General features: G+C 51.4%; 57 protein-coding genes, 2 tRNA genes, 1 other RNA gene and 1 pseudogene (1 of these 61 running past the window's edge). 26 read left to right on the top strand and 35 right to left on the bottom strand.

What is annotated here, in order from left to right:
* Nucleotides 1-49: 49 nt before the first annotated feature.
* The 5 genes from rnpB to garP all read right to left on the bottom strand — a co-directional run bounded on the left by rnpB (nt 50) and on the right by garP (nt 4740).
* Nucleotides 50-426, bottom strand: an RNA gene (rnpB, locus tag A31E_RS24570) — RNase P RNA component class A.
* Nucleotides 427-458: 32 nt separating this feature from the next.
* A complete protein-coding gene (gene garK / locus A31E_RS07450) occupies nt 459-1604 on the bottom strand; it encodes a glycerate 2-kinase (protein WP_016249234.1) in 1146 nt (381 codons plus the stop codon).
* A gap of 92 nt (nt 1605-1696) precedes the next feature.
* Nucleotides 1697-2590 carry a 2-hydroxy-3-oxopropionate reductase gene (gene garR, locus A31E_RS07445; RefSeq protein ID WP_000178109.1) on the bottom strand — a complete coding sequence of 298 codons (894 nt, stop codon included), beginning with the start codon at nt 2588-2590 and terminating at the stop codon, nt 1697-1699.
* A 29-nt stretch (nt 2591-2619) separates the two neighbouring features.
* Nucleotides 2620-3390: a 2-dehydro-3-deoxyglucarate aldolase gene (gene garL / locus A31E_RS07440; protein ID WP_001058055.1), complete on the bottom strand. Its 771-nt coding sequence runs from the start codon at nt 3388-3390 to the stop codon at nt 2620-2622.
* Between the two features lie 15 nt (nt 3391-3405).
* Complete coding sequence (garP, locus tag A31E_RS07435; RefSeq protein ID WP_000599621.1) at nt 3406-4740, bottom strand: galactarate/glucarate/glycerate transporter GarP; 1335 nt, start codon at nt 4738-4740, stop codon at nt 3406-3408.
* Between the two features lie 372 nt (nt 4741-5112).
* Between garP and garD the strand changes: the two genes are divergently transcribed.
* Nucleotides 5113-6684, top strand: coding sequence for a galactarate dehydratase (gene garD, locus A31E_RS07430; protein ID WP_001273732.1), 1572 nt, complete (start codon nt 5113-5115; stop codon nt 6682-6684).
* 51 nt (nt 6685-6735) lie between these two features.
* Here the strand turns inward: garD and agaR are convergent, their stop codons facing one another.
* Nucleotides 6736-7560, bottom strand: a complete 825-nt coding sequence (gene agaR / locus A31E_RS07425) for an aga operon transcriptional regulator AgaR (RefSeq protein WP_000072182.1) — start codon at nt 7558-7560, stop codon at nt 6736-6738.
* Nucleotides 7561-7808: 248 nt separating this feature from the next.
* Here agaR and kbaZ point away from each other — a divergent pair, with 248 nt between their 5' ends.
* From kbaZ to A31E_RS07375, 12 genes and pseudogenes are all read left to right on the top strand, one after another.
* Nucleotides 7809-9089 (top strand): tagatose-bisphosphate aldolase subunit KbaZ, encoded by a 1281-nt coding sequence (kbaZ, locus tag A31E_RS07420; protein WP_000681963.1) that lies wholly within the window; start codon nt 7809-7811, stop codon nt 9087-9089.
* A gap of 26 nt (nt 9090-9115) precedes the next feature.
* Complete coding sequence (gene agaV, locus A31E_RS07415) at nt 9116-9589, top strand: PTS N-acetylgalactosamine transporter subunit IIB (protein WP_016249235.1); 474 nt, start codon at nt 9116-9118, stop codon at nt 9587-9589.
* A 10-nt stretch (nt 9590-9599) separates the two neighbouring features.
* The gene (gene agaW, locus A31E_RS07410) at nt 9600-10379 is read left to right on the top strand and encodes a PTS N-acetylgalactosamine transporter subunit IIC (protein WP_000406200.1); all 780 of its coding nucleotides are present in this window, start codon (nt 9600-9602) and stop codon (nt 10377-10379) included.
* A complete protein-coding gene (gene agaE / locus A31E_RS07405; protein ID WP_016249236.1) occupies nt 10369-11247 on the top strand; it encodes a PTS N-acetylgalactosamine transporter subunit IID in 879 nt (292 codons plus the stop codon). Before agaW ends, agaE begins: the two co-directional genes overlap by 11 nt.
* A gap of 17 nt (nt 11248-11264) precedes the next feature.
* A complete protein-coding gene (gene agaF / locus A31E_RS07400; protein ID WP_000948828.1) occupies nt 11265-11699 on the top strand; it encodes a PTS galactosamine/N-acetylgalactosamine transporter subunit IIA in 435 nt (144 codons plus the stop codon).
* A gap of 32 nt (nt 11700-11731) precedes the next feature.
* The gene (locus tag A31E_RS25835) at nt 11732-12073 is read left to right on the top strand and encodes a hypothetical protein (RefSeq protein ID WP_126511440.1); all 342 of its coding nucleotides are present in this window, start codon (nt 11732-11734) and stop codon (nt 12071-12073) included.
* 90 nt (nt 12074-12163) lie between these two features.
* Nucleotides 12164-13318, top strand: a complete 1155-nt coding sequence (locus A31E_RS07395; protein WP_016249237.1) for an AgaS family sugar isomerase — start codon at nt 12164-12166, stop codon at nt 13316-13318.
* A gap of 12 nt (nt 13319-13330) precedes the next feature.
* A complete protein-coding gene (gene kbaY / locus A31E_RS07390) occupies nt 13331-14191 on the top strand; it encodes a tagatose-bisphosphate aldolase subunit KbaY (protein WP_001517149.1) in 861 nt (286 codons plus the stop codon).
* Between the two features lie 167 nt (nt 14192-14358).
* Nucleotides 14359-14835: pseudogene (gene agaB / locus A31E_RS0123005) on the top strand (PTS galactosamine transporter subunit IIB).
* 38 nt (nt 14836-14873) lie between these two features.
* Nucleotides 14874-15677, top strand: coding sequence for a PTS galactosamine transporter subunit IIC (agaC, locus tag A31E_RS07385; RefSeq protein WP_000544465.1), 804 nt, complete (start codon nt 14874-14876; stop codon nt 15675-15677).
* Nucleotides 15667-16458: a PTS galactosamine transporter subunit IID gene (agaD, locus tag A31E_RS07380; RefSeq protein ID WP_000534352.1), complete on the top strand. Its 792-nt coding sequence runs from the start codon at nt 15667-15669 to the stop codon at nt 16456-16458. The genes agaC and agaD overlap by 11 nt, the downstream gene beginning before the upstream one ends.
* Before the next feature lie 228 nt (nt 16459-16686).
* On the top strand, nt 16687-17400 hold the full coding sequence (locus A31E_RS07375; RefSeq protein ID WP_016249239.1) for a galactosamine-6-phosphate isomerase: 714 nt from the start codon (nt 16687-16689) through the stop codon (nt 17398-17400).
* Between the two features lie 65 nt (nt 17401-17465).
* Here A31E_RS07375 and rsmI read toward each other — a convergent pair whose 3' ends face one another.
* Nucleotides 17466-18329 carry a 16S rRNA (cytidine(1402)-2'-O)-methyltransferase gene (gene rsmI, locus A31E_RS07370; RefSeq protein WP_000809251.1) on the bottom strand — a complete coding sequence of 288 codons (864 nt, stop codon included), beginning with the start codon at nt 18327-18329 and terminating at the stop codon, nt 17466-17468.
* Nucleotides 18330-18393: 64 nt separating this feature from the next.
* Between rsmI and lpoA the strand changes: the two genes are divergently transcribed.
* Genes lpoA through dolP form a run of 4 tightly spaced genes read left to right on the top strand, consistent with a single transcriptional unit; the run spans nt 18394 to nt 21978 of the window.
* Nucleotides 18394-20430 (top strand): penicillin-binding protein activator LpoA, encoded by a 2037-nt coding sequence (lpoA, locus tag A31E_RS07365; RefSeq protein ID WP_016249240.1) that lies wholly within the window; start codon nt 18394-18396, stop codon nt 20428-20430.
* Entirely contained in the window at nt 20388-20783 is a 396-nt protein-coding gene (locus A31E_RS07360) for a YraN family protein (protein WP_016249241.1), read from the top strand. Before lpoA ends, A31E_RS07360 begins: the two co-directional genes overlap by 43 nt.
* Before the next feature lie 19 nt (nt 20784-20802).
* Entirely contained in the window at nt 20803-21393 is a 591-nt protein-coding gene (gene diaA / locus A31E_RS07355) for a DnaA initiator-associating protein DiaA (protein WP_000893477.1), read from the top strand.
* A gap of 9 nt (nt 21394-21402) precedes the next feature.
* On the top strand, nt 21403-21978 hold the full coding sequence (gene dolP / locus A31E_RS07350) for a division/outer membrane stress-associated lipid-binding lipoprotein (RefSeq protein WP_000646038.1): 576 nt from the start codon (nt 21403-21405) through the stop codon (nt 21976-21978).
* Nucleotides 21979-22090: 112 nt separating this feature from the next.
* On the opposite strand, the gene A31E_RS07345 is transcribed toward dolP, so the two are convergent.
* From A31E_RS07345 to A31E_RS07335, 3 genes are all read right to left on the bottom strand, one after another.
* Nucleotides 22091-23131: a permease gene (locus tag A31E_RS07345; RefSeq protein ID WP_016249242.1), complete on the bottom strand. Its 1041-nt coding sequence runs from the start codon at nt 23129-23131 to the stop codon at nt 22091-22093.
* A gap of 72 nt (nt 23132-23203) precedes the next feature.
* On the bottom strand, nt 23204-23839 hold the full coding sequence (locus A31E_RS07340) for an NAD(P)H-binding protein (RefSeq protein ID WP_001517153.1): 636 nt from the start codon (nt 23837-23839) through the stop codon (nt 23204-23206).
* Between the two features lie 42 nt (nt 23840-23881).
* A complete protein-coding gene (locus A31E_RS07335; RefSeq protein WP_000449448.1) occupies nt 23882-24304 on the bottom strand; it encodes a YhbP family protein in 423 nt (140 codons plus the stop codon).
* A 50-nt stretch (nt 24305-24354) separates the two neighbouring features.
* Between A31E_RS07335 and yhbQ the strand changes: the two genes are divergently transcribed.
* Nucleotides 24355-24657, top strand: a complete 303-nt coding sequence (yhbQ, locus tag A31E_RS07330) for a DNA damage response exodeoxyribonuclease YhbQ (protein ID WP_000189335.1) — start codon at nt 24355-24357, stop codon at nt 24655-24657.
* Here yhbQ and A31E_RS07325 read toward each other — a convergent pair.
* Together A31E_RS07325 and A31E_RS07320 are read right to left on the bottom strand one after the other, a co-directional pair.
* A complete protein-coding gene (locus tag A31E_RS07325) occupies nt 24644-25147 on the bottom strand; it encodes a GNAT family N-acetyltransferase (protein ID WP_000908549.1) in 504 nt (167 codons plus the stop codon). The two genes, yhbQ and A31E_RS07325, sit on opposite strands and share 14 nt — an antisense overlap.
* The gene (locus tag A31E_RS07320) at nt 25141-25665 is read right to left on the bottom strand and encodes a ubiquinone anaerobic biosynthesis accessory factor UbiT (protein ID WP_001517154.1); all 525 of its coding nucleotides are present in this window, start codon (nt 25663-25665) and stop codon (nt 25141-25143) included. Before A31E_RS07320 ends, A31E_RS07325 begins: the two co-directional genes overlap by 7 nt.
* A gap of 208 nt (nt 25666-25873) precedes the next feature.
* Here A31E_RS07320 and A31E_RS07315 point away from each other — a divergent pair, with 208 nt between their 5' ends.
* The 3 genes from A31E_RS07315 (at nt 25874) to A31E_RS07305 (ending at nt 28844) form a co-directional block, all read left to right on the top strand.
* Complete coding sequence (locus tag A31E_RS07315; RefSeq protein ID WP_001517155.1) at nt 25874-26869, top strand: ubiquinone anaerobic biosynthesis protein UbiU; 996 nt, start codon at nt 25874-25876, stop codon at nt 26867-26869.
* 8 nt (nt 26870-26877) lie between these two features.
* Nucleotides 26878-27756 (top strand): U32 family peptidase, encoded by an 879-nt coding sequence (locus A31E_RS07310; protein ID WP_001517156.1) that lies wholly within the window; start codon nt 26878-26880, stop codon nt 27754-27756.
* 80 nt (nt 27757-27836) lie between these two features.
* On the top strand, nt 27837-28844 hold the full coding sequence (locus tag A31E_RS07305; protein ID WP_016249243.1) for a luciferase-like monooxygenase: 1008 nt from the start codon (nt 27837-27839) through the stop codon (nt 28842-28844).
* 129 nt (nt 28845-28973) lie between these two features.
* Here the strand turns inward: A31E_RS07305 and mtr are convergent, their stop codons facing one another.
* The 12 genes from mtr to A31E_RS07250 form a co-directional block, all read right to left on the bottom strand.
* Complete coding sequence (gene mtr / locus A31E_RS07300) at nt 28974-30218, bottom strand: tryptophan permease (protein WP_001517158.1); 1245 nt, start codon at nt 30216-30218, stop codon at nt 28974-28976.
* Between the two features lie 154 nt (nt 30219-30372).
* Nucleotides 30373-32256, bottom strand: a complete 1884-nt coding sequence (deaD, locus tag A31E_RS07295) for an ATP-dependent RNA helicase DeaD (protein WP_010379192.1) — start codon at nt 32254-32256, stop codon at nt 30373-30375.
* Nucleotides 32249-32329: a protein YrbN gene (gene yrbN, locus A31E_RS25400; protein WP_010723222.1), complete on the bottom strand. Its 81-nt coding sequence runs from the start codon at nt 32327-32329 to the stop codon at nt 32249-32251. Before yrbN ends, deaD begins: the two co-directional genes overlap by 8 nt.
* 106 nt (nt 32330-32435) lie before the next feature.
* Entirely contained in the window at nt 32436-33320 is an 885-nt protein-coding gene (nlpI, locus tag A31E_RS07290; RefSeq protein WP_000802080.1) for a lipoprotein NlpI, read from the bottom strand.
* A 108-nt stretch (nt 33321-33428) separates the two neighbouring features.
* On the bottom strand, nt 33429-35564 hold the full coding sequence (gene pnp / locus A31E_RS07285) for a polyribonucleotide nucleotidyltransferase (RefSeq protein ID WP_000933928.1): 2136 nt from the start codon (nt 35562-35564) through the stop codon (nt 33429-33431).
* A gap of 247 nt (nt 35565-35811) precedes the next feature.
* On the bottom strand, nt 35812-36081 hold the full coding sequence (rpsO, locus tag A31E_RS07280) for a 30S ribosomal protein S15 (protein WP_000059469.1): 270 nt from the start codon (nt 36079-36081) through the stop codon (nt 35812-35814).
* A gap of 148 nt (nt 36082-36229) precedes the next feature.
* Nucleotides 36230-37174: a tRNA pseudouridine(55) synthase TruB gene (gene truB / locus A31E_RS07275; RefSeq protein WP_000089692.1), complete on the bottom strand. Its 945-nt coding sequence runs from the start codon at nt 37172-37174 to the stop codon at nt 36230-36232.
* A complete protein-coding gene (gene rbfA / locus A31E_RS07270; RefSeq protein WP_001040205.1) occupies nt 37174-37575 on the bottom strand; it encodes a 30S ribosome-binding factor RbfA in 402 nt (133 codons plus the stop codon). The genes truB and rbfA overlap by 1 nt, the downstream gene beginning before the upstream one ends.
* A gap of 162 nt (nt 37576-37737) precedes the next feature.
* Nucleotides 37738-40434, bottom strand: coding sequence for a translation initiation factor IF-2 (gene infB / locus A31E_RS07265; protein WP_001517160.1), 2697 nt, complete (start codon nt 40432-40434; stop codon nt 37738-37740).
* Nucleotides 40435-40458: 24 nt separating this feature from the next.
* Nucleotides 40459-41946, bottom strand: a complete 1488-nt coding sequence (gene nusA / locus A31E_RS07260; RefSeq protein ID WP_001031045.1) for a transcription termination factor NusA — start codon at nt 41944-41946, stop codon at nt 40459-40461.
* 27 nt (nt 41947-41973) lie between these two features.
* Complete coding sequence (gene rimP, locus A31E_RS07255) at nt 41974-42426, bottom strand: ribosome maturation factor RimP (RefSeq protein WP_001300397.1); 453 nt, start codon at nt 42424-42426, stop codon at nt 41974-41976.
* 206 nt (nt 42427-42632) lie between these two features.
* Nucleotides 42633-42709 (bottom strand) — tRNA-Met (locus A31E_RS07250).
* Nucleotides 42710-43056: 347 nt separating this feature from the next.
* Between A31E_RS07250 and argG the strand changes: the two genes are divergently transcribed.
* On the top strand, nt 43057-44400 hold the full coding sequence (argG, locus tag A31E_RS07245) for an argininosuccinate synthase (protein WP_001517161.1): 1344 nt from the start codon (nt 43057-43059) through the stop codon (nt 44398-44400).
* A 182-nt stretch (nt 44401-44582) separates the two neighbouring features.
* On the top strand, nt 44583-45536 hold the full coding sequence (locus A31E_RS07240; protein ID WP_016249244.1) for a helix-turn-helix domain-containing protein: 954 nt from the start codon (nt 44583-44585) through the stop codon (nt 45534-45536).
* A 65-nt stretch (nt 45537-45601) separates the two neighbouring features.
* Here A31E_RS07240 and A31E_RS07235 read toward each other — a convergent pair.
* From A31E_RS07235 to rlmE, 6 genes are all read right to left on the bottom strand, one after another.
* A tRNA-Leu gene (locus A31E_RS07235) sits at nt 45602-45688 on the bottom strand.
* A 13-nt stretch (nt 45689-45701) separates the two neighbouring features.
* Nucleotides 45702-46034: a preprotein translocase subunit SecG gene (gene secG, locus A31E_RS07230; protein WP_001517162.1), complete on the bottom strand. Its 333-nt coding sequence runs from the start codon at nt 46032-46034 to the stop codon at nt 45702-45704.
* A 227-nt stretch (nt 46035-46261) separates the two neighbouring features.
* Nucleotides 46262-47599, bottom strand: coding sequence for a phosphoglucosamine mutase (gene glmM, locus A31E_RS07225; protein ID WP_016249245.1), 1338 nt, complete (start codon nt 47597-47599; stop codon nt 46262-46264).
* Nucleotides 47592-48440 (bottom strand): dihydropteroate synthase, encoded by an 849-nt coding sequence (gene folP / locus A31E_RS07220; protein ID WP_000764718.1) that lies wholly within the window; start codon nt 48438-48440, stop codon nt 47592-47594. Before folP ends, glmM begins: the two co-directional genes overlap by 8 nt.
* An 89-nt stretch (nt 48441-48529) precedes the next feature.
* Nucleotides 48530-50464: an ATP-dependent zinc metalloprotease FtsH gene (ftsH, locus tag A31E_RS07215; RefSeq protein ID WP_001107478.1), complete on the bottom strand. Its 1935-nt coding sequence runs from the start codon at nt 50462-50464 to the stop codon at nt 48530-48532.
* Nucleotides 50465-50563: 99 nt separating this feature from the next.
* Nucleotides 50564-51193: a 23S rRNA (uridine(2552)-2'-O)-methyltransferase RlmE gene (rlmE, locus tag A31E_RS07210; protein ID WP_000145975.1), complete on the bottom strand. Its 630-nt coding sequence runs from the start codon at nt 51191-51193 to the stop codon at nt 50564-50566.
* A 126-nt stretch (nt 51194-51319) separates the two neighbouring features.
* On the opposite strand from rlmE, the gene yhbY reads away from it, so the two are divergent.
* Nucleotides 51320-51613, top strand: a complete 294-nt coding sequence (gene yhbY / locus A31E_RS07205; RefSeq protein ID WP_001054420.1) for a ribosome assembly RNA-binding protein YhbY — start codon at nt 51320-51322, stop codon at nt 51611-51613.
* A 155-nt stretch (nt 51614-51768) separates the two neighbouring features.
* Here yhbY and greA read toward each other — a convergent pair whose 3' ends face one another.
* Entirely contained in the window at nt 51769-52245 is a 477-nt protein-coding gene (greA, locus tag A31E_RS07200; RefSeq protein ID WP_001148001.1) for a transcription elongation factor GreA, read from the bottom strand.
* A 247-nt stretch (nt 52246-52492) separates the two neighbouring features.
* Here greA and dacB point away from each other — a divergent pair, with 247 nt between their 5' ends.
* Nucleotides 52493-53926: a serine-type D-Ala-D-Ala carboxypeptidase gene (gene dacB / locus A31E_RS07195; protein ID WP_001212669.1), complete on the top strand. Its 1434-nt coding sequence runs from the start codon at nt 52493-52495 to the stop codon at nt 53924-53926.
* A 39-nt stretch (nt 53927-53965) separates the two neighbouring features.
* Here dacB and cgtA read toward each other — a convergent pair whose 3' ends face one another.
* From cgtA to rplU, 4 genes are all read right to left on the bottom strand, one after another.
* A complete protein-coding gene (cgtA, locus tag A31E_RS07190) occupies nt 53966-55138 on the bottom strand; it encodes an Obg family GTPase CgtA (RefSeq protein WP_000673561.1) in 1173 nt (390 codons plus the stop codon).
* Nucleotides 55139-55153: 15 nt separating this feature from the next.
* Nucleotides 55154-56119 carry a DMT family transporter gene (locus A31E_RS07185; RefSeq protein WP_016249246.1) on the bottom strand — a complete coding sequence of 322 codons (966 nt, stop codon included), beginning with the start codon at nt 56117-56119 and terminating at the stop codon, nt 55154-55156.
* 126 nt (nt 56120-56245) lie between these two features.
* Nucleotides 56246-56503: a 50S ribosomal protein L27 gene (rpmA, locus tag A31E_RS07180; RefSeq protein ID WP_000940596.1), complete on the bottom strand. Its 258-nt coding sequence runs from the start codon at nt 56501-56503 to the stop codon at nt 56246-56248.
* Nucleotides 56504-56523: 20 nt separating this feature from the next.
* Nucleotides 56524-56835, bottom strand: a complete 312-nt coding sequence (rplU, locus tag A31E_RS07175) for a 50S ribosomal protein L21 (RefSeq protein WP_000271401.1) — start codon at nt 56833-56835, stop codon at nt 56524-56526.
* Between the two features lie 258 nt (nt 56836-57093).
* Between rplU and ispB the strand changes: the two genes are divergently transcribed.
* Nucleotides 57094-57671 carry the 5' portion of an octaprenyl diphosphate synthase gene (gene ispB / locus A31E_RS07170; RefSeq protein WP_016249247.1) on the top strand. Its footprint extends 394 nt past the window's final position, so 578 of the gene's 972 nt are visible here — the first part of the coding sequence; its start codon is at nt 57094-57096; the stop codon falls past the right edge of the window.

Here is a 57671-nt window from a genome sequence, read left to right on the forward strand (position 1 = left end):
CCCAAAAAGAAAAAACCCGCCAGCTTGCACTGACGGGCTTTGTTAAATCAGGTGAAACTGACCGATAAGCCGGGTTCTGTCGTGGACAGTCATTCATCTAGGCCAGCAATCGCTCACTGGCTCAAGCAGCCTACCCGGGTTCAGTACGGGCCGTACCTTATGAACCCCTATTTGGCCTTGCTCCGGGTGGAGTTTACCGTGCCACGGACTGTTACCAGCCGCGCGGTGCGCTCTTACCGCACCCTTTCACCCTTACCTGATCCCACTTGCGTGGGCCATCGGCGGTTTGCTCTCTGTTGCACTGGTCGTGGGTTTCCCCCCCAGGCGTTACCTGGCACCCTGCCCTATGGAGCCCGGACTTTCCTCCCCTCCGCCCGTCTCCCCCGAAGAGGACGACGACGAAGCGGCGACTGTCTGGTCAGCTTCGGCGCGAAGTATAGAGGGTTTGCACGCCCTTGTCACCCCGCACTGCGCATTCCAATCGCCAGTGTGGCGGCGATATTGCGTGAAGCGCGGTAAATATTGTCATAAGCCCCGCTGAAAGCTTCATCCAGGGTAACAATGCTGTTCAACACGCTGAATACGGCATCGATGCCGTGCTGATGCACAACGCCGACATCCTTCGTCAGACTCCCTGCAATACCAATTACCGGTTTATGGTATTTCTTCGCGACGTTCGCTACGCCAATCGGTACTTTGCCGTGGATACTCTGGCTATCAATGCGCCCTTCTCCGGTGATCACCAACGTACAATCGTGAATATGTTCTTCCAGATTCAACGCCGTAGTCACAATCTCAATGCCGCTCTTTAGCTCTGCACCAAGAAACGCCATTAGCGCCGCCCCCATACCGCCCGCAGCACCAGATCCGGGGACGTCTTTCACATCAACATACAGCGATTTTTTGATGACATCAGCATAGTGAGAGAGATTCTTGTCCAGCTCAACAATCGTGGCTTCATTAGCCCCTTTCTGCGGGCCAAAGATACGTGACGCGCCGCTGTCGCCCACCAGCGGATTGGTGACATCGCAGGCGACGCGAATCGTACAATCCTTTAAGCGTGGATCAAGGCCAGAGATATCAATGGTATTCAGGGTATTGAGGCTGCCGCCACCAAAGCCGATTTCATTACCACTGGCATCGCTTAACTTCGCTCCCAGCGCCTGCACCATTCCCGCGCCGCCATCATTGGTAGCACTGCCGCCAATGCCGATAATAATAGTGGTTGCGCCACTCTCCAGCGCCTGCAAGATTAACTCACCCGTACCACGAGAAGTGGTCACCAACGGATCACGCTTTTCCGCTGGAACCAACGCCAGCCCACTGGCCGCCGCCATTTCAATAAACGCGGTTTTACCGTCGCCAGAGATCCCCCAACAGGCATTCACCTTCTCACCCAGCGGCCCCGTAACCCAGGCTTGACGTTCGGTCCCCTGAGTGGCAGCAATCATCGCTTCCACCGTTCCTTCACCGCCATCAGCAACGGGAACAGAAACATAGTGTGCATCAGGAAAAATTTCCCGAAATCCCTTTTCTATCGCCTGCGCAACCTCGCTGGCAGATAAACTTTCTTTGTAAGAATCTGGGGCGATTACGATTTTCATATCTTTGCCTGTTACCACATGACGCCGGAGGGCGTTTCTCTTATTCGGCCTGGCTCCCAGCCCGGATTGCACCACGCCATCCGGGCACGAAGTCACTCGCGAGTGACTTCGACTTTCGCCAGTTTTTCGTAGTAGCACGCCAGAGCGCTGTGGTCTGCTGTTCCCAGCCCATCGGCACGCAGCGCCTGCATCATCTCCATGACCACTGCGGTCAGCGGCAATTGCGCACCAACGTCATGGGAGGTATCCAGCGCATTTGCCAGATCCTTAATATGCAGATCGATACGGAAGCCCGGCTTGAAATTCCTGTCCATCACCATCGGCGCTTTTGCATCGAGTACAGTACTTCCCGCCAGCCCACCACGAATCGCCTGATAAACCAGATCAGGATTAACGCCCGCTTTGGTTGCCAGCGTTAACGCTTCTGACATCGCCGCAATATTCAGCGCTACAATGACCTGGTTTGCCAGTTTGGTGACGTTGCCTGCACCGATTTCTCCGGTATATACAACGGATCCCGCCATCGCTTTCATCAAGTCATAGTATTTGTCGAAAATAGCTTTGTCGCCACCCACCATCACTGACAGGGTGCCATCGATGGCTTTCGGTTCACCGCCGCTCACCGGGGCGTCCAGCATATCAATACCTTTCGCTTTCAGTGCTTCGCTGATTTCACGGCTTGCCAGCGGAGCGATTGAACTCATATCGATTAATACCGTCCCTGGTTTTGCACCTTCAATGATGCCATTTTCCCCCAGCGCCACCTCTTTCACGTGCGGAGAGTTTGGCAGCATGGTAATGATGACATCGCACTGTTCAGCGATGGCTTTAGCCGTAGACGCGGTTTCTGCGCCTGCGGTAATCACGTCAGCGATAGCTTCTGGATTACGGTCAGAAACCACCAGCGAGTAACCTGCTTTCAGAAGGTTTTTACTCATTGGTTTACCCATAATACCCAGGCCAATAAAACCAACTTTCATAGTCATATCAATTATCTCTCTTGTTGCGGTGGTCGTTATTTTTTAAAGGCATCTGCCAGTTTCTGCGTGGCGGAGCGGAAAATACCGAGGTCGCTGCCGACAGCGACAAATGTGGCACCCCATTCCAGATAACGGCGTGCATCGGCTTCAACTGGCGCGAGGATGCCACTGGGTTTACCGTAAGCGCTGGCGCGGTTGAAAATATGTTGAATCGCTTTTTGTACCTCCGGATGTGACGCATTGCCGAGATGACCTAATGCCGCCGCCAAATCGCTGGGGCCAACGAAAATGCCATCAACGCCTTCGGTCGCAGCGATGGCGTCAACGTTATCGACGCCCTGCTGGCTTTCGATTTGCGCCAGAATGGCGATGTTCTTATTCGACCGGGCGAAATAGTCCGGTACGGTGCCAAACATATTGGCGCGATGAGAAACGGAGACGCCGCGAATACCTTCTGGTGGATAACGCGTTGATGCTACCGCCTGTACCGCGTCTTCTTCCGTTTCGACAAAGGGGATCAGGAAGTTGTAAAAACCGATATCTAACAGGCGCTTAATAATCACCGGTTCGTTGGTCGGCACCCTCACTACTGGCGCACTGGCGCTACCTTTCAACGCCATCAACTGCGGGATGAACGTGGAAATATCGTTTGGCGCATGTTCACCATCCAGCACCAGCCAGTCAAAGCCAGCCAAACCAAGAACTTCAGTGCTGATCGGGTTAGAAAGTGCTGACCAGCAGCCAATCTGTACCTGTTTCGCAGCCAACGCGGCTTTGAACTTATTGGGGAAAATATCGTTATTCATCGCTTATACCTTTGCTTATTTCTGCAATTCCATACGTTTAATGTCACCAACCACGAAGAGGTAGCAGACCATTGCCATCAGCGCCGAACATCCCACAAATACCAGCGCCGCATTGAAGGAATGCAGTTCACTAACCAGGTAACCAATCACCAGTGGAGTGACAATGGAGGCGACATTGCCAAAGACGTTAAAGACGCCACCGCAGAGGCCAACAATCTCTTTCGGTGCGGTATCGGAAACCACCGGCCAGCCCAGTGCGCCAAATCCTTTGCCAAAGAAGGCTAACGCCATCAGCATGACCACTAGCGTGGTGTTGTTGGTGTAGTTACATAAGATGATGGTGGAAGCCAGCAACATTCCCAGCACAATTGGTAGCTTACGTGCCAGAGTCAGTGACAAACCGCGTTTGATCAGATAATCCGAGAAGACACCCCCAAGCACGCCGCCAGCAAATCCACACAATGCCGGAATCGACGCAACCAGGCCGACTTTCAGAATCGACATCCCCTTTTCCTGTACCAGATAAATCGGGAACCAGGTGAGGAAGAACCAGGTGATGGTGTTGATAAAATATTGCCCGAAAAATACCCCCAGCATCATGCGGTTAGAGAGCAATTGCTTGATGTAATGCAGCTTAGGACCGCTTGCTGTCGCACCGCCTGGCTTTTTGTGATCCATATCGACCACCGCACCATTTTCGGAGATAAACTTCAACTCTTCCGCAGACATGCGCGGATGGTCTGTCGGGTTATGAATCAACTTAATCCACAGCGCCGTTAGTACAAAACCAATCCCCCCCATAACGGTAAAGACGTGCTCCCAGCCCCAGGCGAAAGTCAGCCAGCCAAGCAGCGGCGAAAAGAGCGCCAGCGAGAAATATTGCGCCGAGTTAAAGATGGCGGAAGCTGTTCCACGTTCTTTAGTCGGGAACCAGGCGGCAACAATACGGGCGTTCGCCGGGAATGACGGCGCTTCCGAGAAGCCCAACATAAAGCGCATGAAGAACATGGAGATCCCTGCCCAGGCAATAGGGAACATATCGACAAAGCCTTGCAGGAAGGTAAACAGCGACCAGAAAAAGAGGCTGTAAGTGTAAACTTTCTTCGATCCAAACTTATCCAGCAGCCAGCCGCCAGGGATTTGCATTAGCAGATAGGCCCAGCCAAAAGCGGAGAAAATGTACCCCATCGAAACCGTGCTTAATTGCAGTTCTTTTGCTACTTCAGTACCGGCAATCGACAGCGTTGCACGGTCGGCATAGTTAACGGCTGTCACAATAAAAATAATAAATAATATTAAATAGCGGGTATGCACGCTTTTCTTTTTTTCTTCAATGGTGTCCAGAATCATTTTATTTACCTCGGGTACTTATGTTGATTTTTATTATTGGGAAGGTATTATTTATGAGTTCCATTCATATAGTTATGACAATGGCCTCGTGAATTAGTATAAGCAGCGGGGTAATAATAATCATTGTGCAAATGCGAACTTAAATAATGTAATTTAAATATTATTTTGAGCATATGCACATAACATTGCGCGCTAAAGCACAGATTTACGCTTTGCCTTGCCGGGTAGCGTCGCAATCCCTGAAATGATTGACATTGATCACATTTCTACCGTTAAACTCCTGACATTCTTATTTCACCTAATGAAGTTATTTATTTTTAAATGAGATCTAATGCTCATTTTTATATCCCCCTGGCTGGAGAATATTGAACAATGGCCAATATCGAAATAAGACAAGAAACGCCGACTGCGTTTTATATAAAAGTTCATGACACAGATAATGTGGCAATTATTGTTAATGATAATGGCCTGAAAGCAGGAACGCGTTTTCCGGACGGCCTGGAATTAATTGAGCATATTCCCCAGGGGCATAAAGTCGCATTGATCGACATTCCTGCTGATGGCGAAATTATTCGTTATGGCGAAGTGATTGGTTACGCCATGCGCGCCATCCCACGTGGAAGCTGGATCGATGAATCGATGGTGGTTCTGCCTGAAGCGCCCCCCTTACATACTTTGCCTCTGGCAACCAAAGTGCCGGAACCTTTACCTCCGCTGGAAGGTTATACCTTTGAAGGCTATCGCAATGCCGATGGCAGTGTGGGCACCAAGAACCTGCTCGGCATCACGACCAGCGTGCATTGTGTGGCTGGCGTCGTCGATTACGTGGTGAAAATTATTGAGCGCGACCTGCTGCCGAAATACCCGAACGTCGATGGTGTGGTGGGGCTGAATCACCTGTACGGCTGTGGCGTGGCGATTAATGCCCCAGCGGCGGTGGTGCCTATTCGAACCATTCACAACATTTCGCTGAACCCAAACTTTGGCGGCGAGGTGATGGTGATTGGCCTCGGATGCGAGAAATTGCAACCAGAGCGCCTGCTGGTCGGTACGGACGATGTGCAGGCTATTCCACTGGAAAGCGCCAGTATTGTCAGCTTGCAGGATGAAAAGCATGTCGGTTTTCAGTCAATGGTTGAGGATATTTTGCAGGTTGCCGAACGCCATCTGCACAAGCTGAATCAACGTCAGCGAGAAACCTGCCCGGCTTCAGAACTGGTTGTTGGTATGCAGTGCGGCGGCAGCGATGCGTTTTCTGGCGTGACAGCCAATCCGGCGGTTGGCTATGCGTCTGATCTGCTGGTGCGTTGTGGTGCAACGGTGATGTTCTCGGAAGTGACGGAAGTACGCGACGCCATTCATCTGCTGACGCCGCGCGCCGTTAACGAAGAGGTCGGTAAGCGTCTGCTGGAAGAGATGGAATGGTACGACAACTATCTCAATATGGGGAAAACCGACCGCAGCGCCAACCCTTCGCCGGGAAACAAAAAAGGCGGTCTGGCAAACGTCGTGGAGAAGGCTCTCGGCTCCATTGCCAAATCAGGTAAAAGCGCGATTGTAGAAGTGCTGTCGCCAGGGCAGCGTCCGACCAAACGTGGATTAATTTACGCCGCGACGCCAGCCAGCGACTTTGTCTGTGGCACCCAACAGGTGGCTTCAGGAATTACCGTTCAAGTATTTACGACCGGTCGCGGCACACCTTACGGCCTGATGGCAGTGCCGGTCATTAAAATGGCAACCCGCACTGAACTGGCGAACCGTTGGTTTGATTTGATGGATATTAATGCGGGCACCATCGCCACCGGCGAAGAGACGATTGAAGAGGTGGGCTGGAAACTGTTCCACTTTATTCTCGACGTTGCCAGCGGGAAGAAGAAAACCTTCTCAGACCAATGGGGACTGCATAACCAACTGGCGGTGTTTAACCCGGCACCGGTGACTTGATAACTCAATTTGTATTATGCCCGATGGCACACGTTTATCGGGCATAGTAAGTCATAGCGAAGACGCATTCTCCCCGACCAGAATCACCTCAACCCCGGCCTTTCGTAGCCCTTCCAGACTATCCGCAGGAATGCCTTCATCGACAATGATCATATCGATCCGCTGGGTATCAATGATCTTATGTAAACTGGAGCGATTGAACTTACTGGAATCAGTGACCACGATGATCCGTTCCGCAACTTCGCACATCCGGCGGTTCAAACGGGCTTCATCTTCATTGTGCGTACTGACGCCGCGCTCCAGATCGATAGCATCTACACCGAGAAACAGCATGTCGAAGTGGTAATTTTGCAGCGATTGTTCAGCCTGATCGCCATAAAAAGATTGTGACTGACGGCGCAAATGCCCGCCGGTCATCAGTAGCTCAACGCCCTCAGCTTCCAGCAAAGCATTAGCCACGTTCATACCGTTGGTCATCGCAATCACGTCAGTATGCTTGCGCATCAGACGGGCAATCTCAAAGGTTGTGGTTCCGGAGTCGAGGATCACGCGATGGCCAGGCTTAATCAGCTCAACAGCAGCTTTCGCAACGCTGCGTTTCATCGCAGTGTTGAGCGCACTTTTATCTTCCACCGAAGGTTCGACTGACGGTGTCGTGCTATCGCAGATCAACGCGCCACCATAAGCACGCACGGCGATCCCCTGCTTTTCCAGAAATGCCAGATCGTTACGGATCGTCACCGTAGAAACGCCGTACAATGCCGATAGATCATTAACTTGCACACTTCCTTGCTGCCGCAGGCGCTGAATGATCTGTTCTCGTCTCTCACTGGTGCCTGTTACTCGCTTCTCGCCTGAAGCGTCGGTATTACTCATAGTAAGTCCTTTCGTAAAACTTTCGTTTCATTTCGTTTTGCTTATTAACGCCTTTCTATTAACCAAATGCAAGCCCACATTGCCCATTGACGCAAGCGCCCCTCGTTTCAGAAGCTTTCATTATGTTTCTTTTGTGAATCAGATCAGAAAACTATTATCTTTCGTTTTATTTTTATCTCACCATGACGCAGTATCAATTGAAACAAAACGAAAGATCAAGGTTGCAGTAATCTAAACTGGAGAGGAAAGTGAAACATCTGACAGAAATGGTGAGGCAGCACAAAGGGGGCAAAACAAATGGGATTTATGCCGTTTGTTCCGCACATCCGCTGGTGCTGGAAGCTGCCATCCGCTACGCCTTCTCAAACCAAACGCCACTACTGATTGAAGCAACGTCCAATCAGGTGGATCAGTTCGGCGGTTATACCGGAATGACGCCTGCCGATTTTCGCGGCTTTGTTTGCCAGCTTGCCGACTCGCTGAATTTCCCACAAGACATGCTAATTCTCGGTGGCGATCATCTGGGACCTAACCGCTGGCAAAACCTGCCCGCAACCCAGGCGATGGCTAATGCCGATGATTTGATAAAAAGCTACGTCACGGCGGGATTCAAAAAAATTCACCTTGATTGCAGCATGTCCTGTCAGGGCGATCCGATCCCCTTAACCGATGACATCGTTGCTGAACGCGCCGCTCGCCTGGCGAAAGTGGCGGAAGAAACCTGCCGTGAACACTTTGGCGAGGCCGATCTGGTGTATGTCATTGGAACTGAAGTTCCGGTTCCTGGCGGCGCACATGAAACCTTAAGCGAACTGGCAGTGACTACACCGGATGCCGCCCGCACCACGCTGGAAGCCCATCGTCATGCTTTTGAAAAGCAAGGTCTGAATGCCATCTGGCCACGTATTATTGCGCTGGTGGTACAACCCGGCGTCGAATTCGATCACACCAACGTTATTGATTATCAGCCTGCAAAAGCGATCGCCTTAAGTCAGATGGTCGAAAACTACGAAACACTGATTTTCGAAGCTCATTCTACCGATTATCAAACACCGCAATCGCTGCGCCAGTTGGTCATTGACCACTTTGCCATTCTGAAAGTTGGCCCGGCGCTGACCTTCGCCCTACGTGAAGCCCTGTTTTCTCTGGCGGCTATCGAAGAAGAACTGGTGCCAGCAAAAGCCTGTTCTGGTCTGCGTCAGGTACTGGAAAACGTGATGCTCGACCGTCCGGAATACTGGCAAAGCCATTACCACGGGGACAGGAACGCGCGTCGTCTGGCACGCGGCTACAGTTACTCGGATCGCGTGCGTTATTACTGGCCAGACCGGCAGATTGATGATGCTTTCGCCCACCTGGTCCGCAACCTGGCAGATGCGCCAATTCCGCAGCCACTCATCAGCCAGTACCTGCCGCTGCAATACGTAAAAGTTCGCTCCGGCGAGCTACAGCCAACGCCACGGGCACTCATTATTAACCATATTCAGGACATCCTGGCGCAGTACCACGCTGCCTGTGAAGGCCAGTAAGCCATAACAAAAACGAGGAACACGCTATGCCAAATATTGTTTTAAGCCGGATTGATGAACGCTTGATTCACGGTCAGGTCGGCGTTCAGTGGGTTGGATTTGCGGGGGCAAATCTGGTTCTGGTAGCCAATGATGAGGTTGCCGAAGATCCGGTACAACAAAACCTGATGGAAATGGTGCTGGCAGAAGGGATCGCCGTGCGTTTCTGGGCACTACAAAAAGTGATCGACAACATCCACCGCGCTGCTGATCGGCAGAAAATCTTGCTGGTTTGTAAAACACCAGCCGATTTCCTGACGCTGGTTAAAGGTGGCGTTCCGGTTAACCGCATTAACGTTGGCAATATGCACTACGCCAATGGCAAACAGCAAATCGCCAAAACGGTTTCTGTGGATGCGGGCGATATCGCGGCATTTAACGACCTGAAATCCGCAGGGGTGGAATGCTTCGTTCAGGGCGTCCCGACAGAACCCGCTGTGGACCTCTTTAAATTACTTTGAGGGATTCATCATGGAAATCAGTCTGTTGCAGGCATTCGCGTTGGGCATTATCGCCTTTATCGCTGGCCTGGATATGTTTAACGGCTTAACCCATATTCACCGCCCGGTGGTTCTCGGGCCGTTGGTCGGGCTGGTACTTGGCGATCTGCATACCGGTATTTTAACTGGCGGTACACTGGAACTGGTGTGGATGGGGCTGGCTCCACTGGCGGGCGCACAGCCACCTAACGTGATTATCGGCACTATCGTCGGCACGGCATTTGCCATCACTACCGGCGTGAAACCGGATGTCGCGGTCGGCGTCGCCGTACCTTTCGCGGTCGCGGTACAAATGGGGATTACCTTCCTGTTCTCGGTGATGTCTGGTGTGATGTCCCGCTGCGACCGAATGGCGGAGAATGCCGATACGCGCGGTATTGAGCGCGTAAACTATCTGGCGCTACTGGCGCTCGGCACCTTCTATTTTCTCTGCGCTTTCCTGCCAATTTACTTCGGTGCGGAACATGCCAAAACCATCATTGATGTCCTGCCGCAACGGTTAATCGACGGCCTCGGCGTCGCGGGCGGCATCATGCCAGCAATCGGTTTTGCCGTACTACTGAAAATCATGATGAAAAACGTCTATATCCCTTACTTCATCCTGGGGTTCGTTGCCGCCGCCTGGCTCAAGTTACCGGTGTTGGCTATTGCCGCCGCCGCGCTGGCGATGGCGCTGATCGACCTGCTGCGTAAATCTCCTGAACCGACTCAACCTGCGGCACAGAAAGAGGAATTTGAAGATGGCATCTAATCAAACGACCCTGCCGAACGTCAGCGAAAATGAAGAAACACTGCTGAACGGCGTCAATGAAAACGTATATGAAGATCAGAGCATTGGCGCAGAGCTAACGAAAAAAGATATCAATCGCGTCGCATGGCGTTCCATGCTGTTACAGGCTTCTTTCAACTACGAACGTATGCAGGCTTCCGGTTGGCTGTACGGTCTGTTACCTGCACTGAAAAAGATCCACACCAATAAACGCGACCTGGCGCGCGCCATGAAAGGGCATATGGGTTTCTTCAATACTCACCCGTTTCTGGTGACGTTTGTTATTGGCATTATCCTCGCGATGGAGCGTTCCAAGCAGGACGTTAACAGTATTCAGAGCACCAAGATTGCTGTCGGTGCGCCGCTGGGCGGGATTGGCGATGCGATGTTCTGGCTGACGTTGCTACCAATTTGTGGCGGGATTGGTGCCAGTCTGGCGTTGCAAGGATCTATTCTCGGCGCTGTCGTATTTATTGTTCTGTTCAACGTGGTGCATCTCGGTCTGCGTTTTGGCCTTGCGCATTACGCTTATCGCATGGGCGTCGCGGCGATCCCGCTGATTAAAGCGAATACCAAAAAAGTCGGCCATGCGGCGTCTATCGTCGGGATGACGGTAATCGGCGCGCTGGTTGCAACCTATGTCCGTTTAAGCACCACTCTGGAAATCACGGCGGGCGACGCAGTGGTTAAGTTGCAGGCTGACGTTATCGACAAACTGATGCCTGCCTTCTTACCGCTGGTCTATACCCTGACCATGTTCTGGCTGGTACGTCGCGGCTGGAGTCCGTTGCGCCTGATTGCAATCACGGTGGTTCTCGGCATCGTCGGTAAATTTTGCCATTTCCTTTAAATACAATGAGGTAATAGATGTTAAGTATTATTTTGACAGGGCATGGCGGATTTGCCAGCGGCATGGAAAAAGCGATGAAACAAATTCTCGGTGAGCAATCGCAGTTTATCGCCATCGATTTTCCGGAAACCTCAAGCACCGCGCTGCTTACATCGCAGCTTGAAGAAGCCATCGCCCAACTGGATTGTGAAGACGGCATTGTTTTTCTGACGGATTTGCTCGGCGGCACGCCGTTTCGCGTGGCTTCAACGCTGGCGATGCAAAAACCGGGCTGTGAAGTGATCACCGGCACCAATTTGCAACTGTTACTGGAGATGGTGCTGGAACGTGAAGGGTTAAGTAGCGAAGAGTTTCGCGTGCAGGCGTTGGAGTGCGGACACCGTGGGCTGACCAGTCTGGTGGACGAGCTGGATCGCTGCCATGAAGAATGTCCGGTCGAGGAAGGGATATAAGGTAAGCGCCCCGCCGCTGTTAGTAAAAGACAGTGGGTGACGTTTTACACTTTCGTTTCTTTTCTGGCTTTCACTTCCCCCCGCAAGGTCTTTCTTTTGTTTTGACCTTTGCACCGGTGTCGGATGCGACGCTGACGCGTCTTATCCGACCTACGGAGCGTCGTTGCGGCGTAAATGTCGGATGTCTTATCCGACCTACGGCTGGTGACAGCCAGGCGGATAAGGCGTTTACGCCGCATCCGGCAATCATTGCTGATATTTACACCATCATGCAATCCCTTTCACTTCCCTTATCTTTTCTTTCAACGATCACAAATTTCGTTTTATTTCTTTTTTCACCATTGAACTTTCAGTTTCTTTTCTATAAATTTTAATCAACGAAAAAAATAACCAAGTGAAATGAAACGAAAGGCAAGCGAAAGCTACCCGCCTGAAGTCAAGTTCATCAGACTAAGGATTGCGTTATGCCAGAAAATTATACCCCTGCTGCTGCAACCACCGGCACATGGACTGAAGAAGAGATCCGCCATCAGCCTCGCGCATGGATCCGTTCGCTCACCAACATCGACACGTTACGTTCTGCGCTCGATAACTTCCTTGAACCGTTACTGCGCAAAGAGGATCTGCGGATCATCCTGACCGGAGCCGGAACCTCGGCATTTATCGGTGACATCATCGCGCCATGGCTCGCCAGCCAGACTGGAAAAAACTTCAGCGCCGTACCGACCACCGATCTGGTCACTAATCCAATGGATTACCTGAATCCAGCTCATCCTCTGCTGCTGATCTCCTTCGGTCGTTCCGGCAACAGCCCGGAAAGCGTCGCTGCCGTGGAACTGGCGAATCAGTTTGTGCCGGAGTGCTACCACTTGCCGATCACTTGTAACGAAGCGGGCGATCTCTATCAAAACGCGATTAACAGAGACAACGCGTTTGCCCTGCTGATGCCAGCAGAAACGCACGATCGCGGCTTTGCGATGACCAGCAGCATTACCACCATGATGGCCAGTTGCCTCGCGGTTTTCGCGCCAGAGACGATCAACAGCCAGACCTTCCGTGACGTGGCGGATCGTTGCCAGGTAATCCTGACCTCGCTGGGCGATTTCAGCGAAGGTGTGTTTGGTTACGCGCCGTGGAAACGGATCGTTTATCTCGGCAGCGGTGGCTTACAAGGCGCGGCACGCGAGTCGGCGTTGAAGGTACTGGAACTGACTGCGGGTAAGCTGGCGGCCTTTTATGATTCCCCAACCGGATTCCGTCATGGCCCGAAATCGCTGGTCAATGACGAAACGCTGGTGGTGGTGTTTGTCTCCAGCCACCCTTATACCCGTCAGTATGATCTTGATCTGCTGGCAGAATTACGCCGCGATAACCAGGCAATGCGCGTGATCGCCATCGCCTCTGAAAGCAACGACATTATCACTGCGGGTCCGCATATCATCCTGCCGCCGTCCCGTCACTTTATCGACGTTGAGCAGGCATTTTGCTTCCTGATATACGCTCAGACGTTTGCACTGATGCAGTCGCTGCATATGGGCAATACGCCGGATACCCCATCAGCCAGCGGCACCGTTAACCGTGTGGTGCAAGGTGTCATTATTCATCCGTGGCAGGCATAAGAGGATCGCATTATGAGCATTATCTCCACCAAATATCTGTTACAGGATGCCCTGGCCAATGGTTACGCAGTGCCTGCCTTTAACATTCATAACGCCGAGACGATCCAGGCGATCCTCGAAGTATGTAGTGAAATGCGATCGCCGGTGATCCTCGCCGGGACGCCGGGCACCTTTAAACATATCGCCCTGGAAGAGATCTACGCCCTGTGTAGCGCCTATTCCACGACCTACAACATGCCGCTGGCGCTGCATCTCGACCACCACGAATCGCTGGATGATATTCGCCGTAAAGTCCACGCCGGCGTGCGCAGTGCGATGATCGACGGCAGTCACTTCCCGTTTGTCGAGAACGTGAAGCTGGTGAAATCGGTTGTCGACTTCTGCCACTCGCAGGATTGCAGCGTGGAAGCGGAACTGGGCCGCCTGGGCGGTGTGGAAGATGATATGAGCGTTGACGCCGAAAGCGCGTTCCTTACCGACCCACAAGAAGCTAAACGCTTTGTCGAACTAACGGGCGTCGACAGCCTGGCGGTGGCGATTGGTACGGCGCACGGGTTATACAGCAAAACGCCGAAGATTGATTTCCAGCGACTGGCGGAAATTCGTGAAGTGGTGGATATTCCACTGGTGCTGCATGGTGCCAGCGATGTCCCGGATGAATTTGTCCGTCGCACTATTGAACTTGGCGTCACAAAAGTGAACGTTGCCACGGAATTAAAAATAGCCTTCGCTGGCGCAGTAAAAGCCTGGTTTGCGGAAAATCCGCAAGGTAATGATCCTCGTTATTATATGCGCGTCGGCATGGATGCAATGAAAGAAGTTGTCAGAAACAAAATTAATGTCTGTGGTTCAGAAAATAGAATTTCCGCGTAATTATTGATTTTTTTACGATTTATTTGAGTGTGCTGCCCGGTTAATATCGGGTAGTGCCTTAATGGCAAAGGAGATTATTAAAATTTAATAAATACACCAATATAATATCGCAACAGTAATATATTTAAATAAATTATATTATTCAACTTTTATGGTGAGGATTAAAAATGAGCAGTCCAAATATTCTCTTAACCCGTATTGATAATCGTCTGGTTCATGGCCAGGTTGGCGTTACCTGGACATCCACCATCGGCGCAAATTTGCTGGTGGTCGTGGATGATGTTGTCGCTAATGATGATATTCAACAGAAATTAATGGGCATTACCGCGGAAACTTACGGTTTTGGCATTCGTTTCTTTACTGTCGAAAAAACCATTAACGTCATCGGCAAAGCTGCACCACATCAGAAGATATTCCTGATTTGCCGTACACCGCAAACAGTACGTAAATTGGTGGAAGGGGGAATATAACTGAAAGACGTTAACGTCGGCAATATGCATTTCTCGGAAGGGAAAAAGCAAATCAGCAGTAAAGTTTATGTCGATTTTCAGGATCTCGCTGATTTACGTTTTATTAAGCAACGCGGCGTGAATGTTTTTATTCAGGACGTCCCCGGTGATCAAAAAGAACAAATACCTGACTAAATCTAAAATCGCCTTAATATTGGTTTGAGGTAATAAAAATGCATGAAATAACCCTAATTCAGGGGCTATCCCTGGCGGCATTAGTTTTCGTTCTGGGGATTGATTTTTGGCTGGAAGCCTTGTTTTTATTCCGTCCGATAATCGTTTGTACCCTTACTGGAGCAATACTCGGTGATATTCAGACCGGCTTAATTACCGGTGGTCTGACAGAACTGGCGTTCGCCGGATTAACCCCTGCCGGTGGTGTTCAACCGCCCAACCCTATCATGGCGGGTCTGATGACTACCGTCATTGCGTGGTCTACGGGGGTGGATGCCAAAACGGCAATTGGTCTTGGCCTGCCGTTTAGTTTGTTAATGCAGTACGTCATTCTGTTTTTCTATTCCGCTTTCTCATTATTTATGACCAAAGCGGATAAATGCGCGAAAGAGGCGGATACGGCCGCGTTTTCCCGACTTAACTGGATAACGATGCTGATTGTTGCCTCTTCATATGCAGTGATTGCGTTTCTTTGTACCTACCTGGCGCAAGGCGCGATGCAGGCGCTGGTAAAGGCGATGCCAGCCTGGTTGACTCATGGTTTTGAAGTGGCCGGCGGTATTTTACCTGCCGTTGGTTTTGGTCTGCTGCTGCGCGTGATGTTCAAAGCGCAATACATCCCTTACCTGATCGCCGGTTTCCTGTTTGTTTGCTACATCCAGGTCAGCAACCTGTTACCGGTCGCCGTACTGGGGGCAGGTTTTGCGGTGTATGAATTTTTCAATGCGAAATCCCGGCAGCAAGCGCAACCGCAGCCCGTTGCCAGTAAAAATGAAGAAGAGGACTACAGCAATGGGATCTGAAATCAGTAAAAAAGATATCACCCGTCTGGGCTTTCGTTCATCGCTGCTGCAAGCGAGCTTTAACTACGAAAGGATGCAGGCGGGGGGATTTACCTGGGCGATGTTGCCGATCCTGAAAAAGATTTATAAGGACGACAAACCGGGCTTAAGCGCGGCGATGAAAGATAACCTCGAATTTATTAACACCCACCCGAATCTGGTCGGATTCCTGATGGGATTACTCATTTCGATGGAAGAGAAAGGGGAAAATCGCGACACCATTAAAGGCCTCAAAGTGGCGCTGTTTGGCCCAATCGCCGGGATTGGCGATGCGATTTTCTGGTTTACCTTATTGCCGATTATGGCGGGGATTTGCTCATCGTTTGCCAGCCAGGGAAACCTGTTGGGGCCGATTCTGTTTTTCGCCGTTTACCTGCTTATCTTTTTCCTGCGCGTTGGCTGGACTCACGTTGGTTATTCGGTCGGTGTGAAGGCGATTGATAAAGTGCGAGAGAACTCGCAGATGATCGCCCGTTCGGCAACTATCCTCGGGATCACGGTAATCGGCGGGCTGATCGCTTCGTATGTACATATTAACGTCGTGACGTCGTTTGCTATCGACAGTACTCACAGCGTCGCGCTGCAACAGGATTTCTTCGATAAAGTCTTCCCGAATATTTTACCGATGGCTTACACCCTGTTGATGTATTACTTATTACGGGTGAAAAAAGCGCATCCGGTGCTGTTAATCGCCGTCACGTTCGTGCTTTCCATCGTTTGTTCCGCATTCGGTATTTTGTAAATGGAATGAGGCACTGCGCCTGACGGTGCCTCAGATTGTTGACAAAGTGCGCTTTGTTCATGCCGGATGCGGCGTGAACGCCTTGTCCGGCCTACAAAAGCACACAAATTCAATATATTGCAGAGATCACGTAGGCCTGATAAGCGTAGCACATCAGGCAATTTAGCGTTTGTCATCGGTCTTCGCATCGCGCCTGACGGTGCCTCTCTACACAAGGAATTTCTCCTCATGCAAACCTTACAGCACTTCGATGACTACACTGCGCTCAGTGAACACGCCAGCGAACATTTGCTGACGTTAATCCGCAACACCCCCAATGCAGTCATCTGCCTCGCGACCGGCGCAACCCCCGTGCTTACCTACAGTTATCTGGTGGAAAAAATCCACCAGCAGCACGTTGATGCCAGCCAACTGACCTTCGTGAAGCTCGACGAATGGGTAGATCTGCCATTAACCGCGCCCGGCACCTGCGAAACCTTCCTTCAGCAACATATCGTGCAGCCGCTGGGGTTACGTAAAGACCAGCTCATCAGCTTTCGTTCCGAAGGGATAAACGAGACAGAGTGCGAGCGGGTAACGGATTTAATTGCGCGCAAAGGTGGTCTCGATTTGTGCGTTCTCGGATTGGGGAAAAACGGTCATCTGGGACTGAACGAACCGGGAGAAAGCCTGCAACCGGCCTGCCATATCAGCCAACTTGATGTGAAAACCCAGCAACATGAGATGTTAAAAACCGCTGGTCACCCCGTGACCCGGGGGATCACCTTAGGCTTGAAGGATATTCTCAATGCCCGCGAAGTTTTGCTACTGGTGACTGGCGAAGGAAAGCAGGATGCGACAGAACGTTTTCTCACAGCCACAGTCTCCACCACTATCCCCGCTTCGTTTTTATGGCTACATAACCATTTCACATGTTTGATTGATGGGATGCGTCATCGTTAACATCCCCCTAAGCCAGGCAAAAGCAAGTGGCCCCTGGGTTCTTCAAACGGGGCCACGGAGATATATCACTCCCCTTGCTGCTCCAGCGCATACTTATACAGCGCGTTTTTCTTCACGCCGTGAATTTCTGCTGCCAGCGCCGCCGCTTTTTTCAGCGGCAGTTCTGCCTGCAACAGCGCCAGCGTGCGCAGCGCATCGGCGGGCAAATCATCCTCCTGTGCTTTATGCCCTTCGACAATCAGCACCATTTCACCTTTGCGGCGATTTTCATCTTCTTTTACCCACGCCAGCAGTTCGCCTACGGGCGCGCCGTGAATGTTTTCCCAGGTTTTGGTCAGTTCGCGAGCCAGCACTACGTAGCGCGATTCGCCCAGCACCGCGACAATATCTTCCAGGCTGTCTAACAGACGGTGGGTGGATTCATAAAAAATCAGCGTGCGCGGTTCCGTTTCAATGGCTTTTAGCGCATCACGGCGACCTTTTGATTTAGCAGGCAGGAAACCTTCATAACAAAAACGATCTGATGGCAAACCCGCGGCGCTTAATGCTGTAATGGCAGCACACGGCCCCGGTAGCGGCACCACGCGAATATCCGCTTCACGGCAGGTGCGCACCAGATGGTAGCCAGGGTCGTTAATCAGCGGCGTTCCGGCATCGGACACCAGCGCAATGTTTTGCCCCTCTTGCAGTTTCGCCAGCAGTGTTTCTGCTTTCTGTTGTTCGTTATGGTCGTGCAAGGCGAACAATCGGGCGTTAATCCCAAAATGTTGCAGCAGTAAACCGGTATGACGCGTATCCTCGGCGGCAATCAGATCAACGGCCTGCAATACCTCCAGCGCACGCTGGGTGATATCTGCCAGATTGCCGATTGGCGTCGGTACAATGTAGAGCTGACCTTGAGAATTATCCGCCGATTGGTGTTGTTTCATTGTGTCGTCCGTATTGCCGATTTAATATTGAGCATTGCGTAAAAAAAATATCACTGGATACATTATGGTACCCTCAACATTTTCTCGTTTGAAAGCCGCGCGTTGTCTGCCTGTTGTTCTGGCAGCCCTGATTTTCGCCGGTTGTGGCACCCATACCCCCGATCAGTCCACTGCCTATATGCAGGGCACGGCGCAGGCTGATTCTGCCTTTTATCTGCAGCAGATGCAGCAAAGCTCTGATGATACCAGGATCAACTGGCAATTACTCGCCATTCGTGCACTGGTGAAAGAAGGTAAAACCGGGCAAGCGGTAGAATTATTTAACCAACTGCCGCAGGAACTGAACGATACCCAGCGTCGCGAGAAAACTCTGCTGGCAGTAGAAATTAAACTGGCACAGAAAGATTTTACTGGCGCGCAAACCTTGCTGGTTAAAATTACTCCGGCAGATTTAGAGCCAAACCAGCAGGCACGTTACTGGCAGGCAAAAATCGATGCCAGCCAGGGGCGTCCTTCCATTGATTTATTGCGCGCTTTAATTGCTCAGGAACCGCTGCTCGGGGCGAAAGAAAAACAGCAAAATATTGACGCTACCTGGCAGGCGCTCTCCTCCATGACTCAGGAGCAGGCGAATACGCTGGTGATCAACGCCGACGAAAATATCCTGCAAGGCTGGCTGGATCTGCAACGCGTCTGGTTTGATAACCGCAACGATCCCGACATGATGAAGGCCGGCATTGCCGACTGGCAGAAACGTTACCCGAACAATCCGGGCGCGAAAATGCTGCCAACGCAGTTGGTAAACGTAAAAGCGTTTAAACCAGCGTCAACCAATAAAATCGCCCTGCTGTTGCCGTTGAATGGTCAGGCCGCGGTGTTTGGTCGCACTATTCAGCAAGGATTTGAAGCGGCGAAAAATATCGGTACTCAACCAGTAGCAGCGCAGGTAGCTGCCGCACCTGCCGCGGACGTCACAGAACAGCCCCAACCGCAAACCGTGGATGGCGTTGCCAGCCCGGCACAGGCCTCTGTTAGCGATCTGACGGGTGAAGAAACCGAGGCACAGCCGGTGCCTGTAAACACCCCAACTGCAACCACCGCAGCAGTAAGCGCACCAGCAAATCCGTCAGCAGAACTGAAAATCTACGATACTTCTTCACAACCGCTTAGCCAGATCCTCAACCAGGTACAGCAGGACGGCGCGAGTATTGTGGTCGGCCCGCTGCTGAAAAATAACGTTGAAGAGTTGCTGAAGAGCAACACCCCGCTGAACGTGCTGGCGCTTAACCAGCCGGAAAATATCGAAAACCGTGCCAACATCTGTTATTTCGCGCTGTCGCCGGAAGATGAAGCGCGCGATGCAGCACGTCATATTCGTGACCAGGGCAAACAAGCGCCGCTGGTGCTGATCCCGCGCAGTTCGCTGGGTGATCGCGTAGCAAATGCGTTTGCGCAAGAGTGGCAGAAACTGGGCGGCGGCACCGTTCTACAACAAAAATTCGGCTCTACCAGCGAATTACGCGCGGGTGTCAACGGCGGTTCAGGTATCGCTTTAACGGGGAGTCCGATTACCCCCAGAACGACAACCGATTCCGGCATGACCACAAACAACCCAACGCTGCAAACCACGCCAACCGATGACCAGTTCACCAATAATGGCGGTCGTGTCGATGCGGTATACATTGTGGCAACGCCAGGCGAAATCGCCTTCATCAAGCCGATGATTACCATGCGTAACGGCAGCCAGAGCGGCGCAACGCTGTACGCCAGCTCCCGCAGCGCACAAGGCTCCGCGGGTCCTGATTTCCGCCTGGAGATGGAAGGTTTACAGTACAGTGAAATCCCAATGCTGGCAGGGAGTAACCTGTCATTAATGCAGCAGGCACTCAGTGCTGTGAACAACGATTATTCGCTGGCGCGAATGTATGCAATGGGTGTCGATGCCTGGTCACTGGCGAATCATTTCTCGCAAATGCGCCAGGTTCAGGGGTTTGAAATCAACGGTAATACCGGAGGTCTGACGGCTAACCCGGATTGCGTGATTAACAGGAAGTTATCATGGCTACAGTACCAACAAGGTCAGGTAGTCCCCGCCAGTTAACCACTAAACAGACCGGCGATGCGTGGGAAAAACAAGCGCGTCGCTGGCTGGAAGGCAAAGGACTGCAGTTTGTCGCCGCCAACGTGAACGAGCGTGGCGGCGAGATCGATTTGATAATGCGTGAAGGCCAGACCACCGTTTTTGTCGAGGTGCGTTACCGCCGCTCTGCACTCTACGGCGACGCAGCAGCCAGTGTGACCCGTAGCAAACAACACAAATTATTACAGACTGCCCGCTTGTGGCTCGCGCGCCATAATGGGAGTTTTGATACTGTGGATTGCCGGTTCGATGTGGTAGCCTTCACCGGGAATGATGTTGAGTGGATTAAGGATGCCTTTAATGACCACTCATAATTAAGGTTTAAGGATTAGCGTGCTAGAAAGAATAAAAGCTTGCTTCACTGAAAGCATTCAAACTCAAATTGCGGCGGCAGAGGCGCTTCCGGATGCCATCTCCCGTGCAGCCATGACGCTGGTTCAGTCTCTGCTTAATGGCAACAAAATCCTCTGTTGTGGTAATGGGACTTCCGCTGCCAACGCACAGCATTTTGCTGCCAGCATGATCAACCGTTTCGAAACGGAGCGGCCCAGCTTACCTGCCATTGCACTAAATACTGATAATGTTGTCTTAACGGCGATTGCCAATGATCGCTTGCATGATGAAGTATATGCAAAACAGGTACGGGCGCTGGGACATGCGGGAGATGTGCTGTTAGCCATTTCTACTCGCGGTAACAGCCGCGATATCGTTAAAGCTGTTGAAGCCGCCGTTACGCGTGATATGACTATTGTGGCATTAACCGGCTATGACGGCGGTGAACTTGCAGGGTTGTTAGGGCCGCAAGACGTGGAGATCCGTATTCCTTCGCATCGTAGTGCTCGCATTCAAGAAATGCACATGCTGACGGTAAATTGCCTGTGCGATCTGATCGATAACACGCTTTTCCCTCACCAGGATGATTAAGGAGAATACATGAAGGCATTATCGCCAATCGCAGTCCTTATTTCCGCACTGCTGTTGCAAGGTTGTGTTGCTGCTGCCGTAGTGGGTACAGCCGCTGTGGGAACTAAAGCAGCGACCGATCCGCGCAGTGTCGGCACCCAGGTGGACGATGGCACCCTGGAAGTGCGCGTTAACAGCGCATTGTCGAAAGATGAACAAATTAAGAAAGAAGCGCGCATTAATGTAACGGCCTATCAGGGCAAAGTGCTGCTGGTTGGGCAGTCACCAAACACCGAACTTTCGGCTCGTGCAAAACAGATTGCGATGGGCGTAGACGGTGCCAACGAAGTGTATAACGAGATTCGTCAGGGCCAACCAATTGGTCTGGGCGAAGCGTCGAATGATACGTGGATCACCACTAAAGTTCGCTCGCAGTTGCTGGCAAGCGACCTGGTGAAATCGTCTAACGTGAAAGTAACCACCGAAAACGGCGAAGTGTTCCTGATGGGGCTGGTGACTGAGCGTGAGGCGAAAGCGGCGGCAGATATTGCCAGCCGGGTGAGTGGTGTGAAACGTGTGACCACGGCATTTACGTTTATTAAATAACAGCTCTTTGTAAAGCCTGATGCGACGCTGCCGCGTCTTATCAGGCCTACAATGGCACAAACCACAGGTCGGATAAGGCGCTTGCGCCGCATCCGACATGTTTTCCCTCGAATCAGAACAACAGCGCCAGACTGCCGACAATAACACCCGATACCGCCACCATCGCTCCCGTCAGCCATAATGCCTTCGCCGGAAACGCTTTGCGCAGCATAACTAACGACGGCAAACTCACCGCCGGAAGGGTCATCAATAATGCCAGCGCCGGAGCGGTTCCCATCCCTGCCAGCATCATCGTCTGCACAATCGGAATTTCTGCCGCCGTGGGAATGACAAACAAGCATCCCGCTACCGCCATCACTATCACCCACATCAGGCTATTATCGACAGCGCCATCGGCATGGGGGAACAGCCAGACGCGAGCAGCCCCCAACGCCAGCACTGCCAGGATATAAACCGGGATCGTACTCCAGAAAAGCGTCCACAGCGCCCTGCCCCAGCGGCTAAAAAATCTGCCCTGCACTTCTGGCATGTCGATTTCGACCGGTGCCTGCGTTTGCGGTGTCTCACGCACCCATTTTTGTACCAGTGTTGCAATCAGCAACACCATCACCAGACCCGCCACCAGGCGAATCGCCGCAAAACCCCAGCCGAGAACAAAGCCCATAAACACCAGCGTTGCTGGGTTTAACAACGGATTCCCCATCCAGAATGCCAGCGCCCCTCCCATCGACACTTGTTGGCGGCGCATCCCCGCCGCGACCGGTGCCGCACAGCAGGTACACATCATTCCAGGCAGTGAAAACAGCGTTCCCAGTAACGTCCCGCGAAAGCGCGATTGTCCAAGCGTGCGCAACAACCAGTCACGAGGGATCAATACCTGAATCAACGATCCGAGGAGCACACCCAGCACCGCCGCTTTCCATACTGCAAGAAAGTAGATCATCGCGTAATCCAACGCTGCCTGCCACGGATTGGCATCCGCCTGTGCGAGGATTGATTTACCGATGCTGTGGGTTTCGGCGGCGGTAAAGGCCTTACCGTAGTAGGGTTGCCACTTCACATACCAGAGTCCGGCAATGACAACGAGAAAGAAAAGCGCGGGTTTCCACCACTGAATGGGCGTTGCCGCCTGAGATGAAGACTGACCAGCCATAGCATTCCCCAGGAAAAAGTTATGATAATTGAGCGCGAGAATATTACGCTCACCATCAATTATTGGGAATAATTATTCAGCTCTTTTGCGTAATTCTGAAGAGCTTAAAATGGTCACGCCTTCATGCTCTGGCCGCATCGCTTCTGCCAGCATTACCCGCGCCACGTCTCGCGCATCAATGGATTTCCAGTTCCCTGGTAGCAAACGGAACAGTGGCGCAAAAAGGGTTTCGTTCATCCGCTGTTTGTTACGATCGCCCAGCAACATCGACGGGCGAGCGATGGTCAGTTTCGGCCAGTTCTGAGCAATTAACGCCTCTTCCATCTCCCCTTTGACACGGTTATAAAAAAATGGTGAATGCGCGTTTGCCCCCATCGCACTGACCACCAGCATATGCTGCGCGCCCAGCCGCCGTCCGGTTAATGCCGTATCCACCACCAGCGTGTAATCAGCGTGAATAAATGCCTCTTTACTGCCCGCCTCCCGCCGCGTGGTGCCAAGGCAACAAAAAACAATGTCTATCGGATCGGTGACCTGCGCCAGCGCGTCGGTCAATTGTGGATCGTGTGGGTTATAGACTCCCGGCATATCTGCTAATGGGCGTCGCGTCGGCGCGGCAATAGCCTGTACTTTCGGTTCATTAATCAACATCCGCAGTAGATGCCCACCCACCAGCCCCGTTGCGCCTGTAATTAAAACCTGACTCATATTGCCTCCGGCCCTGTATATGTACTCATGTTTAACTATAGGTTACCGTTGCCAGACCAGTTTTTTCCCAAAGCCCAGCGTGTTGTCGGTGAATTTTATCTCATCGAGGCGGATTTCCCACACCGGTGCCGACAGCGTCCGGGCAACCGGGAAGCGGCGATTATAGGCCTGACGTGCGAGGTCACTTTCCTCACCTTCCAGTCTGCGGATCTCACCTTTAAACTGCACGCCACGAATTAATGCCACCGTTTTCGGCTGACCATTTACCGTTCCGGCAACCGGAGCCTGCGGCCCGCTCATCTGCGCATGGCGCGTTTTTTCTTCCGTCAAAATGTAAAATGCAACTTTCTGCGCATCAAAAAGATAAAAGGCATTGGCGCACCACAGTTCCCCGTCCTGCTGCACGCACCAGGTGACAACATGTTGTTTTGCCAGCCAACGGCTAATTGCGGTGAGTGTTTCCATTTCTGTTCTCTTTTATACTGTTGGCCAGACCTTAACATGTGACACAGACGATGACACCCTGGTTCCTTTACTTGATTCGTACCGCCGACAATAAGCTTTATACCGGGATCACCACGGACGTCGAACGCCGCTATCAGCAGCATCAAAGCGGTAAAGGGGCGAAAGCACTGCGCGGGAAAGGCAAACTGACATTGGCATTTTCCGCACCGGTTGGCGACCGTTCGCTGGCATTACGGGCGGAATATCGCGTCAAGCAACTGACCAAACGACAGAAAGAATGCCTGGTTGCGGAAGGCGCTGGGTTTGCAGAGTTATTAAGTAGCCTGCAAACCCCGGAGGTTAAAAGCGATTGAAGTGATCGTGGTACTCAACCAGCCCGGTTACACCATTCAGCGCGTCATCCGCTAAACGATGTACCAGGAAGGCACTTTCTGTGCCCGGCCAGCGGCAACGCAGATCGTGATGCGCCGCCAGTTCAAAGCCAAAACGGCTGTACAGCGCCGGATCGCCCAGCGTTACCACTGCGGCATAGCCGAACTCATTAAGCGAATCCAGTCCTTCATAGACCAGTTGGCGTGCCAGCCCTTGCCCGCGATATTTTTCATCTACCGCCAGCGGAGCCATGCCAACCCATTGCAGGTCTTCGCCCTGCACATCTACCGGACTGAATGCCACATAGCCAATGACCTGGCCTTCGTCATCTGTCGCCACCAGTCCCAGCGTCAGAAAGCCATCTTCACGCAGATCGTGAACCAGCTTCGCTTCCGCATCGCTTTCGAATGAACGACGCAGCAGGGCATCAATACCCGGCGCATCAATGGGAATTTCTACTCGAATTAGCATGGTTCACCTACCGATGTCTGTTTGGTTTCAGGCGTGGTTTTCATCCCCGCCTCAACAAAATCCGCCAGTTGCAGCAGCATCATGCGTAAGGCTTTTGGCATCTGCTCCAGTTCAATGGCGTCCATCAGGTTTTTCACATACAGCCCCAGCTCCGTATCACCTTCAATCACTAGCCGACGCTGGAAGAAAAGTGTATCCGGATCCTGTTTACGCGCTGCGATCATCAGCAAATCGCTGGCGTCGGCACTAAAACTCACGTCTGCTTGCGCGTTCTGGCTAACGACCAGTTTGCCATTCACCACCGAGGTAAACCATTGCAGGTCAATATCACGCACATGAATACTTAACCAGCGGCCTTCAAGGAATTCCAGCTCGCCATCGTCCAGCGCCTGGCGGAATTGCCAGCTTAAGACTTGCTCAAGAACCTGGCGTTTTAACGCAAATGGCGTCAGTTTTACCGGTACACTCAACAGAGATGGCCCCAAATGCACAATACGGGAACGCAGTTTATCCAACACGAGTTTTACTCCCTGTTTCAACAATCATCCTATTTTGCCATATCAGGAAAATAACATAGCGGTATAAATCAACAATTCCATATGAAATTGCTGCTACCACCAATACAACTTTAACTGCCTTAAATCAAAAATTGTCGCAGCAAGGTTAACTAAAATCCCAGTTCGTTAACATTTTTGCGTTTTGATAGCGCAACCTTCAGGAAAAATTATGGAGCTGCTCTGCCCTGCCGGAAATCTCCCGGCGCTTAAGGCGGCCATCGAAAACGGCGCAGATGCTGTTTATATCGGGCTAAAAGATGATACCAATGCCCGTCACTTCGCCGGCCTTAACTTTACCGAGAAAAAATTGCAGGAAGCGGTGAGTTTTGTCCATCAACATCGCCGCAAACTTCACATCGCGATTAACACTTTTGCGCACCCGGACGGCTACGCCCGCTGGCAACGTGCCGTGGATATGGCGGCACAACTGGGTGCCGACGCGCTGATCCTTGCCGATCTTGCCATGCTGGAGTACGCCGCCGAGCGTTACCCACATATTGAGCGTCACGTGTCGGTGCAGGCTTCAGCGACCAATGAAGAGGCAATTAACTTTTATCATCGCCATTTTGATGTCGCCCGCGTGGTGCTACCACGCGTACTGTCGATTCACCAGGTGAAACAACTGGCACGGGTCACGCCAGTTCCGCTGGAGGTCTTTGCTTTCGGCAGCCTGTGCATTATGTCGGAAGGACGTTGCTATCTGTCGTCGTATCTGACCGGTGAGTCGCCCAACACCGTGGGTGCGTGTTCTCCTGCCCGCTTCGTGCGCTGGCAACAAACGCCGCAGGGGCTGGAATCCCGCCTTAACGAGGTGCTGATCGACCGTTATCAGGACGGCGAAAACGCAGGTTACCCGACGCTGTGTAAAGGGCGTTATCTGGTGGACGGCGAGCGCTATCACGCACTGGAAGAACCAACCAGTCTCAATACCCTGGAACTGCTGCCTGAGCTAATGGCGGCGAATATTGCTTCGGTGAAAATCGAAGGCCGCCAGCGTAGCCCGGCGTATGTCAGCCAGGTGGCGAAAGTCTGGCGTCAGGCTATCGACCGTTGTAAGGCCGATCCGCAAAACTTCGTGCCGCAAAACGCGTGGATGGAGACGCTCGGGTCGATGTCCGAAGGCACGCAAACCACCCTTGGCGCATATCACCGTAAATGGCAGTGAGAAAAGCAATGAAATATTCCTTAGGGCCAGTGCTGTGGTACTGGCCAAAAGAGACGCTGGAAGAATTTTATCAGCAGGCCGCCACCAGCAGCGCCGACGTGATTTATCTTGGTGAAGCGGTATGCAGCAAGCGTCGGGCAACGAAAGTTGGCGACTGGCTGGAGATGGCAAAATCGCTCGCCGGAAGTGGCAAGCAGATTGTGCTCTCCACGCTGGCGCTGGTACAGGCCTCTTCCGAGCTGGGCGAACTGAAACGCTATGTTGAGAACGGCGAGTTTCTGATTGAAGCCAGCGATCTCGGCGTGGTGAATATGTGCGCCGAACGCAAACTCCCGTTCGTCGCCGGGCATGCGCTGAACTGCTACAACGCAGTGACGCTGAAAATATTGCTCAAACAGGGCATGATGCGCTGGTGTATGCCGGTAGAACTTTCCCGCGACTGGCTGGTGAATCTGCTCAATCAGTGTGATGAACTGGGTATTCGCAACCAGTTTGAAGTGGAAGTCTTGAGCTACGGCCATCTGCCGCTGGCGTACTCAGCCCGCTGCTTCACCGCACGCTCGGAGGATCGCCCGAAAGATGAGTGCGAAACCTGCTGCATTAAATATCCGAACGGGCGCAACGTGCTGTCACAGGAAGATCAGCAGGTGTTTGTGCTCAACGGCATTCAGACCATGAGCGGCTATGTTTACAACCTCGGTAACGAGCTGGCGTCAATGCAGGGGCTGGTCGATGTGGTTCGCCTGTCACCGCAGGGCACAGACACTTTTGCTATGCTCGACGCCTTCCGCGCCAATGAAAATGGCGCTGCGCCGCTGCCGTTAACGGCTAATAGCGACTGCAACGGTTACTGGAAACGGCTGGCAGGGCTGGAACTGCAAGCGTAAGTAAATAGCTCACTTTGTTAACAACTTTAACTACTCTTTAATGCAGTATTAAAGATTAATCGGTAACAAAGTGAGCTGTTATGACTGATAAAACCATTCCGTTTTCGCTACTCGATCTGGCCCCCATCCCCGAAGGTTCAACGGCGCGAGAAGCGTTCTCCCACTCTCTGGACCTGGCTCGTCTGGCTGAAAAGCGCGGCTATCATCGCTACTGGCTGGCGGAACATCACAATATGACCGGCATTGCCAGTGCGGCGACATCGGTGTTGATTGGCTATCTGGCAGCGAATACCACCACGCTGCATCTGGGTTCCGGCGGCGTGATGTTACCTAACCATTCACCGTTGGTAATTGCAGAACAGTTCGGCACACTCAATACGCTCTATCCGGGTCGAATCGATTTGGGGCTGGGTCGTGCTCCAGGTAGCGATCAGCGGACAATGATGGCGCTGCGTCGCCATATGAGTGGTGATATTGATAATTTCCCCCGCGATGTTGCTGAGCTGGTGGACTGGTTTGACGCTCGTGATCCCAATCCACATGTACGCCCGGTGCCAGGCTATGGCGAGAAAATCCCGGTGTGGTTATTAGGCTCCAGCCTTTACAGCGCACAACTGGCGGCGCAGCTCGGCCTGCCGTTTGCCTTTGCCTCACACTTCGCGCCGGATATGCTGTTCCAGGCACTACAACTTTATCGCAGCAACTTCAAACCCTCCGCACGACTGGAGAAACCGTACGCAATGGTGTGTATCAATATCATCGCCGCTGATAGCAACCGCGACGCTGAATTCCTGTTTACCTCGATGCAGCAAGCCTTTGTGAAGCTACGCCGCGGTGAAACCGGGCAACTGCCACCACCGATTCAGAATATGGATCAGTTCTGGTCGCCGTCCGAGCAGTATGGCGTGCAGCAGGCGCTGAGTATGTCGCTGGTGGGCGATAAAGCGAAAGTGCGTCACGGTTTACAGTCGATCCTGCGCGAAACCGACGCTGATGAGATTATGGTTAACGGGCAGATTTTCGACCACCAGGCGCGGCTGCATTCGTTTGAACTGGCGATGGATGTGAAGGAAGATTTACTGGGATAGTGTGTTTTATTTTGTCGGATACGGCGGGAAGCCTTATCCGACCTGGCAACGCCGCCCTACGTAGACCTGATAACCGAAGCGCATCAGGCATTGTGCAGGCAGCAGAAATGTCGGATAAGGCACAGATGATTACTGATACACCGGCAGCAAATTAAAGCTCGATAAAATATGGATCAATGCATTGCCAATACCAAATAGCAGAATCAGAACGATCATCGGTTTGCCGCCCCAGACGCGGAATTTCGGGCTGCCAAAGCGTTTACGCGATGCGCGGGCCAGCAGAGCCGGAACAATTGCCGCCCAGATGGTAGCAGCTAAACCAGCATAACCAATGGCGTAGAGAAATCCGTTAGGGAACAGCAGGCCACCAACGACAGGTGGCGCAAAGGTCAACAGTGCCGTTTTAAAGCGCCCCAATGCCGAATCATCAAAGCCAAACAGATCCGCCAGATAGTCGAACAGGCCCAGCGTTACGCCGAGGAACGAACTCGCTACCGCAAAGTTTGAGAACACTACCAGCAGCAGATCCAGACTACGACTGTTCAGCACACCGCTTAATGCCTGCACCAGCACATCAATATTTCCGCCCTTCTCTGCAATGCCAATAAACTCCGGACGCGGAATGTTGCCCATCGTCGCCAGCAACCAGATGGTATACAGCGCCAGCGCCATCAACGTACCGTACACCAGACATTTCACAATGGTTTTCGGGTCTTTGCCGTAATACTTCATCAGGCTTGGTACGTTGCCGTGATAACCAAACGACGCCAGACAGAACGGTAGTGTCATCAGCAGATACGGTGCATAAGACGCATTGCTTTCCGCAACGTTGAACAATGTCGCAGGCTGCACATGCCCCAGCAAGCTACCGAAGGTGAGGAAGAATGTAATAACTTTCGCTCCCAACACAATCGCCGTCATACGGCTGACTGCTTTGGTGCTCAACCACACCACAAACGCCACCAACAGTGCAAAACCAAAACCTGCCGCTCTGGCCGGAACATTCAGCGACATCTCCGCGAAGGTGTGATGCAAAATAGAACCGCTGGCAGAAATATAGGCGTAGGTCAGAATGTAGAGCACAAAGGCAATAGAGATACCGTTGACGACATTCCAGCCTTTGCCCAGCAAATCTTTGGTGATGGTATCAAAGCTCGAACCGATTCGATAATTCAGGTTAGCTTCCAAAATCATCAATCCGGAATGCAGCATACAAAACCAGGTGAAGATTAGCGCCGCCATTGACCAGAAAAACCACGCCCCGGACATGACCACGGGCAAGGAGAACATCCCTGCGCCAATAATGGTGCCGCCGATAATCACCACGCCGCCAAGCAGCGACGGTGACGTTTGGGTGGTGGTTAGTGTTGCCATAAGGGCTTCTCTCCAGTGAAAAATAGTGCGACTGCGTTGTTATGTGTTGCACTGTACCAGTACACGAGTACAAAAGAAATAAAAAAAAGCCCCAATCGATATGATTAGGGCTGTATATATTATTTTACAGAATGTATTCGCTGATCAGCGCGAATTACGCATCGCCACCGAAACGACGACGACCGGTAGACTCTTCACGACGCGGTGCACGGCCTTCGCGACGTTCGCCACTGAAGCGACGACCATCACCACGACCACCTTCACGGCGTTCACCGCTGAAGTTGCGACCGCCTTCACGACGCTCGCCACCGACACCACGACCACCACCACGACGTTCAGTTTGCGGCTGTGCATCGCCCAGCAGTTGCATGTTCATCGGCTTGTTGAGGATGCGGGTACGCGTAAAGTGTTGCAGCACTTCACCCGGCATACCTTTCGGCAATTCGATGGTGGAGTGAGAAGCAAACAGCTTGATGTTACCGATGTAACGGCTGCTGATGTCACCTTCGTTAGCAATTGCGCCAACGATATGACGAACTTCAACGCCATCATCACGACCCACCTCAATGCGGTACAACTGCATATCGCCAACATCGCGACGTTCACGACGCGGACGATCTTCACGGTCACCACGCGGGCCACGGTCGTTACGATCGCGCGGACCACGATCATCACGGTCACGGAACTCACGTTTCGGACGCATCGGCGCATCTGGCGGCACGATCAGAGTACGTTCGCCCTGTGCCATTTTCAGCAGTGCGGCAGCCAGAGTTTCGAGATCCAGCTCTTCACCTTCTGCAGTCGGCTGAATTTTGCTCAGCAGTGCACGGTATTGATCCAGATCGCTGCTTTCCAGTTGCTGCTGTACTTTAGCAGCAAATTTTTCCAGACGGCGTTTGCCCAGCAGTTCTGCGTTCGGCAGTTCTACTTCTGGAATGGTCAGCTTCATAGTACGTTCAATGTTGCGCAGCAGACGACGCTCGCGGTTCTCAACGAACAGCAGCGCACGACCCGCACGACCCGCACGACCGGTACGACCGATACGGTGAACGTAAGACTCGGAATCCATCGGGATATCGTAGTTAACCACCAGGCTGATACGCTCAACGTCCAGGCCACGGGCCGCAACGTCGGTCGCGATCAGGATATCCAGACGACCATCTTTCAGACGTTCCAGAGTCTGCTCACGCAGTGCCTGGTTCATGTCACCGTTCAGGGCAGCACTGTTGTAACCGCTGCGCTCAAGGGCTTCAGCCACTTCCAGAGTCGCGTTTTTGGTACGAACGAAGATAATCGCCGCATCAAAATCTTCCGCTTCCAGGAAACGTACCAGCGCTTCGTTTTTGCGCATACCCCAGACAGTCCAGTAGCTCTGGCTGATGTCAGGGCGGGTAGTCACGCTGGACTGAATGCGCACTTCCTGCGGCTCTTTCATAAAGCGGCGGGTAATGCGACGAATCGCTTCCGGCATGGTTGCAGAGAACAGAGCGGTCTGATGACCTTCCGGGATCTGCGCCATAATGGTTTCAACGTCTTCGATGAAGCCCATGCGCAGCATTTCGTCAGCTTCATCCAGAACCAGACCGCTCAGTTTAGAGAGATCCAGAGTGCCACGTTTCAGGTGGTCCAGCAGACGGCCCGGAGTACCGACAACGATCTGCGGCCCCTGACGCAGGGCACGTAATTGCACGTCATAACGCTGGCCGCCGTAAAGGGCAACCACGTTTACGCCGCGCATGTGTTTAGAGAAATCCGTCATTGCTTCAGCAACCTGTACCGCCAGTTCGCGGGTCGGTGCCAACACCAGAATCTGTGGTGCTTTCAGCTCAGGATCAAGATTTTGCAGCAGAGGTAAAGAGAATGCTGCAGTTTTTCCGCTCCCCGTCTGGGCCATACCCAGAACGTCGCGGCCATTCAGCAGATGTGGGATACACTCTGCCTGAATTGGAGATGGTTTTTCGTAACCCAGATCGTTAAGGGCTTCAAGGATAGGAGCCTTCAGGCCCAGATCTGCAAAAGTGGTTTCGAATTCAGCCATGTAGTACGTGTGCCTCAAAATTAATGGCGGCCAGTCTACATAACTCATCATGAAATTGATCAGCAATTTTCATTGAAAAGTGTGAACCGGCTCAAAGTAGGTGTATTAACGAACAACAACGCCCTCACCCGTTAAGGTGATGGCAATCAAATAAGATTACGGGCTGATGTGTACGTCAGCTATTGCTGGTCCGATTCTGCCAGGTCATCTTGGTCCTGGCCCAGGAGCGATAATTCCAACAATGCGTATCGGTGCTCAACAAAGTTATGAACGTTGTTGGCAACCGCCAGTTTGAACAGTGCCGTGGCGCTGTCCAAATCCCCCAGACTTAGGTAGTACTTACCTAAATAGAAGTTGGTTTCACTGAGATGCTCAGCGAGCGAGGTGTTATCCGTTGCGTCCGCCTTGAGCCTTTCCATTAACGTTTGTTCGCTAATGTTGCCCAGGTAGAACTCGACAATGTTCCATCCCCACTGTTCCTTGTCCGATTTTTCGAAGTGCTGTTTCAACACTTCTTTAGCCTGCTTCTCATCGAGCTTCTGCTCAGCGAGATAAAGCCACAGACTACGGAAAGGATCATTGGGATCGTCTTGATAAAACGCCAGCAGATCATCTTGCGCTAACTTGTCACGACCGCCGTAATATAATGCGATCCCGCGATTCAAGTGCGCGTAGTTGTAAGTTGGATCAAGCTCAAGTACAGAATCAAACGCTTCATAGGCAGCATCAAAATTGCCTGCCTGCGTTAAATATATGCCTAAGTAATTGAATACTTCAGGCATATCCGGTCGGATTGCCAGCGCTTGCGAAAAATCGTTACGCGCTAATGCCCTCAGACCGAGACTATCATACAACACTCCGCGCTCATATAAAAGCTGCGCGCGTTCGTCATCGGTTAAAGCCCGACTGGCAAGGATCTGTTCCATACGTGCCAGAATCACTTCCTGCTGTAAAGTCGGTTGCAATGGTACTGCGAGGACTTCACTTTTACGCCAGGAAGTATTACTGCATCCTGCAAGCGTAAGTGCTGTCGCAACGAAACACCAGCGCAAAAAAGGCTTCATTTCCCACTCCCGAAGACCACGGTTGAATGAACGTCCTGTTCCCGGTTGCTAACAAGGCGTCCTGCCCGGTTAAAAGCCCCCCGTCAACGCGGAGGGCAAATGGCAACCTTACTCGCCCTGTTCAGCAGCCGGAGCTTCCGGTGCTACAGCAGGTTGAGACTGCTCAGTCGCTTCTTTAATGCTCAGACGGATACGGCCCTGGCGATCAACTTCCAGAACTTTTACCGGAACTTCCTGACCCATCTGCAGGTAATCAGTCACTTTCTCAACACGCTTGTCAGCGATTTGAGAGATGTGTACCAGACCTTCTTTACCGCCGCCGATGGCAACAAATGCGCCAAAGTCAACGATACGGGTCACTTTACCATTGTAGACGCGACCCACTTCGATTTCTGCAGTGATCTCTTCGATACGACGAATAGCGTGTTTTGCTTTCTCGCCGTCGGTCGCGGCGATCTTCACAGTACCGTCATCTTCGATTTCGATAGTGGTGCCGGTTTCTTCAGTCAGAGCACGGATTACAGAACCGCCTTTACCGATAACGTCTTTAATCTTGTCCGGGTTAATCTTAATGGTATGGATACGCGGAGCGAACTCAGAGATATCGCCACGCGGCGCGTTGATCGCCTGTTCCATTACGCCCAGGATGTGCAGACGCGCACCTTTAGCCTGGTTCAGCGCAACCTGCATGATCTCTTTGGTAATACCTTCAATTTTGATATCCATCTGCAGTGCAGAGATACCGTCACGGGAACCCGCAACTTTGAAGTCCATATCGCCCAGGTGGTCTTCGTCACCCAGAATGTCAGACAGTACAACGTAGTTGTCGCCTTCTTTCACCAGCCCCATTGCGATACCCGCAACAGCGGCTTTGATTGGCACACCTGCGTCCATCAGCGCCAGAGACGCACCGCACACAGAAGCCATAGAAGAAGAACCGTTGGATTCGGTGATTTCAGACACAACACGTACGGTGTACGGGAATTTGTCCATATCCGGCATTACTGCCAGCACGCCGCGCTTCGCCAGACGACCGTGACCAATTTCACGACGCTTCGGAGAACCGACCATGCCGGTTTCGCCTACGGAGTACGGAGGGAAGTTGTAGTGGAACAGGAAGGTGTCAGTACGTTCGCCCATCAGTTCATCAAGAACCTGTGCGTCACGTGCAGTACCCAGTGTTGCGGTAACTAGCGCCTGAGTTTCACCACGGGTAAACAGCGCAGAACCGTGAGTACGCGGCAGCACGCCTGTGCGCACATCCAGACCACGGATCATATCTTTTTCACGACCGTCGATACGCGGTTCGCCTGCCAGTACGCGGCTACGAACAACGTTTTTCTCGATAGCGTGCAGAATTTCACCCAGTTCGTTTTCGTCCAGAGTTTCGTCTTCAGCAAGCAGCGTAGCGATGGTTTCAGATTTGATGACATCAACCTGTGCATAACGCTCTTGTTTGTCGGTGATGCGGTAAGCATCGCTCAGACGAGCTTCAGCCAGTGCAGCAACGCGCGCGTTCAGCGCTTCGTTTACCGGCTCCGGCTGCCAGTCCCAACGCGGTTTACCGGCTTCTTTCACCAGTTCATTGATGTTCTGAATAACAACCTGCTGCTGTTCATGACCGAACACCACTGCGCCCAACATGACGTCTTCGCTCAGCAGTTCTGCTTCAGATTCAACCATCAGCACAGCGGCTTCAGTACCGGCAACAACCAGATCCAGTTTGCTCTCTTTCAGCTCATCCTGAGTTGGGTTCAGTACATACTGGTCATTGATGTAACCCACGCGAGCAGCACCAATCGGACCATTGAACGGGATACCAGACAGAGACAGTGCTGCGGAAGCACCAATCATCGCAACGATATCCGGGTTAACCTGCGGGTTAACAGAAACCACGGTGGCGATAACCTGAACTTCGTTGACGAAGCCTTCCGGGAACAGCGGGCGAATCGGGCGGTCAATCAGACGCGCGATCAGGGTTTCGCCTTCGCTTGGACGGCCTTCACGACGGAAGAAGCTACCCGGGATACGACCAGCAGCGTAGGTACGCTCCTGATAGTTAACGGTCAGAGGGAAGAAGTCCTGACCTGGTTTGGCTTTTTTCTGGCCAACAACGGTAACGAATACCGCGGTGTCATCCATGCTAACCATAACTGCGGCAGTGGCTTGACGCGCCATCATGCCAGTTTCCAGTGTAACGGTATGTTGGCCGTACTGGAATTTACGAACGATCGGATTAAGCAATGTAATATCCTTTCTCTTTCTTAGACAGCACCTTAACGGCACTGGTGTTAATACCCGATCTTCTGCGCATCCTCGCGACTAATGACAACCCTAACCCAGCCTGATGTGGGTAAAGCCTCTCATTAGCCGCGCGAACCTCTGCAACGGAAGATCATTCATAGCAACAATACATTAGTTTCCAGTGAATTGCTGCCATCAGCTTGAAAAAAGGGGCCACTCAGGCCCCCTTTTCTGAAACTCGCAAGAATTAGCGACGCAGACCCAGGCGCTCGATGAGCTGGGTGTAACGTGCTACGTCTTTACGTTTCAGGTAGTCGAGCAGTTTACGACGCTGAGAAACCATGCGCAGCAGACCACGACGGCTGTGGTGATCTTTTTTGTGCTCTGCAAAGTGGCCCTGCAGGTGGTTAATCTGTGCAGTCAGCAGTGCTACCTGAACTTCGGTAGAACCGGTGTCGTTTGCACCACGACCAAACTCAGAAACGATTTTAGCTGTTGCTTCAGTACTTAGAGACATTTTAAAACTCCAAAGTATATAGAATGAAAGGACGCCGATCTCTAATTCAGCGATCCCAGTGTACGTTACGTAAAGTGTTAAACAATTTACGCGACGTTAAGCGGCAGTATTCTACTCGTAGCGACCTGTTATCGCAAGATGGATAGCATTACGCCGGGTATTCAACCACCAGGCGACGAGGCGCAACGCGGCCTTCATCGTCAATTTCGCCCATACCGATAAACTTACCGTTTTCACCTTCTGTAACACGAACCAGTCCTTCCAGTGGCGCACCGGATGTACGAACCGGGTTACCATTTTTGAAGTAAACAGAAGACGTTAGCGGAAGATTCACCACCGGGTAGTCCGAAGCTGGACTGTCCATTGGCATCAGTAATGGATCAAGTAATTGTGCCGCCGAAATACCCTGCTGTTCGGCTTGCTCGACAAGTTCACGCAGATGTTCCAGAGTCACCATTCGTTCAACCGGATATTTGCTTACAGCCAGACGGCGCAGATAAATCACATGTGCGCCACAGCCAAGTTTTTCACCCAGGTCATCAATGATGGTGCGGATATAGGTGCCTTTTGAGCAATGAATTTCCAGCTCCAGTTCATTGCCTTCGTGACGAATAAACAGCAACTCATAAACGGTAATCGGTCGTGCTTCACGAGGCACTTCAATGCCCTGACGCGCGTACTCGTACAGTTTTTTACCCTGATATTTCAGCGCAGAATACATCGAAGGGATTTGTTCAATATCGCCACGGAATGAATCGAGTGCCGCCGCCAGTTGCTCTGCACTAAAGGTTACCGGGCGCTCCTCAACGATTTGTCCGTCTGCGTCAGAAGTATCAGTACGCTGCCCAAGACGCGCAATCACCCGATAACGTTTATCAGAGTCCAGCAGGTACTGGGAAAACTTCGTCGCTTCCCCGAGACAAATCGGCAACATGCCGGTCGCCAGCGGGTCCAGCGCGCCGGTATGTCCAGCACGATTGGCGTTATAAATGCGTTTCACTTTTTGCAGCGCATCGTTGCTGGACATACCCTGCGGTTTATCCAGCAACAAAACGCCGTTAATGTCGCGGCCGCGACGACGAGGACGACTCATTAGTCCTCCTTGCTGTCGTCCGGATTAACACGACGTTCTTCGTCATGCTTAACCACACTGGTCACCAGGTTTGACATACGCATCCCTTCAACCAGTGAGTTGTCGTAGAAGAAGGTCAGTTCCGGCACGATACGCAGGCGCATCGCTTTACCAAGCAGGCTGCGGATAAAGCCGGAGGCTTCCTGCAACGCTTTGATGCCCGCTTTTACTGCATCTTCATCTTTGTCGTTGAGGAAAGTTACATACACTTTGGCATAGGCCAGGTCACGAGACATCTCGACACCGGAAACGGTGGTCATCATGCCCAGACGAGGATCTTTAATTTCGCGTTGCAGGATGAGAGCGATCTCTTTTTGCATTTCCTGCGCTACGCGCTGCGGGCGACCAAATTCTTTCGCCATAATAAATTCTCCTGACAAAAAAGGGGCCATAAGCCCCTTTTTAAAATTAATTTCAGGTGGAAGGGCTGTTCACGTAGGCCTGATAAGACGCACGAGCGTCGCGTCAGGCAACGGCTGCCGGATGCGGCGCAAACGCCTTATCCGGCCTACACCCAATCAACCTTAGGCAATCGTACGCTGAATCTCGATGATTTCGAACACTTCGATCACATCGCCAGTGCGCACGTCGTTGTAGTTCTTAACGCCGATACCACACTCCATACCGTTACGGACTTCGTTAACGTCATCTTTGAAGCGGCGCAGGGACTCCAGCTCGCCTTCGTAGATAACCACGTTGTCGCGCAGAACGCGGATCGGGTTGTGACGTTTAACCACACCTTCGGTAACCATACAACCTGCGATGGCACCAAATTTCGGTGATTTGAACACATCGCGAACTTCCGCCAGACCGATGATCTGTTGTTTCAGTTCCGGAGAGAGCATACCGCTCATCGCCGCTTTCACTTCATCGATCAGGTTATAGATGACGGAGTAGTAACGCAGATCCAGGCTTTCAGCCTCAATCACTTTACGCGCAGAGGCATCAGCACGGACGTTGAAGCCAACCAGAATCGCGTTGGATGCAGCCGCCAGGGTCGCGTCGGTTTCGGTGATACCACCTACACCAGAACCGATGATCTTCACTTTTACTTCGTCAGTAGACAGTTTCAGCAAGGAGTCGGAAATCGCTTCTACAGAACCCTGTACGTCAGCCTTCAGAACGATGTTCACTTCATGAACTTCGCCTTCAGTCATGTTGGCGAACATGTTCTCCAGTTTAGATTTCTGCTGACGCGCCAGTTTAACTTCACGGAATTTGCCCTGACGATACAGTGCAACTTCACGTGCTTTCTTCTCGTCACGTACAACGGTAACTTCATCACCCGCTGCCGGAACACCGGACAAGCCGAGGATTTCCACCGGAATGGACGGACCTGCTTCCAGTACTTCCTGACCCAGTTCGTTACGCATTGCACGAACACGACCGTATTCGAAGCCACACAGAACGATGTCACCCTTGTGCAGAGTACCTTCACGTACCAGTACAGTTGCAACCGGACCACGACCTTTATCGAGGAAAGATTCGATGACCGCACCGCTCGCCATCCCGTTACGTACGGCTTTCAGTTCCAGGACTTCGGCCTGCAGCAGGATCGCATCCAGCAGTTCGTCGATACCCGTACCCGCTTTTGCAGATACGTGTACGAACTGGCTTTCACCGCCCCACTCTTCCGGCAGGATGCCGTACTGAGACAGTTCGTTTTTAACGCGATCCGGATCGGCTTCTGGCTTATCGATTTTGTTCACTGCAACCACCACAGGCACACCTGCCGCTTTCGCGTGCTGGATTGCTTCGATGGTCTGCGGCATTACGCCGTCATCTGCAGCAACAACCAGAACTACGATGTCAGTTGCCTGCGCACCACGTGCACGCATTGAAGTAAACGCGGCGTGCCCCGGGGTGTCCAGGAAGGTGATCATGCCGTTTTCAGTTTCAACGTGGTATGCACCGATGTGCTGGGTAATGCCACCCGCTTCACCAGAAGCCACTTTCGTTGAACGAATATAGTCCAGCAGAGAAGTTTTACCGTGGTCAACGTGTCCCATGATGGTCACAACCGGTGCACGCGGTTCAGCCGCAGCACCTGTATCACGGTCACTCATTACCGCTTCTTCCAGTTCGTTTTCACGACGCAGGATAACTTTGTGGCCCATCTCTTCGGCAACTAACTGTGCGGTTTCCTGGTCAATGACCTGGTTGATGGTTGCCATTGCACCCAGCTTCATCATCGCTTTGATGACCTGAGAGCCTTTAACCGCCATCTTGTTAGCCAGTTCGCCAACAGTGATGGTTTCACCAATCACGACGTCACGGTTAACAGCCTGAGCTGGTTTCTGGAAGCTCTGCTGCAGCGAAGAACCTTTACGTTTTCCGCCTTTACCACCACGTACTGCTGCGCGCGCTTCTTCGCGATCAGCTTTAGATTCAGAATGTTTATTGCCTTTCTTCGGACGTGCTGCTTTCGCGTTACGGCCACGGCCACGACCGCCTTCGACTTCACGATCGCTTTCGTCTTCTGCCTGGCGAGCATGTTGAGAGGTGGTAACGTGATAATCACTGGAATCTTCAGTCGGTTCCGCGTTATCAGTCCATTTGTTTTCTTCCGCCATACGACGTGCTTCTTCAGCAACGCGACGTGCTTCTTCTTCGAGTTTACGACGTGCTTCTTCTTCAGCTTTGCGCTTAAGCTCTGCAGCTTCCTGCTCACGGCGGGCTTTTTCAGCCTGGGCGGTTTTAGTCATATCGTCTTGTTGATTGCTCACTTTGTCTTTTTCCGCAGCTTCACGTTTTGCTTGTTCAGCGGTTTCACGTTTCGCTTGTTCTGCGGCCTCACGTTCAGCTTTTTGTTGCGCCTCGCGTTTGGCCGATTCTTCTGCCTCACGACGGGCTTGCTCTTCCGCTTCACGCTGCGCTTGCTCTTCCGCTTCACGCTGCGCTTGCTCTTCCGCTGCAAGGCGTTCAGCCTCTTGCGGATCGCGTTTCACAAAGGTGCGTTTCTTGCGGACTTCGATTTGTACCGATTTACTTTTTCCACCGGTACCAGGAATGTTAAGGGTGCTACGTGTTTTACGTTGCAGCGTTAATTTGTCCGGCCCTGAATTTTTCTGATTCAGGTGGTCAATTAAAGCCTGTTTCTCTTGTGCGGTCACAGAGTCGTCAGCAGACTTCCGGATACCTGCATCAGCAAATTGCTGTACCAGGCGTTCCACGGAGGTCTGTCGCTCTGCGGCCAGCGTTTTAATCGTCACATCTGTCATGCTGTTCCTTCCTGCTACAGTTTATTACGCTTCGTCACCGAACCAGCAAATATTACGGGCAGCCATAATCAGTGCTCCGGCTTTTTCGTCGGTCAACCCTTCGATATCAGCCAGATCATCAATGCCCTGTTCGGCGAGATCTTCCAGCGTACAAACGCCACGGGCGGCCAGTTTGAATGCTAAATCACGATCCATCCCTTCAAGATTCAGCAGATCGTCAGCCGGTTTGTTATCACCGAGGCTTTCTTCCTGGGCCTGTGCAATGGTGGCCAGTGCATTTTTAGCACGCTCGCGCAGTGCTTCAACAGTCGGCTCATCAAGGCCTTCAATTTCCAGCAGCTCTTTCATCGGCACGTAGGCCAGTTCTTCCAGAGTCGAGAAGCCTTCTTCTACCAGGACAGTGGCGAAGTCTTCGTCAATGTCGAGATAACGGGTGAAGGTGTCGATCGCTGCGTGCGCTTCCGCCTGATGTTTAGCTTGCAGGTCGTCAACGGTCATTACGTTAAGTTCCCAACCACTCAACTGCGAAGCCAGACGCACGTTCTGACCATTACGCCCAATCGCCTGCGCCAGGTTACCGGCTTCAACAGCGATATCCATGGTGTGTTTATCTTCATCCACCACGATAGAAGCAACGTCTGCCGGTGCCATCGCGTTAATAACGAATTGCGCCGGATTATCATCCCACAGGACGATATCGATACGCTCGCCGCCAAGCTCAGTGGAAACAGCCTGAACACGTGCACCACGCATACCCACGCAAGCACCTACCGGATCGATACGTTTATCGTTGGTTTTCACCGCGATTTTCGCACGAGATCCCGGATCGCGAGCCGCTGCTTTAATTTCAATAACTTCTTCGCCAATTTCCGGCACTTCAATGCGGAACAGTTCGATCAGCATTTCTGGCTTGGAACGGGTAACAAAAAGTTGCGCACCACGCGCTTCCGGGCGAACAGAATAGAGCACGCCACGAACGCGGTCACCTGGGCGGAAGTTCTCACGCGGCAGCATATCTTCACGCAGGATCACAGCTTCAGCATTGTTGCCCAGATCCAGAGAGATATTATCGCGGTTTACTTTTTTCACCACGCCGGTGATGATTTCACCTTCGTGTTCACGGAACTGATCAACAACCATCGCACGTTCGGCTTCACGAACTTTCTGCACGATAACCTGCTTTGCCGTCTGGGTCGTAATACGGTCAAAGGTGACAGACTCAATCTGATCTTCAACGTAATCGCCCAGGTTCAGGCTTTCATCTTCATAACGCGCGGCTTCAAGGGTGATTTCTTTAGTTGGCTGAGTGACCTCATCAACAATCAGCCAACGACGGAAGGTGTCAAAATCACCGCTTTTGCGATCGATCTGTACGCGGACGTCGATCTCTTGTTCATATTTTTTCTTGGTTGCTGTAGCCAGCGCGCTTTCCAACGCTTCGAAAATTTTCTCGCGAGGCAGCGCCTTTTCATTGGAGACGGCTTCAACTACAGCCAAAATTTCTTTGTTCATCGCGGGGTTTTCACCTCATCCAGACTATTAAAAGTGGGGAACCAGGTTCGCCTTCTGGATATTACTCAGCGCGAACACTTCATCTTTACCTTCGACGGTAACTGTGATCATTTCACCGTCTACCGCTTTGATAACGCCCTGCCATTTACGACGGTTTTGTACCGCCATACGGAGTACCAGAGTGACCTCTTCTCCGACAAAACGGGCGTAGTGTTCAGCCGTGAACAGTGGGCGATCGAGACCCGGTGAGGAGACTTCCAGGTTATAAGCAACGGTGATGGGATCTTCAACATCCAACACAGCACTTACCTGGTGGCTCACATCAGCACAATCATCAACATTGATGCCATCTTCACTATCAATATAGATGCGCAGTGTGGATGTGCGACCGCGAATAAACTCGATGCCAACCAGTTCAAAACCCAGGGCCTCAACTGGCGCAGTAATCATCTCTGTTAATTTTTGCTCTAATGTGGACAAGCCCACCCCCAAGACATAAAAAAAGGGCCTAAAGCCCAGTTATTCTGTAGTCAGATAACAAAAAACCCCGATAAATCGGGGCTTTATATAACTGAACCCTATAACCGCAAATGCGGTCTGGAGCACTTTCCAGAAGGATTTTTTCAAATCCCACTACGAAGGCCGAAGTCTTCACAGTATATTTGAAAAAGAACTCTAAGGGAAAGTGGTTGCGGGGGCCGGATTTGAACCGACGACCTTCGGGTTATGAGCCCGACGAGCTACCAGGCTGCTCCACCCCGCGCCTGAAACGTGGCAAATTCTACTTGTTTTGAGTAAAAAATGCAAATACTGCTGGGATTTGGTGTACCGAGACGGGACGTAAAATCTGCGGCCATTATAGTGATCCACGCCACATTTTGTCAACATTTATTGCTAATCATGTGAATGGATATCCAGTTCACTTTCATTTGTTGAATACTTTCATCCTCTCCTTACCTCTCTTAAGCGCATTATTTTACAAAAAACACACTAAACTCTTCCTGTCTCAGATAAAAGATGATTAAATGAAAACTCATTTATTTTGCATAAAAATTCAGTTAGAGCAAAAATACAGGCTCATAATCAGTTAATCAAGCAGGGTGTTATTTTATGACGACGATTCTCAAGCATCTCCCGGTAGGTCAACGTATTGGTATCGCTTTTTCTGGCGGTCTGGACACCAGTGCCGCACTGCTGTGGATGCGACAAAAGGGAGCTGTCCCTTATGCATATACTGCAAATTTGGGCCAGCCAGACGAAGAGGATTATGATGCGATCCCTCGTCGAGCCATGGAATACGGCGCGGAGAACGCTCGTCTGATCGACTGCCGCAAACAACTGGTGGCTGAAGGTATTGCCGCTATTCAGTGTGGTGCTTTCCATAACACCACCGGCGGTCTGACCTATTTTAACACCACGCCGCTGGGCCGCGCCGTAACCGGCACCATGCTGGTTGCTGCGATGAAAGAAGATGGCGTTAACATCTGGGGTGATGGCAGCACCTATAAAGGAAACGATATCGAACGTTTCTATCGTTACGGCCTGCTTACCAACGCCGAATTGCAGATTTACAAACCGTGGCTTGATACTGACTTTATTGATGAGTTAGGCGGTCGTCATGAAATGTCTGAATTTATGATTGCCTGCGGTTTCGACTACAAAATGTCGGTTGAAAAAGCCTACTCCACAGACTCCAACATGCTCGGCGCGACGCACGAAGCGAAAGATCTGGAATACCTCAACTCCAGCGTCAAAATCGTCAACCCGATTATGGGTGTGAAATTCTGGGACGAGAGCGTGAAGATCCCGGCAGAAGAAGTCACGGTACGTTTTGAGCTGGGGCATCCGGTAGCGCTAAACGGTAAAACCTTTAGCGACGATGTAGAAATGATGCTTGAAGCCAACCGCATTGGTGGCCGTCACGGCCTGGGCATGAGCGACCAGATCGAAAACCGTATCATCGAAGCGAAAAGCCGTGGTATCTACGAAGCTCCGGGGATGGCTCTGCTGCATATCGCTTATGAACGTCTGCTGACCGGTATTCACAACGAAGACACCATTGAGCAATATCACGCGCATGGTCGCCAGTTGGGACGTCTGCTGTATCAGGGGCGTTGGTTCGACTCCCAGGCGCTGATGCTACGAGACTCCCTGCAACGCTGGGTTGCCAGCCAGATTACAGGTGAAGTTACCCTGGAACTGCGTCGCGGTAACGACTACTCCATCCTCAATACTGTCTCTGACAACCTGACTTATAAGCCAGAGCGTCTGACAATGGAAAAAGGTGACTCAGTGTTCTCACCAGACGATCGTATTGGTCAACTGACCATGCGTAACCTGGATATCACTGATACCCGCGAGAAACTTTTCGGTTATGCCAAAACTGGCCTGCTCTCCTCTTCTGCCGCTTCGGGCGTGCCGCAGGTTGAGAATCTGGAAAACAAAGGGCAGTAATTTCAGAGAGTTCGTGCTAAAGGCCGCCATTGCGGCCTTTTTTTACGGCTAAGAGAATGTGGCCACGCTTAGGGTTCATATGTCCGATTTCGGAGTTAAAGTAAAATTCAAATGAAATAAAGTAAATATCAGTCCATTCTATTTTTACTTTATTCTTTCATGCTCAGTAAAAGGAATGACCAATGAATGGTGAATATTTTGTACGCCTCGCAGTACATACTCTGAAATGTACCCAAAAAGATTTAGCAAACCAGTTAGGTGTTTCCTCAACACAAATTAGCAAGTGGAAAAAAGGGGAACATATGTCTACTGACATGGAAAAAAAATTCAGAGATATTACACAAATAGGGCATTACTCTCCTCAACTAGTTGAATGGACGGGCTCAGTCGAGAATGCTGAGAAATGGGATCGACTTATCCATTTTCTTGCTCAACAAGCTATGGAAGACTCTGAAACGGGTTATATAACACGACCTCTTACTGACGAAGATGGCTTTTTGGTTGAAGAAACAATAGATGTGTTGAACCGCATAGGTTTTCCTTCACCTCTTTCCTTTCCCAAAGAACTTAATATTGACGGCAAAAATGCTGATCATAAAGAGGCTTTTTGGGAGGTCATAGAGAACAACGCTCATTGTTCCGTAATCAATGACATTTACCATGCTCTGAATGACGTTTATGGATTCTACATAGCATATGTTGATGAGTTAGTTCAGGATGATGATTTAGATGTCTATTCCAGCGAAGCCATCAATATTCAGAGTTCATTGATATCACTTGCCGCATGCAAAATTGAAATTGATACTCCGATTGCGTCAAACATTAAACTGTTTCGTTATAAAGTTCAAAAAGACTACGAAAATTGGTTGAATCAACTCAAGATGATGGCATTCAGGGCGGGAATCCCGTTAAGAGCCGAACTTCTGGATATGGTTTATAACACTGCTGACCAACTTAGCGTTGCAGCAGAAGCCGAAAGTTTCGATTTCAATAAATCTCGCATTCATCCTGATATATACATGAACGAGATCCTTACTGGTATGAGAATAATTCACCAGGTGCTTCCGTTAATAATGCAAAAGTTAGAAATTACAGATTTCAAACTGGATGAAACAGACTTACGGGTGGGGAAATAACTATCAGAATGTTTAACTTATAAAAACGAAAAAAGACGCTTTTCAGCGTCTTTCTTTCGGAATATTGGTACTGAGGATGGGACTCGAACCCACAAGCCCGTTAGGGCACTACCACCTCAAGGTAGCGTGTCTACCAATTCCACCACCTCAGCACAGATACTACTCTTAGTTCGGGATATCGCTGGTCGGCTTAGCCGGAGCAGCAGGCTGAGTCTGTTCGGTTTTCGCCGGAGCACTCAGATTTTCCCATTCGCTACCTTTATTGGTTTTATTACTGTTGATGTTACCCAACACCAGACTGATGATGAAGAACAACGTTGCCAGCACAGCCGTCATACGGGTCATGAAGTTACCAGAACCACTTGAACCAAACAGCGTAGCGGAAGCGCCTGCTCCGAAGGAGGCTCCCATATCAGCGCCTTTACCTTGCTGCAGCATGATCAGACCAACAAGGCCAATTGCTACAATAAGGAAAACTACTAAAAGAGCTTCGTACATAATCAACCTGTTCCTTGCGGAGTTGCCGCGTACCAATGCTTCAACCAATAAAGCGGGATAATTTAATCTTTCCCACTGAAGCGGGTGTGAATACTAACCAAAGCGAATGACCTTCGCAAGGGCAATTTTATTGCATTGTATCAACTGCGGAAAAAAACAGCAAAACCGATGTACATAAGTAGAACAAAGGCGACAATCGCCGCCTTTTTAGCCAGTTAGCAATCGCATTAAACCGCTTTTACCGCATCAGCGATACGGTGGGCAAATTCAGTCACCTGTGCTTCGTCTTCACCTTCGACCATCACGCGAATCAACGGCTCGGTGCCAGATTTACGCAGCAGCACGCGTCCACGGCTACCCAGCGCCGCTTCAACTTCCACTGTCACGGCTTTAACTGATTCATGCTCAAGCGGATCGCCGCTGCCTGCGGTATAACGCACGTTAACCAGAATCTGCGGGAACATTTTCATGCCACTGCAAAGGTCGTGCAGACTCATGTGGTTGCGCGCCATCGCCGCCAGTACCTGCAAACCGGCAACGATGCCGTCACCGGTGGTGGTTTTATCCAGCAGAATCACATGACCGGAGTTCTCCGCGCCGATGCGCCAGCCTTTCTCCTGCATTTTTTCCAGTACATAGCGGTCGCCCACTTTTGCGCGAGCAAATGGAATACCTAGCTGTTTCAGCGCCAATTCCAGCCCCATATTGCTCATTAATGTGCCCACTACGCCACCACGCAACTGCCCCTGACGAAGACCTTCACGCGCGATGATATACATGATCTGATCGCCATCGACTTTATTGCCTTCATGGTCAACCATGATGACGCGGTCGCCGTCGCCGTCAAAGGCAATGCCGAGATCCGCTTTTTCAGCCAGTACACGCGCCTGTAATGCACGAACATCAGTTGCCCCCACTTCGGCATTGATGTTTACACCATTCGGCTCACAACCGATGGCGATTACGTTCGCTCCCAGCTCGCGCAGTACATTTGGAGCGATGTGATAGGTTGCACCATTTGCGCAATCCACCACAATCTTCAGTTCACTGAGGCTAAGTTCGTTCGGGAACGTGGCTTTGCAAAATTCGATATAGCGACCCGCAGCATCAACAATACGGCTGGCTTTACCCAGTTCTGCCGAATCAACGCAGCTAATCTCTTTTTCCATTTCAGCTTCGATGGCTTCTTCGACTGCATCTGGCAGTTTAGTGCCGTCGATGGAAAAGAATTTAATACCATTATCGTAGAACGGGTTATGCGATGCAGAAATCACAATCCCGGCCTCTGCACGAAAGGTGCGTGTCAGATAAGCCACCGCCGGTGTTGGCATCGGGCCGGTGAAGAGCGCGGAAAGGCCCGCTGCCGCCAGGCCGGCTTCCAGCGCCGACTCCAACATATAGCCAGAAATACGGGTATCTTTGCCGATAATGATCTTACGGGAGCCGTGCCGCGCCAGTACTTTACCCGCAGCCCAGCCCAGTTTAAGCACAAAATCAGGTGTGATCGGCGCATCCCCAACACGACCACGAATCCCATCGGTCCCGAAATATTTACGATTACTCATAGCGTTTATTTTCCTTTGCAGACAGAGTGGCTTCCACCACCCGCATCGCTTCTACGGTTTCTTTGACGTCATGAACACGAATAATGTGCGCGCCCTGCATTGCGGCAATTACCGCACAAGCCAGACTGCCGCTCAGACGCTCAGACGGCCCAACATTCAGTAGCTGTCCAATCATCGATTTTCGTGACATACCCACCAACAGCGGCAGATTGAAATGATGAAATTCAGCCAGACGCGCCAGTAATGAATAGTTATGGGAGAGATTTTTACCGAAACCGAATCCGGGGTCGAGCAACAATTTCTCTTTTGCGATACCCGCCTGTTCACAACGTGCTATTTGCTCAATAAAGTAGCGATTCACTTCAGCAAAGACATCATCATATTTCGGTGCTTCCTGCATGGTCTTTGGATTTCCCTGCATATGCATCAGACATACGGGTAAACCGGTTTCCGCAGCCGCTTCCAGAGCACCTGGCTCGGAAAGGGATCGGATATCGTTAATGATGTGAGCGCCCACTCTTGCCGATTCCCGGATGACTTCCGGTTTAGAAGTATCGACCGAGATCCAAACTTCGAATCGTTGCGCAATTGCCTCAACCACCGGAATAACACGCTGCAACTCTTCTTCAACACTCACTTCCGCTGCCCCTGGACGCGTGGACTCTCCACCAACGTCAATGATCGTCGCGCCAGCGTTGATCATCAGGTTCGCATGTTTCACTGCATCAGTCAGTGAGTTATGCGTACCGCCATCAGAGAAAGAATCTGGCGTAACGTTGAGGATCCCCATTACGTGAGGATGGCTAAGATCCAGTGAAGAGCCCTGGGCAAAGAGTTTCATGGTGTTATCCCTGGTATAAATTGATAAGAAAAAACCCCGGAGCACGCCCCGGGGTTTTCGGTACAAATACAGTCATCTGATGCGGGAACTTACTTGTCGCCTAACTGCTCTGACATGGTATTACCCGGATTTGGCGTGCGTGGTTCATCAACCGGACGCGGCGCCTTTGGAGTGCCATTATTGTCAGAATTGTTAGATGCTCCCGACTCTTCCCAACCTGCAGGCGGACGTACATCGCGACGCGCCATCAGGTCATCAATCTGCGGTGCGTCGATGGTCTCATATTTCATGAGTGCATCTTTCATCGCATGCAGGATATCCAGGTTGTCGTTCAACAACTGACGCGCACGATTGTAGTTACGTTCAATCAGTGACTTCACTTCCTGGTCGATGATACGCGCAGTTTCATCGGACATATGTTTAGCTTTGGCCACGCTACGACCGAGGAAAACTTCACCTTCTTCTTCCGCATACAGTAGCGGACCGAGTTTCTCAGAGAAGCCCCACTGGGTCACCATGTTACGCGCCAGGTTGGTCGCAACTTTAATGTCGTTGGACGCCCCGGTAGAAACATGTTCCGGTCCGTAGATGATCTCTTCTGCCAGACGACCGCCGTACAGGGTACTGATCTGGCTTTCCAGTTTCTGACGGCTGGCACTGATAGCATCGCCTTCAGGCAGGAAGAAGGTCACACCCAACGCACGACCGCGCGGGATAATCGTTACTTTGTGTACCGGATCGTGTTCCGGCACCAGGCGACCGATAATCGCATGGCCTGCTTCGTGATACGCGGTGGACTCTTTCTGCGCTTCCGTCATCACCATGGAGCGACGTTCCGCGCCCATCATGATTTTGTCTTTCGCTTTCTCGAACTCAACCATCGAAACAACACGTTTATTGCCACGTGCAGCGAACAGTGCTGCTTCGTTCACCAGGTTAGCCAGATCTGCGCCAGAGAAGCCCGGTGTACCACGGGCGATAATTGCCGCATCAACATCTGGTGCCAGCGGTACGCGACGCATGTGAACTTTCAGGATCTGCTCACGACCACGAACATCTGGCAAACCAACCACAACCTGACGGTCGAAACGACCAGGACGCAGCAGCGCCGGGTCGAGAACGTCCGGGCGGTTAGTCGCAGCGATCACGATGATACCTTCGTTACCTTCGAAGCCGTCCATCTCAACCAGCATCTGGTTAAGTGTCTGTTCACGTTCATCGTGACCACCACCCAGACCCGCGCCACGCTGGCGGCCTACGGCATCGATTTCATCAATAAAGATGATACACGGAGCCGCTTTCTTCGCCTGTTCGAACATGTCACGTACACGAGATGCACCAACACCAACGAACATTTCAACGAAGTCAGAACCAGAAATGGTAAAGAACGGAACTTTCGCTTCGCCTGCAATGGCTTTCGCCAGCAACGTTTTACCAGTACCCGGAGGACCAACCATCAAAACCCCTTTCGGGATCTTACCGCCCAGTTTCTGGAAGCGGCTCGGCTCACGCAGATACTCAACCAGCTCAGCAACTTCTTCTTTTGCTTCGTCGCAACCAGCAACGTCAGCAAAGGTCGTTTTGATCTGATCTTCCGTCAACATACGTGCTTTGCTCTTACCGAACGACATAGCACCTTTGCCACCGCCGCCCTGCATTTGACGCATGAAGAAGATCCAGACACCAATCAGCAACAGCATCGGGAACCAGGAGATGAAGATAGAAGCCAGCAGGCTTGGCTCTTCAGGCGGTTCACCGACAACCTTGACGTTCTTGGTCAACAGGTTATCCAGTAGTTTTGGATCCTGAACCGGAATGTAAGTGGTATAACGGTTACTATCTTTCTTGGTAACGTTGATTTCACGTCCGTTGATACGCGCTTCACGAACCTGGTCGTTATTGACCTCTTGTAGGAAGGTAGAGTAATCCACCTTACGGCCATTAGACTCGCTGGGCCCAAAGCTCTGGAATACTGACATCAGCACAACGGCAATGACCAGCCAGAGTATTAGGTTTTTCGCCATGTCACTCAAGGGATTAACCTCTTATTACAACTGTGTTAAAAACAGCGTCAGGATACTCTATATCCAGCATCTTTCAAACTTTCGTCTGAAATCTCCCGGTTAGGGTTTACGCCCGGTCGCTACAATATACACTTCCCGCGAACGTGCACGAGAAGAGTCCGGCTTACGAACTTTAACCTTCGTAAACAGGGAGCGAATTTCCCTTAGATACTCATCGAAACCTTCGCCCTGGAACACCTTCACTACAAAACTGCCACCCGGCGCTAACACATCACGACACATTTCTAGCGCCAGTTCCACCAGATACATGGCACGGGGGATATCCACCGCCGGTGTTCCGCTCATGTTTGGTGCCATATCTGACATGACAACCTGGACTTTGCTGTCGCCTACACGCTCCAGCAGAGCCTTCATGACCAGTTCATCACGAAAATCGCCCTGAAGAAAGTCCACACCAACGATAGGATCCATAGGTAAAAGATCGCAAGCGATGATACGGCCTTTGCCGCCAATTTGGGTGACTACATATTGTGACCAACCACCCGGCGCAGCGCCAAGGTCGACTACCGTCATTCCCGGTTTAAAGAGTTTGTCACTTTGCTGTATTTCATCAAGTTTAAACCAGGCACGGGAACGTAACCCCTTTTTCTGTGCCTGTTGAACATATTTATCGCTAAAGTGTTCCTGAAGCCAGCGGCTGGAACTGGCAGAACGCTTCTTACCTGTCATTTAACTTTCCCATTGGGATAACTCATCGTAACCAATTGCGTAAATTTTTACGCGCCTATTTGGTGATATATGGGAGATGGCGGTAGAATGACCCGTTTTCAATCCCAACGTAAGCAAAAAAATACGATGAATCTGAGTACTAAACAAAAACAGCACCTGAAAGGTCTGGCACATCCGCTCAAGCCAGTTGTTCTGCTTGGCAGTAATGGTTTGACCGAAGGGGTGCTGGCCGAGATTGAACAAGCGCTAGAGCACCATGAACTCATCAAGGTGAAAATCGCAACAGAAGATCGCGAAACTAAAACCTTGATCGTGGAAGCTATCGTGCGCGAAACCGGCGCCTGTAATGTACAGGTCATCGGTAAAACGCTGGTGCTTTATCGCCCAACTAAAGAACGTAAAATCTCGCTGCCACGCTAAGATTATCCTAAAGTTACACACATTTTCTGTGTAAAACGAGGGATTTTCCGCAGGCAGGAGAGCAAAATGCCACGCTCTGTTCGTTGATAAAAGGCCGCATAGCGGCCTTTTTCCTTTCTTTACAATACATCAACATTTTGAGTATTGGGTAATTCTTACAGGTATTCCACCTTAATTACTTCAAATTCTACTTCGCCGCCCGGCGTTTTGATGACCACAACATCATCTTCTTCTTTGCCGATCAAGCCACGAGCGATAGGCGAGTTTACAGAAATCAGGTTTTGTTTAAAGTCAGCTTCATCATCACCTACGATGCGATAAGTCTGCTCTTCATCAGAATCCAGATTCAACACCGTTACGGTAGCACCAAAAATAACGCGACCATTGTTCGGCATTTTGGTGACATCGATTACCTGAGCGTTCGACAGCTTGGCTTCGATATCTTTAATACGGCCTTCGCAGAAGCCCTGCTGCTCACGAGCTGCGTGGTATTCGGCGTTCTCTTTCAGATCGCCATGTTCACGCGCTTCAGCAATAGCAGCAATGATTTCAGGACGGCGCACAGATTTCAGAAAATCCAGCTCTTCGCGTAATTTTTCAGCGCCGCGTAAGGTCATCGGAATAGCTTGCATTTGTTATACCTCTTGAATATTCCTGATGGGGCGAGTCTCCACCCACCCCGGCTGTTCGGTCAGCCCGGCATAACTCCTCACCAGGGCCAGAAGCAAAAAAATACCGACCCGGAAACAGGCCCCAGGTCAGCTACAATTCACATTTTGATGGTCATTTTACCCTGAAGTTCCCGAAGGGTCATCGTTTACTTTATAGGGTGTTGCGCCGTAGTATGACGGCTCGATTCCAGGTTGTTAGCGCGAGATTATGCGATTTTCCAGATTTATCATCGGATTGACCAGCGGTATAGCGTTCAGTGTTCAGGCCGCGAATGTTGATGAGTACATTACTCAACTCCCCGCAGGTGCCAACCTTGCCCTGATGGTGCAAAAAGTCGGCGCGTCTGCCCCCACTATTGATTACCACAGTCAGCAGATGGCGCTACCCGCCAGTACGCAAAAAGTCATCACTGCGCTGGCGGCATTGATTCAACTCGGCCCCGACTTTCGTTTTACCACCACGTTGGAAACCAAAGGTAATGTGGAAAACGGTGTGCTTAAAGGCGACTTAGTGGCGCGATTTGGTGCCGATCCGACGCTAAAACGTCAGGATATTCGCAATATGGTAACAACCCTGAAAAAATCTGGCATCACGCAAATCAATGGCAACGTGCTTATAGATACCTCCATTTTTGCCAGTCACGATAAGGCTCCCGGCTGGCCTTGGAACGACATGACACAATGCTTTAGCGCTCCGCCAGCCGCCGCTATCGTTGACCGCAATTGCTTCTCTGTCTCGCTCTACAGCGCACAAAAGCCCGGTGATATGGCTTTTATTCGCGTGGCATCTTATTACCCCGTTACGATGTTCAGTCAGGTACGCACCCTCCCCCGTGGTTCTGCCGAAGCGCAATATTGCGAGCTGGATGTCGTGCCTGGTGACCTTAACCGCTTTACGCTAACTGGATGCCTGCCACAACGTTCTGAGCCTCTTCCATTGGCCTTTGCCGTACAGGATGGTGCCAGCTATGCTGGGGCGATTCTGAAAGATGAGCTTAAACAGGCAGGCATCACCTATACCGGCACACTGCTGCGCCAGACACAGGTTAATGAGCCGGGAACGGTGGTCGCCAGCAAACAGTCGGCCCCTTTGCATGATCTGCTTAAGATTATGCTGAAAAAATCGGACAACATGATCGCAGATACCGTCTTTCGAATGATTGGTCATGCGCGCTTTAATGTGCCTGGTACATGGCGAGCCGGCTCCGATGCCGTGCGCCAGATCCTGCGTCAGCAAGCCGGTGTCGATATTGGCAACACCATTATTGCCGATGGTTCAGGGCTTTCACGACATAACCTGATTGCGCCAGCCACCATGATGCAAGTGCTACAATACATTGCCCAGCATGATAACGAGCTTAACTTTATCTCCATGCTGCCGCTGGCAGGCTATGACGGCTCGTTACAGTACCGTGCCGGTCTGCATCAGGCGGGGGTAGATGGCAAAGTTTCGGCAAAAACAGGATCGTTACAAGGCGTGTATAACCTGGCGGGATTCATTACCACGGCAAGTGGGCAACGGATGGCATTTGTACAATATCTTTCTGGCTATGCGGTAGAACCGGCGGATCAACGTAATCGCCGCATTCCGTTGGTGCGCTTTGAAAGCCGCTTGTACAAAGATATTTATCAGAACAATTAGTTAAAAAGAAACCCCGGCGCAGTGCCGGGGTTTTGCTGATTAACGCTTGTAAATGAACTCAACGCCCTCTTCGTCGTCTTCGTCCCAGTCGTCATCCCAGTCTTCATCATCCTCTTCAGCAATCTCTTCAAGCTGCTGACGGTGATAATCATCCCACATGAATTCGACTTTCTCTGGCTGTTTCGCTTCTTCAGCCTGCACCACTGGGTTTTCGATGATAAAGGTCATCACATCCCAGCAGAGGTCTTTCACGCCCAGCCCGCTCGCTGCAGAGATCAGATAATATTTATCTTCCCAACCCAGCGCCTCAGCGATGGCTTTCGCTTTCTCTTCGGCTTCCGCTTTATCCAGCAGGTCAATCTTGTTGAAGACTAACCAGCGTGGTTTCGCCGCCAGATCCTGGCTGTATTTTTCCAGCTCGCTAATAATAATGCGCGCGTTCTCAACCGGATCGGTGCCGTCAATCGGATCGATATCGATAAGGTGCAGCAATACGCGGCAACGTTCCAGATGCTTCAGGAAGCGGATCCCCAGACCTGCACCTTCAGCAGCACCTTCAATCAGCCCCGGAATATCAGCAACAACGAAGCTCTTCTCATTGTCCATACGAACCACGCCAAGGCTTGGCACCAGAGTGGTAAACGGATAGTCCGCCACTTTCGGTTTAGCCGCAGATACTGCGCGGATAAAGGTCGATTTACCAGCGTTTGGCATCCCCAGCATCCCGACATCAGCCAGCAGCATCAGCTCCAGCAGCAGCTCACGCTTATCACCTGGCGTACCGTTGGTTTTCTGCCGGGGAGTACGGTTAACCGATGATTTGAAGCGGGTGTTGCCCAGGCCGTGCCAGCCGCCCTTAGCAACCAGCAGACGCTGACCGTGTTTGGTCATATCGCCCATGGTTTCACCAGTGCCCTGATCGATAACACGCGTACCTACTGGCACTTTAATCGTCACGTCTTTACCACGCTTACCGGTACAGTCGCGGCTTGCACCGTTCTGGCCACGCTCTGCACGGAAAGATTTTTCAAAACGGTAATCGATAAGCGTGTTCAGGTTCTCGTCGGCTTCCATCCATACGTCGCCGCCGTCACCACCATCGCCGCCATCCGGGCCGCCTTTCGGAATATATTTTTCGCGGCGGAAGCTCACACAACCATTGCCGCCATCACCTGCAACGACCAGAATCGATGCTTCATCAACAAACTTCATTTTATTCTCCGTAAATCATTCGCCTGCGCGGGGTTGCGATACCACCGTTGTATGCTTACGTAATCCGCCCCAAATACGATGACCAATGGCGGAATACATCGCGCCCGCAACCACGACAAACGCACCGAGATAACCTAAAAGGTTTAACATCGGTCTGGCGAAGAAATCGGGCCAGGCCAGTGATAAAAGATCTGAAAAAAACAGCGTAAACAGTGGAGTAAGCGTGATGATCGCGCTCACCTGCGCTGCCTGCCAGCGTGCCATCGCTTCCGCCAGGGCGCCATATCCTACCAACGTATTCAGCCCGCAAAAAATTAAACATGCGAGTTGCCAGTTGCTAAGCTGCGCTATCACCCCTGGTTTCGCCAGTGGGAAGAGCGCAATTGTACATAAAGTGTACAGCAAAAACAGGATCTGCGGTGATGCCAACCGACGCAATAAAACCTTTTGCGCCACGCCATAACTCACCCAGACCGTTGCAGCACCGACACCAAAGATAACACCCCAGGTGTAATCGGTGAGCTTTGTAAAAATCTCAACCAGACTGGTGTTAAAGAACATCACCAGCCCACTCAGAAGCATCAATGCTCCCACTACCTGAGTGCTACGCATTTTCTCTTTCAGGATAAATACGCTGGCAACCATCATGCCAACCGGCGAGAGTTGCCCTATCACCTGCGAGGCGGTAGGACTCAAGTATTGCAAGGATGAGCTGAACAGGATGAAATTCCCAAACAGTCCGGCAGTCGCCACCGCCAGTAATATCAACCAACGTGGCTTACGAAACACGCGTAATGGCGGCAGCTTTTTCTTCACTGCAAGAATGGCACCAAGGCCAATACTCGCCATCACGAAACGGTAAAACACGATTGTCGGAGGTTCCATCACCTCCAGCACCTGCTTCATTGCGATTGGCAACGCCCCCCAGCAAATTGCTGTGGTGAGCGCCAAAAGAATGCCAATGCCTGCCTGCTGCTTCATACCGTATTCCCTGCAAAACGCATTTGCGGATTAACGCCGCACGATGCGCATTTTTACCGGTTGTCGAATGTAAAAAGCCCCGCAACACGTTGCGGGGCTTTCATCCGTTACCGGGACGCGAAAAACTTATTCAGCTTCGATGCTGATAAACTTACGGTTTTTCGGGCCTTTAACTTCGAATTTCACTTTACCGTCTGCTTTAGCAAACAAAGTGTGGTCACGACCGCAACCTACGTTGGTGCCCGCGTGGAATTTAGTACCACGTTGACGAACGATGATACTACCCGCCAGAACGGATTCGCCACCGAAACGCTTAACGCCCAGGCGTTTAGCTTCTGAATCGCGACCGTTACGTGTGGAGCCGCCAGCCTTTTTATGTGCCATTTGAAATCTCTCCTCAGGTCTTAGGCGCTGATGCCAGTAATTTTCACATCAGTGAACCACTGACGATGGCCCTGCTGCTTACGATAGTGTTTACGACGGCGAAACTTAACGATTTTAACTTTCTCGCCACGACCGTGAGCAACAACTTCAGCTTTGATTACGCCGCCATCAACGAAAGGAACGCCGATTTTGACTTCTTCACCGTTTGCGATCATCAGAACTTCTGCGAACTCAACAGTTTCGCCAGTTGCGATGTCCAGCTTTTCCAGGCGAACGGTCTGACCTTCGCTTACTCGGTGTTGTTTACCACCACTTTGGAAAACCGCGTACATATAAAACTCCGCTTCCGCGCACACCTTTTCAATGATTCAGAGCGCGCTATAAATATTCACAATAGGGCGCGAATATTACGCAAAACGCACGCCTTTGACAAGTGCTACAGTCAATACACGAAGAAAAAAAACACAACTTGTACGGTAACGTTTATCTGTGCCATTTTTTCAGTACAATCACCCTATATTCCTAACCATAAACCCTAAGTTGCCTTTGTTCACAGTAAGGTAATCGGGGCGAAAAGCCCGGCTTTTGCGATGAATTTAGAAAAAATCAATGAGTTAACCGCGCAAGATATGGCGGGTGTTAATGCGGCAATTCTCGAGCAGCTTAATTCCGAAGTCCAACTGATCAATCAGTTAGGCTATTACATCGTCAGCGGCGGGGGTAAACGCATTCGCCCGATGATTGCTGTACTGGCTGCACGAGCTGTTGGCTATGAGGGGAATGCGCATGTCACTATCGCCGCCCTGATCGAGTTTATCCACACGGCGACCCTGCTACACGACGACGTTGTGGATGAATCAGATATGCGCAGGGGTAAAGCTACCGCCAACGCCGCGTTTGGCAATGCTGCCAGCGTGTTGGTTGGTGATTTTATTTATACCCGCGCTTTCCAGATGATGACCAGCCTCGGCTCGCTCAAAGTGCTGGAAGTGATGTCCGAAGCGGTAAACGTCATCGCAGAAGGTGAAGTGCTGCAACTGATGAACGTTAACGACCCGGACATCACCGAAGAAAACTACATGCGCGTTATTTACAGCAAAACCGCGCGCCTGTTTGAGGCTGCTGCTCAGTGTTCCGGAATTCTGGCAGGTTGTACGCCAGAAGAAGA

It is taken from the genome of Escherichia sp. KTE159, assembly GCF_000408805.1.
GTDB classification, from domain to species: domain Bacteria; phylum Pseudomonadota; class Gammaproteobacteria; order Enterobacterales; family Enterobacteriaceae; genus Escherichia; species Escherichia marmotae.

Bases quoted from the DNA above. Each gene is read 5' to 3' on its own strand.
- garK (WP_016249234.1), bottom strand. From the start codon at position 1,604: ATGAAAATCGTAATCGCCCCAGATTCTTACAAAGAAAGTTTATCTGCC.
- garR (WP_000178109.1), bottom strand. From the start codon at position 2,590: ATGACTATGAAAGTTGGTTTTATTGGCCTGGGTATTATGGGTAAACCA.
- garL (WP_001058055.1), bottom strand. From the start codon at position 3,390: ATGAATAACGATATTTTCCCCAATAAGTTCAAAGCCGCGTTGGCTGCG.
- garP (WP_000599621.1), bottom strand. From the start codon at position 4,740: ATGATTCTGGACACCATTGAAGAAAAAAAGAAAAGCGTGCATACCCGC.
- garD (WP_001273732.1), top strand. From the start codon at position 5,113: ATGGCCAATATCGAAATAAGACAAGAAACGCCGACTGCGTTTTATATA.
- agaR (WP_000072182.1), bottom strand. From the start codon at position 7,560: ATGAGTAATACCGACGCTTCAGGCGAGAAGCGAGTAACAGGCACCAGT.
- agaV (WP_016249235.1), top strand. From the start codon at position 9,116: ATGCCAAATATTGTTTTAAGCCGGATTGATGAACGCTTGATTCACGGT.
- agaW (WP_000406200.1), top strand. From the start codon at position 9,600: ATGGAAATCAGTCTGTTGCAGGCATTCGCGTTGGGCATTATCGCCTTT.
- agaE (WP_016249236.1), top strand. From the start codon at position 10,369: ATGGCATCTAATCAAACGACCCTGCCGAACGTCAGCGAAAATGAAGAA.
- agaF (WP_000948828.1), top strand. From the start codon at position 11,265: ATGTTAAGTATTATTTTGACAGGGCATGGCGGATTTGCCAGCGGCATG.
- A31E_RS07395 (WP_016249237.1), top strand. From the start codon at position 12,164: ATGCCAGAAAATTATACCCCTGCTGCTGCAACCACCGGCACATGGACT.
- kbaY (WP_001517149.1), top strand. From the start codon at position 13,331: ATGAGCATTATCTCCACCAAATATCTGTTACAGGATGCCCTGGCCAAT.
- agaC (WP_000544465.1), top strand. From the start codon at position 14,874: ATGCATGAAATAACCCTAATTCAGGGGCTATCCCTGGCGGCATTAGTT.
- agaD (WP_000534352.1), top strand. From the start codon at position 15,667: ATGGGATCTGAAATCAGTAAAAAAGATATCACCCGTCTGGGCTTTCGT.
- A31E_RS07375 (WP_016249239.1), top strand. From the start codon at position 16,687: ATGCAAACCTTACAGCACTTCGATGACTACACTGCGCTCAGTGAACAC.
- rsmI (WP_000809251.1), bottom strand. From the start codon at position 18,329: ATGAAACAACACCAATCGGCGGATAATTCTCAAGGTCAGCTCTACATT.
- lpoA (WP_016249240.1), top strand. From the start codon at position 18,394: ATGGTACCCTCAACATTTTCTCGTTTGAAAGCCGCGCGTTGTCTGCCT.
- A31E_RS07360 (WP_016249241.1), top strand. From the start codon at position 20,388: ATGGCTACAGTACCAACAAGGTCAGGTAGTCCCCGCCAGTTAACCACT.
- dolP (WP_000646038.1), top strand. From the start codon at position 21,403: ATGAAGGCATTATCGCCAATCGCAGTCCTTATTTCCGCACTGCTGTTG.
- A31E_RS07345 (WP_016249242.1), bottom strand. From the start codon at position 23,131: ATGGCTGGTCAGTCTTCATCTCAGGCGGCAACGCCCATTCAGTGGTGG.
- A31E_RS07340 (WP_001517153.1), bottom strand. From the start codon at position 23,839: ATGAGTCAGGTTTTAATTACAGGCGCAACGGGGCTGGTGGGTGGGCAT.
- A31E_RS07335 (WP_000449448.1), bottom strand. From the start codon at position 24,304: ATGGAAACACTCACCGCAATTAGCCGTTGGCTGGCAAAACAACATGTT.
- yhbQ (WP_000189335.1), top strand. From the start codon at position 24,355: ATGACACCCTGGTTCCTTTACTTGATTCGTACCGCCGACAATAAGCTT.
- A31E_RS07325 (WP_000908549.1), bottom strand. From the start codon at position 25,147: ATGCTAATTCGAGTAGAAATTCCCATTGATGCGCCGGGTATTGATGCC.
- A31E_RS07315 (WP_001517155.1), top strand. From the start codon at position 25,874: ATGGAGCTGCTCTGCCCTGCCGGAAATCTCCCGGCGCTTAAGGCGGCC.
- A31E_RS07310 (WP_001517156.1), top strand. From the start codon at position 26,878: ATGAAATATTCCTTAGGGCCAGTGCTGTGGTACTGGCCAAAAGAGACG.
- A31E_RS07305 (WP_016249243.1), top strand. From the start codon at position 27,837: ATGACTGATAAAACCATTCCGTTTTCGCTACTCGATCTGGCCCCCATC.
- mtr (WP_001517158.1), bottom strand. From the start codon at position 30,218: ATGGCAACACTAACCACCACCCAAACGTCACCGTCGCTGCTTGGCGGC.
- deaD (WP_010379192.1), bottom strand. From the start codon at position 32,256: ATGGCTGAATTCGAAACCACTTTTGCAGATCTGGGCCTGAAGGCTCCT.
- yrbN (WP_010723222.1), bottom strand. From the start codon at position 32,329: ATGAAAATTGCTGATCAATTTCATGATGAGTTATGTAGACTGGCCGCC.
- nlpI (WP_000802080.1), bottom strand. From the start codon at position 33,320: ATGAAGCCTTTTTTGCGCTGGTGTTTCGTTGCGACAGCACTTACGCTT.
- rpsO (WP_000059469.1), bottom strand. From the start codon at position 36,081: ATGTCTCTAAGTACTGAAGCAACAGCTAAAATCGTTTCTGAGTTTGGT.
- truB (WP_000089692.1), bottom strand. From the start codon at position 37,174: ATGAGTCGTCCTCGTCGTCGCGGCCGCGACATTAACGGCGTTTTGTTG.
- rbfA (WP_001040205.1), bottom strand. From the start codon at position 37,575: ATGGCGAAAGAATTTGGTCGCCCGCAGCGCGTAGCGCAGGAAATGCAA.
- infB (WP_001517160.1), bottom strand. From the start codon at position 40,434: ATGACAGATGTGACGATTAAAACGCTGGCCGCAGAGCGACAGACCTCC.
- nusA (WP_001031045.1), bottom strand. From the start codon at position 41,946: ATGAACAAAGAAATTTTGGCTGTAGTTGAAGCCGTCTCCAATGAAAAG.
- argG (WP_001517161.1), top strand. From the start codon at position 43,057: ATGACGACGATTCTCAAGCATCTCCCGGTAGGTCAACGTATTGGTATC.
- A31E_RS07240 (WP_016249244.1), top strand. From the start codon at position 44,583: ATGAATGGTGAATATTTTGTACGCCTCGCAGTACATACTCTGAAATGT.
- secG (WP_001517162.1), bottom strand. From the start codon at position 46,034: ATGTACGAAGCTCTTTTAGTAGTTTTCCTTATTGTAGCAATTGGCCTT.
- glmM (WP_016249245.1), bottom strand. From the start codon at position 47,599: ATGAGTAATCGTAAATATTTCGGGACCGATGGGATTCGTGGTCGTGTT.
- folP (WP_000764718.1), bottom strand. From the start codon at position 48,440: ATGAAACTCTTTGCCCAGGGCTCTTCACTGGATCTTAGCCATCCTCAC.
- ftsH (WP_001107478.1), bottom strand. From the start codon at position 50,464: ATGGCGAAAAACCTAATACTCTGGCTGGTCATTGCCGTTGTGCTGATG.
- rlmE (WP_000145975.1), bottom strand. From the start codon at position 51,193: ATGACAGGTAAGAAGCGTTCTGCCAGTTCCAGCCGCTGGCTTCAGGAA.
- yhbY (WP_001054420.1), top strand. From the start codon at position 51,320: ATGAATCTGAGTACTAAACAAAAACAGCACCTGAAAGGTCTGGCACAT.
- greA (WP_001148001.1), bottom strand. From the start codon at position 52,245: ATGCAAGCTATTCCGATGACCTTACGCGGCGCTGAAAAATTACGCGAA.
- dacB (WP_001212669.1), top strand. From the start codon at position 52,493: ATGCGATTTTCCAGATTTATCATCGGATTGACCAGCGGTATAGCGTTC.
- cgtA (WP_000673561.1), bottom strand. From the start codon at position 55,138: ATGAAGTTTGTTGATGAAGCATCGATTCTGGTCGTTGCAGGTGATGGC.
- A31E_RS07185 (WP_016249246.1), bottom strand. From the start codon at position 56,119: ATGAAGCAGCAGGCAGGCATTGGCATTCTTTTGGCGCTCACCACAGCA.
- rpmA (WP_000940596.1), bottom strand. From the start codon at position 56,503: ATGGCACATAAAAAGGCTGGCGGCTCCACACGTAACGGTCGCGATTCA.
- rplU (WP_000271401.1), bottom strand. From the start codon at position 56,835: ATGTACGCGGTTTTCCAAAGTGGTGGTAAACAACACCGAGTAAGCGAA.